Origin of the sequence: Azospirillum sp. TSH64, assembly GCF_003116035.1 — a bacterium.
Lineage (GTDB): Bacteria > Pseudomonadota > Alphaproteobacteria > Azospirillales > Azospirillaceae > Azospirillum.
Map to the genome: position 1 here is coordinate 2,669,651 of NZ_LGQW01000015.1, position 50,687 is coordinate 2,720,337.

51 protein-coding genes and 1 tRNA gene (1 of these 52 cut by a window edge) are annotated in these 50,687 nt (G+C 68.5%); 24 read left to right on the top strand and 28 right to left on the bottom strand.

What is annotated here, in order from left to right; translation table 11 throughout:
- Both TSH64_RS13570 and TSH64_RS13575 read left to right on the top strand, forming a co-directional pair.
- Positions 1-330: the final stretch of a gamma-glutamyltransferase gene (locus TSH64_RS13570; protein WP_247872923.1), read on the top strand. It extends 990 nt beyond the left edge of the window; the window shows 330 of its 1,320 coding nt (coding positions 991-1,320); the start codon falls outside the window, past its left edge; its stop codon occupies positions 328-330.
- Between the two features lie 55 nt (positions 331-385).
- Positions 386-1,549 carry an aminotransferase class I/II-fold pyridoxal phosphate-dependent enzyme gene (locus TSH64_RS13575; protein WP_109445601.1) on the top strand — a complete coding sequence of 388 codons (1,164 nt, stop codon included), beginning with the start codon at positions 386-388 and terminating at the stop codon, positions 1,547-1,549.
- 51 nt (positions 1,550-1,600) lie between these two features.
- On the opposite strand, the gene TSH64_RS13580 is transcribed toward TSH64_RS13575, so the two are convergent.
- Positions 1,601-2,338 carry an SDR family oxidoreductase gene (locus tag TSH64_RS13580; RefSeq protein WP_109445603.1) on the bottom strand — a complete coding sequence of 246 codons (738 nt, stop codon included), beginning with the start codon at positions 2,336-2,338 and terminating at the stop codon, positions 1,601-1,603.
- 371 nt (positions 2,339-2,709) lie between these two features.
- Here TSH64_RS13580 and TSH64_RS13585 point away from each other — a divergent pair, with 371 nt between their 5' ends.
- Positions 2,710-3,888 carry a ChaN family lipoprotein gene (locus TSH64_RS13585; protein ID WP_109452629.1) on the top strand — a complete coding sequence of 393 codons (1,179 nt, stop codon included), beginning with the start codon at positions 2,710-2,712 and terminating at the stop codon, positions 3,886-3,888.
- An 8-nt stretch (positions 3,889-3,896) separates the two neighbouring features.
- Here the strand turns inward: TSH64_RS13585 and TSH64_RS13590 are convergent, their stop codons facing one another.
- Positions 3,897-4,505 (bottom strand): NUDIX hydrolase, encoded by a 609-nt coding sequence (locus TSH64_RS13590; protein ID WP_109445605.1) that lies wholly within the window; start codon positions 4,503-4,505, stop codon positions 3,897-3,899.
- A 147-nt stretch (positions 4,506-4,652) separates the two neighbouring features.
- Between TSH64_RS13590 and rmuC the strand changes: the two genes are divergently transcribed.
- From rmuC to TSH64_RS13610, 4 genes are all read left to right on the top strand, one after another.
- Positions 4,653-6,113: a DNA recombination protein RmuC gene (rmuC, locus tag TSH64_RS13595; protein ID WP_247872924.1), complete on the top strand. Its 1,461-nt coding sequence runs from the start codon at positions 4,653-4,655 to the stop codon at positions 6,111-6,113.
- Between the two features lie 82 nt (positions 6,114-6,195).
- On the top strand, positions 6,196-6,399 hold the full coding sequence (locus TSH64_RS13600) for a hypothetical protein (protein WP_109445607.1): 204 nt from the start codon (positions 6,196-6,198) through the stop codon (positions 6,397-6,399).
- 176 nt (positions 6,400-6,575) lie between these two features.
- Complete coding sequence (locus TSH64_RS13605; RefSeq protein ID WP_109445609.1) at positions 6,576-8,600, top strand: methyl-accepting chemotaxis protein; 2,025 nt, start codon at positions 6,576-6,578, stop codon at positions 8,598-8,600.
- Between the two features lie 100 nt (positions 8,601-8,700).
- Positions 8,701-8,949, top strand: coding sequence for a hypothetical protein (locus TSH64_RS13610; protein ID WP_109445611.1), 249 nt, complete (start codon positions 8,701-8,703; stop codon positions 8,947-8,949).
- Positions 8,950-8,968: 19 nt separating this feature from the next.
- Here the strand turns inward: TSH64_RS13610 and TSH64_RS13615 are convergent, their stop codons facing one another.
- The 4 genes from TSH64_RS13615 to TSH64_RS13630 all read right to left on the bottom strand — a co-directional run bounded on the left by TSH64_RS13615 (position 8,969) and on the right by TSH64_RS13630 (position 12,292).
- Positions 8,969-10,045, bottom strand: coding sequence for a hypothetical protein (locus tag TSH64_RS13615; RefSeq protein ID WP_109445613.1), 1,077 nt, complete (start codon positions 10,043-10,045; stop codon positions 8,969-8,971).
- 171 nt (positions 10,046-10,216) lie between these two features.
- Positions 10,217-10,438, bottom strand: a complete 222-nt coding sequence (locus TSH64_RS13620) for a DUF1150 family protein (RefSeq protein WP_109445615.1) — start codon at positions 10,436-10,438, stop codon at positions 10,217-10,219.
- A gap of 91 nt (positions 10,439-10,529) precedes the next feature.
- Positions 10,530-11,006, bottom strand: coding sequence for an Hsp20 family protein (locus tag TSH64_RS13625; protein ID WP_098739184.1), 477 nt, complete (start codon positions 11,004-11,006; stop codon positions 10,530-10,532).
- A gap of 125 nt (positions 11,007-11,131) precedes the next feature.
- Positions 11,132-12,292, bottom strand: a complete 1,161-nt coding sequence (locus TSH64_RS13630) for an NAD(P)/FAD-dependent oxidoreductase (protein ID WP_109445617.1) — start codon at positions 12,290-12,292, stop codon at positions 11,132-11,134.
- A gap of 255 nt (positions 12,293-12,547) precedes the next feature.
- Between TSH64_RS13630 and rpsD the strand changes: the two genes are divergently transcribed.
- On the top strand, positions 12,548-13,162 hold the full coding sequence (gene rpsD, locus TSH64_RS13635; protein WP_109445619.1) for a 30S ribosomal protein S4: 615 nt from the start codon (positions 12,548-12,550) through the stop codon (positions 13,160-13,162).
- Between the two features lie 101 nt (positions 13,163-13,263).
- On the opposite strand, the gene TSH64_RS13640 is transcribed toward rpsD, so the two are convergent.
- The 15 genes from TSH64_RS13640 to TSH64_RS13710 form a co-directional block, all read right to left on the bottom strand.
- On the bottom strand, positions 13,264-14,481 hold the full coding sequence (locus TSH64_RS13640; protein WP_109445621.1) for a fused response regulator/phosphatase: 1,218 nt from the start codon (positions 14,479-14,481) through the stop codon (positions 13,264-13,266).
- On the bottom strand, positions 14,478-15,671 hold the full coding sequence (locus tag TSH64_RS36630; RefSeq protein ID WP_282188105.1) for a response regulator: 1,194 nt from the start codon (positions 15,669-15,671) through the stop codon (positions 14,478-14,480). Before TSH64_RS36630 ends, TSH64_RS13640 begins: the two co-directional genes overlap by 4 nt.
- 65 nt (positions 15,672-15,736) lie before the next feature.
- Positions 15,737-16,531 carry an ATP-binding protein gene (locus tag TSH64_RS13650; RefSeq protein ID WP_247872925.1) on the bottom strand — a complete coding sequence of 265 codons (795 nt, stop codon included), beginning with the start codon at positions 16,529-16,531 and terminating at the stop codon, positions 15,737-15,739.
- 5 nt (positions 16,532-16,536) lie between these two features.
- Positions 16,537-16,842 carry an STAS domain-containing protein gene (locus TSH64_RS13655; RefSeq protein WP_109048956.1) on the bottom strand — a complete coding sequence of 102 codons (306 nt, stop codon included), beginning with the start codon at positions 16,840-16,842 and terminating at the stop codon, positions 16,537-16,539.
- A gap of 51 nt (positions 16,843-16,893) precedes the next feature.
- Positions 16,894-18,042 (bottom strand): methyl-accepting chemotaxis protein, encoded by a 1,149-nt coding sequence (locus TSH64_RS36635; protein WP_109445623.1) that lies wholly within the window; start codon positions 18,040-18,042, stop codon positions 16,894-16,896.
- A 36-nt stretch (positions 18,043-18,078) separates the two neighbouring features.
- Entirely contained in the window at positions 18,079-19,146 is a 1,068-nt protein-coding gene (locus tag TSH64_RS13665; protein WP_109445625.1) for a chemotaxis response regulator protein-glutamate methylesterase, read from the bottom strand.
- A 3-nt stretch (positions 19,147-19,149) separates the two neighbouring features.
- On the bottom strand, positions 19,150-19,812 hold the full coding sequence (locus TSH64_RS13670) for a chemotaxis protein (RefSeq protein ID WP_109445627.1): 663 nt from the start codon (positions 19,810-19,812) through the stop codon (positions 19,150-19,152).
- Between the two features lie 3 nt (positions 19,813-19,815).
- Positions 19,816-20,736, bottom strand: coding sequence for a protein-glutamate O-methyltransferase (locus tag TSH64_RS13675; RefSeq protein WP_109445629.1), 921 nt, complete (start codon positions 20,734-20,736; stop codon positions 19,816-19,818).
- A 34-nt stretch (positions 20,737-20,770) separates the two neighbouring features.
- Positions 20,771-23,320 (bottom strand): methyl-accepting chemotaxis protein, encoded by a 2,550-nt coding sequence (locus TSH64_RS36640; protein WP_109445631.1) that lies wholly within the window; start codon positions 23,318-23,320, stop codon positions 20,771-20,773.
- A 67-nt stretch (positions 23,321-23,387) separates the two neighbouring features.
- Positions 23,388-23,927, bottom strand: a complete 540-nt coding sequence (locus tag TSH64_RS13685) for a chemotaxis protein CheW (protein ID WP_109445634.1) — start codon at positions 23,925-23,927, stop codon at positions 23,388-23,390.
- Positions 23,928-23,936: 9 nt separating this feature from the next.
- Positions 23,937-26,234, bottom strand: coding sequence for a chemotaxis protein CheA (locus TSH64_RS13690; protein WP_109445636.1), 2,298 nt, complete (start codon positions 26,232-26,234; stop codon positions 23,937-23,939).
- Positions 26,235-26,268: 34 nt separating this feature from the next.
- Positions 26,269-26,646: a response regulator gene (locus tag TSH64_RS13695; RefSeq protein ID WP_109048963.1), complete on the bottom strand. Its 378-nt coding sequence runs from the start codon at positions 26,644-26,646 to the stop codon at positions 26,269-26,271.
- Positions 26,631-26,945 carry an STAS domain-containing protein gene (locus tag TSH64_RS13700; RefSeq protein ID WP_109445638.1) on the bottom strand — a complete coding sequence of 105 codons (315 nt, stop codon included), beginning with the start codon at positions 26,943-26,945 and terminating at the stop codon, positions 26,631-26,633. Before TSH64_RS13700 ends, TSH64_RS13695 begins: the two co-directional genes overlap by 16 nt.
- 184 nt (positions 26,946-27,129) lie before the next feature.
- Positions 27,130-27,651, bottom strand: coding sequence for an RNA pyrophosphohydrolase (locus TSH64_RS13705; protein ID WP_109445640.1), 522 nt, complete (start codon positions 27,649-27,651; stop codon positions 27,130-27,132).
- Positions 27,652-27,671: 20 nt separating this feature from the next.
- Entirely contained in the window at positions 27,672-28,415 is a 744-nt protein-coding gene (locus TSH64_RS13710; protein WP_109445642.1) for a sulfite exporter TauE/SafE family protein, read from the bottom strand.
- A gap of 165 nt (positions 28,416-28,580) precedes the next feature.
- On the opposite strand from TSH64_RS13710, the gene TSH64_RS13715 reads away from it, so the two are divergent.
- The 8 genes from TSH64_RS13715 to TSH64_RS13750 all read left to right on the top strand — a co-directional run bounded on the left by TSH64_RS13715 (position 28,581) and on the right by TSH64_RS13750 (position 37,439).
- Positions 28,581-29,855 (top strand): glutamate-5-semialdehyde dehydrogenase, encoded by a 1,275-nt coding sequence (locus TSH64_RS13715; protein ID WP_109445644.1) that lies wholly within the window; start codon positions 28,581-28,583, stop codon positions 29,853-29,855.
- On the top strand, positions 29,836-30,627 hold the full coding sequence (locus TSH64_RS13720; RefSeq protein ID WP_348770323.1) for a nicotinate-nucleotide adenylyltransferase: 792 nt from the start codon (positions 29,836-29,838) through the stop codon (positions 30,625-30,627). Before TSH64_RS13715 ends, TSH64_RS13720 begins: the two co-directional genes overlap by 20 nt.
- Entirely contained in the window at positions 30,624-31,070 is a 447-nt protein-coding gene (gene rsfS / locus TSH64_RS13725) for a ribosome silencing factor (RefSeq protein ID WP_109445646.1), read from the top strand. The genes TSH64_RS13720 and rsfS overlap by 4 nt, the downstream gene beginning before the upstream one ends.
- Before the next feature lie 37 nt (positions 31,071-31,107).
- On the top strand, positions 31,108-31,566 hold the full coding sequence (gene rlmH / locus TSH64_RS13730) for a 23S rRNA (pseudouridine(1915)-N(3))-methyltransferase RlmH (RefSeq protein WP_014248610.1): 459 nt from the start codon (positions 31,108-31,110) through the stop codon (positions 31,564-31,566).
- Between the two features lie 89 nt (positions 31,567-31,655).
- The gene (gene gpmI, locus TSH64_RS13735) at positions 31,656-33,218 is read left to right on the top strand and encodes a 2,3-bisphosphoglycerate-independent phosphoglycerate mutase (RefSeq protein WP_109445648.1); all 1,563 of its coding nucleotides are present in this window, start codon (positions 31,656-31,658) and stop codon (positions 33,216-33,218) included.
- A gap of 210 nt (positions 33,219-33,428) precedes the next feature.
- Positions 33,429-34,796: a peptidoglycan DD-metalloendopeptidase family protein gene (locus tag TSH64_RS13740; RefSeq protein ID WP_109445650.1), complete on the top strand. Its 1,368-nt coding sequence runs from the start codon at positions 33,429-33,431 to the stop codon at positions 34,794-34,796.
- Positions 34,797-36,248: a S41 family peptidase gene (locus tag TSH64_RS13745; protein WP_109445652.1), complete on the top strand. Its 1,452-nt coding sequence runs from the start codon at positions 34,797-34,799 to the stop codon at positions 36,246-36,248.
- Between the two features lie 15 nt (positions 36,249-36,263).
- Complete coding sequence (locus TSH64_RS13750; protein WP_109445654.1) at positions 36,264-37,439, top strand: divergent polysaccharide deacetylase family protein; 1,176 nt, start codon at positions 36,264-36,266, stop codon at positions 37,437-37,439.
- 39 nt (positions 37,440-37,478) lie between these two features.
- Here TSH64_RS13750 and TSH64_RS13755 read toward each other — a convergent pair whose 3' ends face one another.
- The 5 genes from TSH64_RS13755 to rplU all read right to left on the bottom strand — a co-directional run bounded on the left by TSH64_RS13755 (position 37,479) and on the right by rplU (position 41,386).
- On the bottom strand, positions 37,479-38,123 hold the full coding sequence (locus TSH64_RS13755; RefSeq protein WP_109452639.1) for an HAD family phosphatase: 645 nt from the start codon (positions 38,121-38,123) through the stop codon (positions 37,479-37,481).
- A 5-nt stretch (positions 38,124-38,128) separates the two neighbouring features.
- Positions 38,129-39,268 carry a glutamate 5-kinase gene (gene proB, locus TSH64_RS13760; RefSeq protein WP_109445656.1) on the bottom strand — a complete coding sequence of 380 codons (1,140 nt, stop codon included), beginning with the start codon at positions 39,266-39,268 and terminating at the stop codon, positions 38,129-38,131.
- Positions 39,258-40,562 (bottom strand): GTPase ObgE, encoded by a 1,305-nt coding sequence (obgE, locus tag TSH64_RS13765; protein WP_109445658.1) that lies wholly within the window; start codon positions 40,560-40,562, stop codon positions 39,258-39,260. The genes proB and obgE overlap by 11 nt, the downstream gene beginning before the upstream one ends.
- Before the next feature lie 162 nt (positions 40,563-40,724).
- Positions 40,725-41,012: a 50S ribosomal protein L27 gene (gene rpmA / locus TSH64_RS13770; protein ID WP_109048977.1), complete on the bottom strand. Its 288-nt coding sequence runs from the start codon at positions 41,010-41,012 to the stop codon at positions 40,725-40,727.
- Positions 41,013-41,068: 56 nt separating this feature from the next.
- A complete protein-coding gene (rplU, locus tag TSH64_RS13775) occupies positions 41,069-41,386 on the bottom strand; it encodes a 50S ribosomal protein L21 (protein WP_012974890.1) in 318 nt (105 codons plus the stop codon).
- 208 nt (positions 41,387-41,594) lie between these two features.
- Here rplU and TSH64_RS13780 point away from each other — a divergent pair.
- The 3 genes from TSH64_RS13780 (at position 41,595) to TSH64_RS13790 (ending at position 43,331) form a co-directional block, all read left to right on the top strand.
- Positions 41,595-41,684, top strand: a tRNA-Ser gene (locus TSH64_RS13780).
- A gap of 253 nt (positions 41,685-41,937) precedes the next feature.
- A complete protein-coding gene (locus TSH64_RS13785; protein ID WP_109445660.1) occupies positions 41,938-42,600 on the top strand; it encodes a hypothetical protein in 663 nt (220 codons plus the stop codon).
- A 131-nt stretch (positions 42,601-42,731) separates the two neighbouring features.
- On the top strand, positions 42,732-43,331 hold the full coding sequence (locus TSH64_RS13790) for a PDC sensor domain-containing protein (RefSeq protein WP_109445662.1): 600 nt from the start codon (positions 42,732-42,734) through the stop codon (positions 43,329-43,331).
- Between the two features lie 102 nt (positions 43,332-43,433).
- On the opposite strand, the gene TSH64_RS13795 is transcribed toward TSH64_RS13790, so the two are convergent.
- Complete coding sequence (locus TSH64_RS13795) at positions 43,434-43,922, bottom strand: Hsp20 family protein (protein WP_109445664.1); 489 nt, start codon at positions 43,920-43,922, stop codon at positions 43,434-43,436.
- A 264-nt stretch (positions 43,923-44,186) separates the two neighbouring features.
- On the opposite strand from TSH64_RS13795, the gene TSH64_RS13800 reads away from it, so the two are divergent.
- Positions 44,187-44,612 (top strand): DUF1465 family protein, encoded by a 426-nt coding sequence (locus tag TSH64_RS13800; RefSeq protein ID WP_109445666.1) that lies wholly within the window; start codon positions 44,187-44,189, stop codon positions 44,610-44,612.
- A 120-nt stretch (positions 44,613-44,732) separates the two neighbouring features.
- Here TSH64_RS13800 and rpmE read toward each other — a convergent pair whose 3' ends face one another.
- Entirely contained in the window at positions 44,733-44,957 is a 225-nt protein-coding gene (gene rpmE / locus TSH64_RS13805) for a 50S ribosomal protein L31 (protein ID WP_012974887.1), read from the bottom strand.
- Positions 44,958-45,190: 233 nt separating this feature from the next.
- Here rpmE and TSH64_RS13810 point away from each other — a divergent pair, with 233 nt between their 5' ends.
- The 4 genes from TSH64_RS13810 (at position 45,191) to TSH64_RS13825 (ending at position 50,489) form a co-directional block, all read left to right on the top strand.
- Complete coding sequence (locus TSH64_RS13810; protein ID WP_199237784.1) at positions 45,191-46,984, top strand: ABC transporter transmembrane domain-containing protein; 1,794 nt, start codon at positions 45,191-45,193, stop codon at positions 46,982-46,984.
- 79 nt (positions 46,985-47,063) lie between these two features.
- Positions 47,064-48,197, top strand: coding sequence for an ABC transporter permease (locus TSH64_RS13815; RefSeq protein WP_109445670.1), 1,134 nt, complete (start codon positions 47,064-47,066; stop codon positions 48,195-48,197).
- Between the two features lie 157 nt (positions 48,198-48,354).
- Complete coding sequence (mepA, locus tag TSH64_RS13820) at positions 48,355-49,335, top strand: penicillin-insensitive murein endopeptidase (RefSeq protein WP_247872926.1); 981 nt, start codon at positions 48,355-48,357, stop codon at positions 49,333-49,335.
- A gap of 212 nt (positions 49,336-49,547) precedes the next feature.
- Entirely contained in the window at positions 49,548-50,489 is a 942-nt protein-coding gene (locus tag TSH64_RS13825; protein ID WP_247872927.1) for a methyltransferase domain-containing protein, read from the top strand.
- Positions 50,490-50,687 lie beyond the last annotated feature (198 nt).

Below are 50,687 nucleotides of genomic sequence, written 5' to 3' on the forward strand. Positions count from 1 at the left end.
GTGGACCGCGGCGGCTTCGGCGCGCCGGCCCTGATCGCCAACTCCATCATTGGCCGCACCCTGTTCGCCGGGGTCGGCACCGCCAACGGCGACGACGGCCCGGCGGCTGGTCCGGCGGCTCTGCTGTCGGTTGCCCTTCCCGCCGGCCTGGAGGACAAGTCCACCGCCGCCCAGATCCAGGCGGCCCGTCCGCAATCCATCCCCGGACGCGCCAGCTTCGTCGGCTGCCGGGTTTCGGTGGAGGATGGGATCCGCTATTGCCAGGCGGCGAACGATCCGCGTGCCGGCAGCCTCGCGTTGACGGTGGAAAGCGAGCGCAAGCGGGACTGAGTCCCGGACAATAATGGCCCGGCCCAAGGCCGGCGACAGGTAGAGACGGACGATCATGAGCAAGCAGCCCAAGGTTTCCAAGCGGGGCGCCATTCCGCCCTTTTTCGTGATGGAAGTGATGCGCGCCGCGGCCGAGCGCGAGGCCGCCGGCCTGGAGGTCCTGCACATGGAGGTGGGGCAGCCGTCCAGCGGCGCGCCGAAGGGCGTGGTGCAGGCGGCGGCCAGCGCGGTGGTCGGCAGCGATCCGCTGGGCTACACCGGGGCGCTCGGTATCCCGCCGCTGCGCGCCGCCATCGCCAAATGGCACAGGGACCGCTACGGCGTCGAGGTGCCTGAAGGCCGGGTGGTCGTCACCACCGGGTCATCGGGTGCGTTCCAGCTGGGCTTTCTCGCCGCCTTCGATCCGGGCGACCGGGTGGCGATGGCATCGCCCAGCTATCCGGCCTACCGCCACACCCTGACCGCGGCCGGCGTGATTCCTGTCGAGCTGCCGACCGGGCCGGAACATCGCTTCCAGCCGACCATCGAATTGCTTGAGGCGCTCGACGAGCCGGTGCAGGGGCTGATCGTCGCCAGCCCGGCCAACCCGACCGGCACGATGCTGAGCCGGGAGGAACTGACCGCCCTGTCCGACTGGTGCCGCGCCAACGGCGTGCGCATGGTGTCGGACGAGATCTACCACGGCCTGACCTATGGCACCGACGCGGTCACCGCGGCCGAGGTCAACGATCAGGCTCTGGTGGTCAACAGCTTCTCCAAGTATTTCTCGATGACCGGCTGGCGTCTGGGCTGGATGATCGTTCCCGACGACCTGCTGCGCTCCGTCGAATGTCTGGCGCAGAACCTGTTCATCTCGGCGCCGACGTTGAGCCAGGTCTCGGCGGTCGCCGCCTTCGACTGCACGGAAGAGCTGGACGGCCACGTCGCCCGCTATGCCCGCAACCGCGCGCTGCTGCTGGAGGAACTGCCGAAGGCGGGCTTCACCAAGATGGCCCCGGCCGACGGCGCCTTCTACATCTATGCCGACGTGTCGGACATGACCGACGACAGCGAGGCGCTGGCGAAGCAGATCCTGGAAGAGACGGGCATCGCCTGCACCCCCGGCATCGATTTCGACACCGCCCGTGGCCGCCGTTTCCTGCGCTTCAGCTTCGCCGGCTCGGAAGCAACCATCGCCGAGGCGGCGCGGCGGCTGATCGCCTGGCGGGGCGGGAAGTAGGACGTTTTCCGGTGGGGGCCTTCGCTGCGGCGGCCCCCGCCTTTCCCTCGTTCAGAACAGATGCTGGCCGCCGGTGATGAAGGTCTCCGTCCCCGTCACATAGGCCGAGTCCGAGCCGCACAAGTAGAAGATCACCGCGGCGACATCCTCCGGCGTGCCCATGCGCTTCAGCGGGATGCGCGGGATCAGCACATCATATTCCGGGCCGGTCATCGCCGTTTCGATCTCGCCAGGAGCCACCGCGTTGACGCGGACGCCGATCTCCGCGAACTCCACCGCCATTTCGCGGGTCAGGCCGGACAGCGCCGCCTTCGAGGTCGAATAGGCCGAGCCGGCGAAGGGATGCACCGAATGGCCGGCGATGGAGGTGACGTTGACGATCGCCCCTTTCCCCCGCGACAGCGGAGCGGCGAAGCCGCGGGCCAGAACCAGGGCGGCGAAGAAGTTCAGCTCGAACACCCGGTGCCAGCCCTCGATCGAGCCGTTCAGGCAGCCGAGCCGCTCCTTGATCGGCGTCTTGGGCGAGATGCCGGCGTTGTTGATCAGGGCGTGCAGCGGTGCGCCGTCCAGCGCCTTGTTCGCCTCCTCGACGAAGGCGGCGCGGCTGGCAGGGTCCGACAGGTCGGCCGGGATGTGGTGGGTCCAGTTGGGATCGCGGCGGCAATGGGCCGGCACATCCTCGCGCGAGCACGAGATCACGCGCCAGCCTTCGTTGCTGAACCGGGTGACGGTGGCGTGTCCGATACCCCGGCTGGCGCCGGTGAGAATGACGACTTTGCGGTGCGGCATGGGGGGCTGCGCTTCACGAATGATTGCGGTCGGCGGGGAAAGCGGACGCCCTGGGAACGGCCTCGGGAGTTCCGGATGGGAGGATCGAAGGCCCCTCATCCGCCGGTGGTCCACCGCCTGCGGCGATCCTACCCGCCGCCGCATCGCCTGTCATCCGCCAGTATGCCAGCTTCTCCCGACTCCCCGGTCGGCTCCGGGGGCGGCATATGGCGCGGCGGAAGGCGCGGCAGAACGACGCAATCCGCGGCCTTGTCCATTGACGTTGCGTCCGGCAGCGCCAACCTTGGCGAATCCCCGCAAGACGGAGCCAGCCCTTGCCGCGCCAGCCCTTCCGTCCCCTTGCGTCCCTATTGCGCCGTCGCCTTGCCCTGATGACCGTCACAGCGCTGTCCATGACGGCGGCGGCCGGCTGGGCTGCGGAGCCGGTGCGGGTCGCCTGCGTGCCGCCCGGCGTCTGGGCCGACAGTGCCGGTGCTGCGGTGGAGCCGGTGCCGCTGCTGCGCCGCCTTGCCGAGGCGCCTGTGGTCCTGCTGGGGGAGCAGCATGACAAGGCTGACCACCATCGCTGGCAACTGCACACCCTTGCCGGCCTTCATGCGCTGAACCCCGACCTTGCCGTGGGCATGGAGATGCTGCCGCGCCGGCTGCAACCGGTGCTCGACCGCTGGGCAGTGGGCGAGATGACGGAGGGCGAGTTCCTGAAGACGACGGACTGGCGCACGGTCTGGGGCTTCGACCCGCAATTCTACCTGCCGATCCTGCAATTCGCCCGCCTGCATCGGCTGCCGGTGGTGGCGCTGAATGTGGAACGGTCGCTGATCGGCCGCACCGCACGCAACGGCTGGGCCACCGTCCCGGAGGCGGAGCGCGAGGGCGTCGGCAATCCGGCCGCCCCGACGGAGGCCTACCGCAACCGCCTGACCGAGACGCTGGCGGCGCACGATCGCTCCGAAGCCCGTTCCGCCGCACCTGCCGACGCGCCCGACAGCGCGGTCAAGCGCTTCATCGAGGCGCAAGGCGTCTGGGACCGTGCGATGGCGGAAAAGATCGCCGAGACCCGCCGCAACACCGGCCGTCTCGTGGTTGGCATCCTGGGGGAGGGGCACATCGCCCGCCGTGACGGCGTTCCGCACCAGCTGGCCGATCTCGGCATCGCCGATGCGGCCGTGCTGCTGCCTTGGGACGCCGACCGCGACTGCGGCGAGCTGGATGGCCGCATCGCCGATGCGGTGTTCGGCCTGGGGCCGGAACGGGAGGATGCGGAGCCGCAGCGCCCCAAGCTGGGCGTGCAACTCGACCCCGGTCCGGAGGGCATCATGGTGGGGGCGGTGAGCAGCGGCAGCGTGGCCGCGGCGGCGGGCCTGCGCACCGGCGACCGCATCCTGATCGCCGCCGGCATGCCGGTGCGCGCGCCAGCCGATCTGGTCGCGGTGATCCGCCGGCAGGCGCCAGGCACCTGGCTGCCGCTGACCATCCGGCGCGACGGGGCGGAGCAGGAATTGGTGGCGAAGTTCCCGGTGGACGGGGCAGCGCACCCGCCCCAACCCTGACCTGGCCCTTACAGCATCTTCTCCCACCGGGCGAGCGCGTCCGGCGTGGGGTTGACCGCAGGTGCGCAGTCGGAGCGGCCGAGCCGCTCATGATGTTCGCGCAGTGCCCAGACGACGGTGGGGAAGGCAAGCTCGTCCCAGGGGATGTCCTTCCACTCGAACAGGCCGACCTCCAGGCTTTCCGGGCCGGGCTCCACATCGGGCGAGAGCAGGCGGGCGCGGAAGATCATCTGGACCTGGCTGATGCGCGGGATGTCGTAGATCGCCAGCAGATGGTCGATGTCGATGCGCGCCCGCGCCTCTTCCCAGGCCTCGCGGGCAGCGCCGTCGCGGGTGCTCTCGCGCTCTTCCATATAGCCGGCCGGCAGGGTCCAGTAGCCCTTGCGCGGCTCGATGGAACGGCGGCAGAGCAGGATGCGGCCATCCTCCCAGGTCGCCACGGCACCCACCACGATCAGCGGGTTCTGATAGGCGATGTAGCCGCAGTCCGGGCACATCAGCCGCTCCCGATCCTCGCCGGGCGGGATGGCGCGGACACGCGGGCCACCGCAGTCCGGGCTGCAATCGTACTTGCCGTTATCGGGGGATTTGTCGTCGGGGAGAGTATCGTCGGGCATGGCTTCCGATATGGCGCGGCCTCCTTGGTTGGGCAAGCGGAGAAAGCGAAAGCCGGGCCGGCGCGGTCCTTGGTACGTTCGCGCCCTGTTCCAATTCGCGATTCGTTCCGATAGGCTGCTCCCATTCCAGAGCTGAGGGGATTTGGGGTGACGCAGTTCCTGGTCAACGGGATGGTGGTGGACGGTCTGTCGCTGGGCATCGGGCTGGCGGCCGGTCTGCTGCTGGGCGCCGCCGTCGCCTGGGCGGTGCTGCGCGCCGCTGCCGGCCGGGCCGAGGCGGCCGCTGCCGTCCTGCATGCCGAGTTCGCCACCCGCCTCGACCTCGCCGAGCGGACCGAGGGCGACCTGCGCGAGGAGATCGAGGCGCGCGACCACCAGATCGCCCGCCTGCATGGCGAGGTCGCCGGCGCCCGCGAACGCCATGCCCAGCTGTCCACCCGGCTGGAGGCCGAACGGACCGCGGCGGCGGAGAAGATGGCGCTGTTGGAGCGCGCGCAAGCGGCGCTGGCCGACAGCTTCAAGGCGCTGTCGGCGGAGGCGCTGCACCAGAACAACCGCAGCTTCCTCGATCTGGCGCGGGAGACGCTGGCCGGCTTCCAGGAGCAGGCGAAGGGCGACCTCGACAAGCGGCAAACGGCCATCGCCGCCATCGTCGATCCGGTGCGCCAGAGTCTGGAGGCGATGGACCGGCAGATCCGCGACCTGGAAAGCACGCGGGCGGGAGCCTATGAGGGGTTGAAGCAACAGGTGCTGTCGCTGGTGGAGACGCAGAGCGCGCTCAGGGCGGAAACCGGCAACCTGGTCCGGGCTCTCCGCACGCCGGCGGCGCGCGGGCGCTGGGGTGAAATCCAACTGCGCCGGGTCTGCGAGATGGCGGGGATGCTCGACCACTGCGATTTCGTCGAGCAGGTATCGGTCGACAGCGGCCGGCTGCGCCCCGACCTGATCGTTACGCTGCCCGGCGGCAAGACCCTTGTGGTCGATGCCAAGACCCCGCTGGAAGGCTATCTGGACAGCATCCAGGCGGTCGACGACACGGTCAGGCGCGATGGCATGGTCCGCCATGCCCGCCATGTGCGCGACCACATGAAGCAGCTCGGCACCAAGGGCTATTGGGACCAGTTCGACGACAGCCCGGAATTCGTCGTGCTGTTTCTGCCCGGCGAGAACTTCTTCTCGGCGGCGCTGGAGCAGGACCCGGCGCTGATCGAGGCCGGCATCGACCATCGCGTGATTCTGGCAACGCCCACCACCCTGATCGCCTTGCTGCGCGCCGTGGCCTATGGCTGGCGGCAGGAGCGGCTGGCCGACAACGCCCGCGAAATCAGCGCGCTCGGCGCCGAGCTGTACAAGCGGCTGTCCGACCTGGGTGGCCATATGGACCGGTTGGGCGGGCAGTTGGACAAGGCCGTCGGCTCCTACAACAGCGCGGTCGGCACGCTGGAATCGCGGGTGCTGGTCAGCGCGCGCCGGTTCCGCGACCTGCATGCCGCGCCGGACGGGACGGCGGAGATGCCCCTGCTCGAGCCGCTGGACCACAGCCCGCGCCGCCTGCAGGCGACGGAACTGCGCGCGGTGCCACCGGTCGAGACCACCGCGGCCGATTGAGGCATTCCGACCGATGGATGCAGAACCGTCGGCGTGCTATCCCTGCGGCCTGACAGGTTTATAGATGCGATGGAATCCGCCGATGACTGACCATGCAGCAACCGGCCAAACGGCAACCGAACAGACCGTCCGCTGCGACCGCTGTGCCCACCGCTATTCCGCCGCCGAGGAAGGGTGCCCGCGCTGCCGGTCGATTCGCCGCACCAACGCCGTCATCGTGGCGCTGCTGGTGATGCTGGTGATCCTGGCCCTGGTTGGCTGGGTCGGCACTTTGGTCTTGACCTGAGATCTACGCCGGCACTTTGGATGGTCTTTGCGCAGACGTTGCACAATCTGCAGGCAACGCGCACAACGAAACATCATTGCTGTTTTCCCCGATAATCGAGCAAGTTTTTTGCTTGTCATATTAGGGTTATTTTGAGAAGCAACCCCATGCCGTCGTTTCTGCGCAGGGGTTGCATAATGCTGAGAAACCTCCGGATTGCCGCGCTTACCAACCTGTTCGGGGTGGTGGTCACGCTGGGTTTCCTGGCGGTGGTCGTCACCGGTGCGCTGGCGATCCGCGAGTTGAAGGTGGGCGGGCCGATCTACCAGCGCATCGTGCTGGGCAAGGATCTCATCGCCGACATCCTTCCGCCTCCGGAATATGTGATCGAAGCCTATCTGGAGGCGACGCTGGCGATGAACGAACCGGCGTCGGTCGAGCAGCGCCGGGCGCGGCTGGTGCAACTGCGCAAGGATTATGACGAGCGGCATGAGTACTGGCTCAAGGAGAGCTTCGAGCCGTCGCTGCTCACCCAACTGACCCGGACCTCCCACACGCCGGTGATGCGATTCTGGACCGAGGTCGAGACTAGGTTCCTGCCGGCGCTGGCCCGCAAGGACGAGGCGGCGACGCGTGCCTCCTACGCGGTGATCGCCGAGGCCTATGCCGCCCACCGCGCCGTCGTCGACCGCATCGTCGAGGACACCAACCGCTACAACAGCGAGACGGAGGTCTATGCCACCGGACGCGAGGACCTGTTCATGACCGCGGTGTGGGGCGTCTCGGCCCTGGTGCTGGCGGTCGTGATGCTCGGCGTGTTCGGCATCCGGCGCCGGGTGGTGCGGCCGGTGGGCGAGCTGACCGCGGCGATGCGGGCCTTGGCGCAGGGCGACCTGACCGTCGCCATTCCCGGGGCCGACCGCGGTGACGAGGTCGGGGCGATGGCCCAGGCCCTGCGCGTCTTCAAGGAGAATGCGGAGGAGGCCCGGCGCCTGCACCGCCTGCGCGATGAGGAGCGCGAGCGGTCGGAGCGCGAAAAGCAGGCAGCCCTGCTGCGCATGGCCGAAACGGTCGAGATCGAGGCATCGAACGCCGTTGACGTGGTGGCCAGCCAGACCAGCCAGATGGCCGGCAATGCCACCCGCATGGCCGAATCGGCCCGCGCGGTCAGCGACAACAGCCAGACCGTCGCCGCGGCCGCGACCCAGGCGCTGTCGAACGCCCAGACCGTCGCCGCCGCATCGGAACAGTTGAGCGCCTCCATCCGCGAGATCGCGACGCAGATCAGCACCGCGACCACGATGACCGGCGACGCCGTCGGCGCCTCGATCCGGGCCGAGGAGACCATCCAGCGTCTGGCCGAGGCGGTGACCCGTATCGGCGAGGTGACGGACCTGATCAACGATGTCGCCGGCCAGACCAACCTGCTGGCGCTGAACGCCACCATCGAGGCGGCGCGGGCAGGGGAGGCGGGCAAGGGCTTCGCCGTCGTCGCCAGCGAGGTGAAGCAGCTGGCCGGCCAGACCGCGCGGGCGACGGACGAGATCGAAAGCCAGATCGCCGCCATCCAGGCGACAACGGCCGAGGCGGTGCGCGCCGTGCGCGCCATCGCCGAGCGGGTGCGCGGCGTCGAAACCGTGTCGGCCACCGTTGCCGCCGCCATCGAGGAGCAGGAAGCGGCGACCGGCGAGATCGCCCGCAATGTCGTCCAGACCTCCAACGCCGCGCAGGAGGTGGCGACCCGCATTGCCGCCGTCTCGCAGGAGGCGACTGCGACCGGCGAGCGTGCCAACGAGGTCAACAGCCTGTCCGTGAATGTCGCCGCCAGCATCGACCAGCTCCGCCGCGTGCTGATCGAAGCGATCCGCACGGCGACGCCGGAGGTGAACCGCCGGTCCGCCCCGCGCTATCCGCTGAACCGTCCCGGCAGGCTGTCGGTGGGCGGGCGCGAACTGCCGGTGACGGTGGACAACGCGTCGGAGGGTGGCGCCCAGCTGAGCGGGCTGCCGCAGGAGGCATGGTCCGGTCTGGCGGAGGGGAGCGCGCTGCGCATTGCCTTGCCGGGGCTGGAGCCGGTGGCTGCCGTTGTCCGGGGGCTGGATCGCGGCGGCGCCGGCCGGCTGCATGTCACCTTCACCCTGTCCGGCGCCGAGCGCGACCGCTTTGCCGCGCAGTTCGGCCGCAGCGTCGCCGGGCTGGCTGCGCTCGACCGTGCCGCCTGAACGGTTGCGGCTGCCGGCTAGCGGCTGCCCTGCGGCGGTCAGGGAATAACCTTAATTATGACAGTGATTTCATGACGGTTCGGCGGTTGCCGGGTTCAGAATGGCGGCGGTTCCTGGGCTGCCCGCCCGTTCTGAAAGCCTCTGCGCCATGGTCGAAACCACCGCCTGTCCCTATTGCGGGTCCGATTACGGGCATGGTCCCAACGACTGCCCGCTCTGCCGGTCCGCCCGGCGCAAGGATCTGGTGGTGCGCTGCGTCATCGGGCTGATGTTCCTGGTCCCGATCCTGACGCTGTTCGCCACCATCCTGCTGGACAACGGCATGGGCAAGATGCTGTCGATGGACTGATGTCGGGGCTTGACGGGGCCTACATGTGCCCGGTGCGTGCGGACTGTTCCAGCGCCTTGATGTGGGACAGGCCGGGCAGGATCTCCGATTTCACGAATTCCATGCGGCGGTTGGGACCGCCGCCGCCGCGGGCGAAGCGGTGCTTCCACAGGTTCATCTTCACCGCCAGACCGCAGAGCACACCGCCAATGGTGACGTGGTGCGAGGCAATCAGCTCGCGGATCGATCGGAAGGTGTCGGCGTTGATGTCGCTCCAGAAATCCTTGGAGCGGTTGTCGAAGCTTTCGAACCGGCCGGTGATGGAGGTCGCGATGTCGGTCAGGTCGCGGGCGATCTCGTCGAGCATGCGCATCTGGCGGGAGTCGCGCTTGACCTCGGCGGAGCTGCGGATCTCCTCCATCCAGCTGACGAAGCGCTGAACCTCCGGCACGATCTCGTCCAGGCATTTGCGGAAATAGGCGAGGGACAGGAAGATGTCGCCATATTCCTCGAGGAATTTCGGGATGTCGTTCAGCCCGATGTCCAGCCGGTCGGCCATCATGCGCAGGTTGCGCAGGGCCTCGTCCCGGTTGGGGTTGGCGAACAGCTGGATGATGTCGGTCACGTCGGCGACCTGAAGCTCCTCCGTGCCATAGACATATTCCATCAGCGGGCGGGTGAAGACCCGCATGTAGCTGGTCAGTTCGGCCTTCTTGCGTTCGGACAGGGTCAGCGATTCGACGTTGTTGACGTCGATGTTCAACCGCCGCAGCTCGATCCGCGAGGAATAGACGTCGAAGCTGGAGGCGGCGCCGATCTTCTCCAGCTTCACCAGGTCGCGTTCGATCTCGTCCTTGTAGGATTCGAAATAGGAGGGGATGTGGCGGGGAGACACCTGGCCGCTGCCGGCCTGGGCGTCGCGGAACATCTCCACCACGGTCTGAAGCCGGACATTCTTGATCAGGCGCGCGTGCTGAAGACCAGGCGTTTCCAGCGGGATCGCCGACAAAGGCAGGATGTGAAGGGAGTCGCGGGCCTCGTCGTCCCAGGTCTTGCGCTGTTCCGTATCGGGCGTGGACTTCGCGTCCGCCGCCGTATCGCTTGCCCCACCGTCCAACCGACCGTCTCCCACTGCCGTCTCGCGTCCCGTGCCGGCGATTATCGCAGAGCGCACCTTACAACAGGAGTCAGGGCTGACAAGGATCGAGATGTGGCGGATTGCCGCACAACAGGCCGCGGCAGGCCGAGAGGCGCGGGTGTCCTCCTGCCGGCGCGCCGCGGCGGGCGGTCAGTGGACGCTGACCGGCTCCATGTCGTTCTGGACGATGGCGGCGAAGGCCAGCTCGCGGTCGGCGACGACGCTCAGCGGCGTGCCGTCGGCGGCGTGGATGGCGAAGGCGGCGGCGCCGTCCACCTCCACCGGGCGGACATAGGCGACGTCGCCCAGGCCGAAGCTGGCGAAATCCTGGGTCGACAGCTGGCGCAGCTGGCTGTGGGTATCGTTCATCATGGTCTTGGTCTCCCGCGGCTCCCCGTCATGGGCGGCCGCGCGTGCAGAGTATCGGGGGCGAGGGTATCAGGGAAGACAGCGGGAAGGGGGATCAGTCGTCCCGGCCGTCGGCGGACACGTCGATGGTGCGGGGCATCGCACCGGCGGCGGTCTTCTTCGGCTGTTCGATCTTGATCGTGCGGACCTTCGGCTCCGGCATCGGGCGGGTCAGGTCGATGTTGAGCAGCCCGTTGTCGAGCGAGCAGCCCACCACCTCGATCCCTTCGGCCAGCACGAAGCTGCGCTGGAACTGCCGCGCGGCGATGCCGCGGTGCAGATAGACGCGCGACTTGTCGTCGGTCTGGCGGCCGCGGATGACGAGCTGGTTGTCTTCGATCTGGACCGACAGGTCATCGGAGGTGAAACCGGCCACGGCAAGCGTGATGCGGAGGCCGTCGTCGCCGATCTGCTCGATGTTGTATGGGGGATAGCCTTCGGCCGAATTCTTGGCGATCCGGTCGAGCGTCCGCTCGAACTGGTCGAAGCCGAGCAGAAGCGGGCTGTTGAAGAGCGAAAGGCGAGTGGTCACGACGCATCCTCCTCACGACGGGAGCGAGTTGCGGAAGGTGGGCCCGTTTCCGGCGCCCGGCGGGTCGGCGGCCCAGCATCTACCGGCGCCGCCATGCCTATAGATTGGGAGAGCCGCGGCTGCGGTCAAGAACCCTGTGCGCCTCTGGAATGGTTAAGAATCTCAGGCGCCTCGCCAAGCTCCATGGCCACCGCGTCGGCGATGGCAAGGCAGGAGGTCAGGCCCGGCGATTCGATGCCGAACAGGTTGACCAGCCCGGCCATCCCATGGGCGCCCGGTCCCTGGATCAGGAAGTCCGCCTGCGGCTGTCCCGGGCCGCTCAGCTTCGGCCGCACGCCGGAATAGGCCGGCACCAGCGCATTGTCCGGCAACCCCGGCCAATAGGCGCGGACCGCGTCGTAGAAGGAGTCGGCCCTGGCGGGGTCGACGGCATAATCGATGCCGCCATTGACGTCGCCCAGCCATTCCACGTCGGGACCGAAGCGGGCCTGTCCGCCAAGGTCCAGCGTCAGGTGGACCCCCAGCCCGCCCTCCACCGGCACCGGATAGACCAGCCGCGAGAAGGGGGAACGGCCGGCGGCCAGCGCATAGTAATTGCCCTTGGCCAGCACCCTCGGCGGCACGTGGGCGACGTCCAGCCCCTCCAGGCCGCGGGCGACGGCCCAGGCACCCAGCCCGGCGGCATTGACCAGGGTGGAGCAGGCGATGCGCATCGGCTCCGCCCCGCCGACCTCCAGCTCGAATCCGGCCGCGGTGCGGTGGGAGCGCTCCAACGGGCTCAGCAGCGCCAGCATCGCCCCTAGGTCCTCCGCGTCGCCCAGCAAAGCCAGCATCAGCCCATGGCTGTCGATGATGCCGGTGGAGGGCGACAGCAGGGCGCCGACGGTGCGCAGGTTCGGCTCCCATCGCATCGCGGTGGTGGCGTCGATCTCCGTCAGGTCGGTGACGCCGTTGGCCGCCGCCTGGGCGCGGATCGCCGCCAGCTTCGGAAGCTGCTCCTCCTCCGTCGCGACGATCAGCTTACCGATGCGGCGATGCTCCACCCCGTGGCCGGTGCAGTAGTCGTAGAGCGCGTCGCGGCCGGGCACGCACAGCCGTGCGCGCAGGCTGCCGGTCGGATAATAGATGCCGGCATGGATGACTTCGGAGTTGCGCGAGCTGGTGCCGGTGCCGATGGCCTCTTCCGCCTCCAGCACGATCACCTCGCGCCCGGCCCGCGCCAGCCGCCGCGCCACCGCCAGACCGACCACGCCCGCCCCGACGACCACGCACTCCACCTGCTCCATCGTCTCAGTCCCGCCTGCCGCTTGCGCCGCCGGGAAGGGGAGCGGAAAAGGACGGGGCTTGCAAGAGGTTCCGGATATGCCGTTGGGCCCGCATATGCGTCAGGCTTGACTCGGCCGCGCCAATGGGTATTGTGCGCGCCTTCACCTCCTGGGAAAGCGGGCGCGCGCAATTTTTGACGCCCCGTCCGCCGCCTGAACAGGGCGGCCGGAACTACCGGGACAACATCAACTCGTGTCCAACGAGGCCTGAGAGCTATGAGCAAGCGTCAAGAGTCCAAATACAAGATCGACCGCCGCCTTGGCGTCAACCTGTGGGGCCGCGCCAAGAGCCCGCTGAACAAGCGCGAGTATGGCCCCGGCCAGCACGGCCAGCGCCGCAAGAAGCCGTCGGACTACGGTCTGCAGCTGATGGCCAAGCAGAAGCTGAAGGGCTACTACGGCAACATCGGCGAGAAGCAGTTCCGCCGCATCTATGCCGAGGCCGTCCGCCGCAAGGGCGACACCGGCGAGAACCTGATCGGCCTGCTGGAGCGCCGTCTGGACGCCGTGGTCTACCGCATGAAGTTCGCGCCGACCCCGTTCGCCGCCCGTCAGCTGGTCAACCATGGCCACATCCTGGTCAACGGCCGCCGCCTGAACGTCTCTTCGGCCCGCATCAAGGACAACGACACCGTCGAGGTGCGCGCCAAGTCCAAGCAGATGGCGCTGATCCTGGAAGCCTCGGCCTCCGGCGAGCGTGACATCCCCGACTATCTGGAAGTCGACGGCAGCGCCCTGAAGGGCCGCTTCGTCCGCGCCCCGCTGCTGGCCGACGTTCCGTACCCGGTCCAGATGGAACCGAACCTGGTCATCGAGTTCTACTCGCGCTGATCGGTCGGCTCCTGCCGAACGCGAAAGGCCGCTCCCTCGGGGGCGGCCTTTTTGCTTTTGGGGCCGCAGCGTTCCGGTGTGGTCGGCCGGCAGCCCGGCAGTCAGCGCCGGCGCGTCAGCAGCACTGCCGTCAGGTCGTCGTCGATGGGCCCGGTCGCCGTCAGGTCGTTGAGCAGGCCGGACAGCAGGGCGGCGTCGTCGGGCTCATGCAGGCGCAGGGCAAGCAGGGTGGCGAGGCCGTACTCGTCAAGAACCCCGTGGCTCTCAACGCCCTCGATCGGGATTTCGATGGCCGCATCGGAATAGAGCAGCAGGCGGGCACCGGGCGGCATCGGCAGCCGGCGGGCGTCGTAGGTGACTGTCGACAGCAGGCCGAGCGGCAGCCCGCTGCCGTCGCCCAACCGCGGCGCCTCGTCGCCGGGATGCCAGACCATCGGTGCCGTCGATCCGGCGGATGCATAGTGGAACTCCCCGGCCACCGGATCGATCAGCCCGGTCAGCATGGTGGCGAACTGGCCGCTGGGCAGCAGCCCGCACAGCCGGCGGTTCACCGTCTCCAGGAACGCCGCCGGGGTCAGGTCGGTGCTGCCGATCTGGCGGCAGATGGCGTCCAGCCGGAATGTGTTCAACGCGGCGCCGACCCCATGGCCGGAGAAATCGACCAGATAGACAGCGACCCGGCCGTCGGGCCGCCGCTCGATTCCCCAGAAATCGCCCCCCAGTTCGGAGGAGGGTGCGAAATGCGCCTGGACGGCGATGCCGGTCGCCTCCTCCAGCTCGGCCAGCCGGTCTGGACCGGGCAGCATCCGGGCCTGCATGGCGCGGGCCAGTTCCAGTTCGTTTTCCGTGCGGCTGTGATACTGCTCCAGATCGCGCAGCATGGCCCGCTTGCGCAGCTGGATGCGCACGCGGGCCATCAGCTCTACCGCATTGATCGGCTTGGTGACATAGTCGGTTGCGCCGGCGGCGAAGGCACGGGCTCGGTCCTCCGCCCGGCTCAGGCTGGACTGCACCAGAACCGGCAACGACTTCCAGCGCGGGTCGGCACGCAGGCGCCGGCACATCTCGAACCCGTCCATCTGCGGCATCATCAGGTCGAGCAGCACGAGATCCGGCTTGAAGCGCTCCATCAGGACCAGCGCGTCCTGCCCATCCTCCGCCTGCTCGATCAGGGTGATGCCGCCGCGCTCCAGCAGGGCCAGCAGAAGGTGACGGTTGATCCGGTTGTCGTCGACGATCAGCACGCGGGCGCCGGCCAGCCCGTCGACGACATCGCCCGCCTCGGCCGGAAGCAGGTCGGATGGCGGAGAATCGCTCATGCCGCCGCCTCCCGTTCGATCCACAGCAGCGTGTGGTCGTCGCCGCTGACCCGGCCCAGGGCGGAGCCCAGCGAGCGGACCACGGCGTCGAAGCCTTCACCCTCCGCCACGGCACGGCCGATCATCCAGCCGAGTCCGATCCCGGTCCCGCCGGCGTCCAACGCCTCCAGAACCGCGACGGAGTAGAGCGCCAGCACGCTACCCCGCGGCAACTCCATCACGTCGCTGCGGTAGCGGGTGCCGGGCGCGATGCCGATCGGCAGGCCGGCGGCCGCACCGAACGACGGTCCGCCGTCGCCGCTCAGGATCATCGGCGGCGCCCCGTCCGCCGAGGCGTGGATGAAGCGCCCGGCCTCGCCGTCCACCACGCCATAGGTCATGGTGGCCTTCTCGCCCGGCGCCAGAAGCCCGGCGGCGCGGTCGTTCAGCGCGGTCATCAGGACGGCGGCGTCCTCGCCATGGGCGGGACCCAGCTCCTGGAGAAGGGCATGCAGCCGGAAGGCGTTCAGCGCCGCCGAGACTCCGCGGCCGGCGACGTTCAGCAGATAGGCGCCGAAGCGCCGCCCGCCCAGCGGCAGCAACCCCCAGAGATCGCCACCGAGATGGGGCGAGATCACGCTGTGCGCGCGCAGGCGGCAGCCCGCGGCGGCGGCCACGGCGGCGCTCTGCGCCGGGGTCGGCAGCAGATGCTCCTGCATCGACCGGGCGATGGACAGCTCGGCCTCCACCCGCGCCCGATAGGTCTGAAGGCGGCGGATCAGCACCCGGTCTTCCAGATGGATGCGCACGCGGGCCAGCAGCTCCGTGCGCTCCAGCGGCTTCGACACCAGATCGGTGGTGCCGGCGGCGAAGGCGCGGTTGCGGTCCTCACCCGACGACAGTGCGGTCTGCACCAGGATCGGCAGGTCGGCCGTCTCCGGCATGGCGCGCAGGCGGCGGCAGACCTCGAACCCATCCATTCCCGGCATCATGATGTCCAGGATTAGCAGGTCGGGGATGGCGGCCTCGATCATCGCCAGCGCCTCGAACCCGCTGGCGGCGAAGGAAACCTGCCGGAAGCCCGCCTCGGCCAGGAAAGCGCCGATCAGCGTGCGGTTGAAGGCGGTGTCGTCCACCACCAGGATCGGGCAGTCCAGGACGGTGCAGTCGGGGATCCGGCATTCGCAGAGCCGGTCGCCGGAACCCTGCACATCGGAGCGTCCGGCATCCGATTGCGGGATCGCTCCACAGCCGGGATTATGCCAGCCATCCGCGGTCACAGCCGGAACCTCATGCGGATGCGGCGGCCGCCATCCTCGATCGTCAGCCCGTCGGCGATGGTGCCGATCAGGTCGAGGCCGCGGCCGGACGCTCCCGAGTTGGCGCGCGGGCCCGGGGTGAAGCCGGCGCCCTCATCGGCGATCTCCACCGTCGCCACCCGCCGGCCATCCTCCGCCGGGTCGATCCGGAGCGTGACGACGATGCGGCGGCCCGCCAGCACCGGATCGGCCAGACGGTCGCCCAGGTCGCGGGAAAAACGTTCCAGCTCCTGGGCGCTCAGCTCCTTCATGCCGGCGACACCCAGGTTGCCGTGGACCAGCGCGTTGCTGACCGCCTCGTGCAACGCAAGCTCGACGTCGTCGCGGCGGTCCCCCTCCAGCGGATGGCGGGCGCTCAGCGCGGCCAGCAGCCTGCCGCCAAGCTGGAGGTCGTGCGCGGTGGCCGTGGTCAGGTTCAGGTAGAGATCGCTTGTCGCCGCCTCCGCCAGGAATGGCGCCAATCGGTCGGCGGTATCGGAAGCCCCGGTATCGGTTGGCGGCTCGATCCAGGCGGCGACCGGCGGGAGCCAGAGCGCGTCGGACTCAGGTACGGCGCTCCCGTCTCCGGCCAGCAGGACCGCCAGCGGCGCCGGTCCGGCGGGCGCCTGCACCGGGGACAGCCGCAGCGCCAGCGCCAGCCGGGTCAGCCGGTCGGCCGCCAACCCCGGCGCCAGAAGACCGGCGAAGCGGGTGCGGCAGCCGGCGGTCTGGTCCGCCTCCTGTGTCGTGCCCTGGGTTGTCCCGTCGATCACCGGGATCAGTCCTCGATCGGAACGATCTTGGCGATCTGCGCCACGGTCAGCACCCGTTTGACCTGACCGGCGGCGCCGCGCAGGATGAACTGCTTGGCGGCGCGGTCCATCTCCTCCCGCGCGATCAGCAGCATGCCGATGCCGGCGGAATCGACGAATTCGAGCGACGACAGGTCGAGCACCTGGCGCTTGAGCTTGTTCTGTCCCATTTCACCGATCAGTGCCCGCAACTTCGCGTGGTCGTTGAAGGTCAGGCGACCGCGCAGGCGGATGACCGCCTCCTGATCGCGCACTTCGATGCCGTAGTCCATAGGCCCGTCTTTCCGCAAATATGGTTCAGTGTACAGGCGGGGGGCACCGCACTAGAAGAGTTCAATATCACCGCCGGCGCTGCTTCCCCCTGCGGCATCGAGGTCAAGCACGCCGTTTTCGTCGAGGGCCGTGCCTTCCAGCAGCAGCCTGCGCACGAAGCGCTCGCGCATCTCGCTCAGCGTGAAGCGGCCCATCAGCTGGTTCAGCCATTCCTGCGGTTCGCGCGCGCCGATGGCGGGCGGCACCTGGGCGCGGATCCGGGTTTCCAGCTCTCCCAGCCCGGCGCTCATGATGGCGAGGCTGTCGTTGATCGCCTCGATGCGCTGCTTGGTCAGGTCCTGGAACTGCATGCCGGTGATGACGTGCGCGATGGTGGACGACATATCGGACGACACCGACGCCGCCGTTTCCAGCACCGACTGGAAATGGTTGGTCTGCGCCACCAGGCTGTCCATCGTCTTGTCGACGCGTTCCTTGGCCAGCATCTGCGGCGACATGTCGGTGTTGGCGATCTGGCGCAGGATGTCGTGGCCGTTGCGCACGCCCTTCACCACGGCGGTGACGGTGCCGCGCATGCGGTCGGCCAGTTCGCCGGTGGAGCGGGAGAGGTGCCGCACCTCCTGCGCCACCACGGCGAAGGTCCGCCCGGCCTCGCCGGCGCGGCTGGCCTCGATGGTCGCGTTCAGCGCCAGGAAGTTGGTCTGGCGGTTGATGCCATCGATGTCGCCGATCGACTTCTCCAGCTCGGCCACGTCCTTCTGCACGTCGTCCAGCAGATAGACCATGCTCATGGCATGGCGCGACAGGGTGACGATGTTGGTCACCATGTCTGTGATCACGTCCTGCATGCCGACGACCAGCCTGTCGAGCGGCACCCGCTCGCCGTCGATGTCGACCGACCCTGCCGTGTCGACGATCTGGGCCACCCGTTCCGACTGCTCCAGCGCCTTCCGGGCCAGTTCGCGGAAGCGCTCCGACAGGTCGAGGGTGGAGGTCTCCACATGGTCCGAGGTGCGCGTCAGCTCGCCCTGCACGATGTCGAGCGTGCGGCGCTGCACATCGGCGAAGCCGAGCCAGGTGGACAGAAGCTCCGCGGTGACCGCGACCTTGGCGTCGCCGTCCGGCGTCGCGGAGACGTCCCGGGGCGCGGCATTCCGGGAGCCGGTCTGGACGGCGTCGTGGGCAGCGGACTTGAACATACTGGTGCTCCTTGGAAACTCTACCCGGATTCCCGATCAGGTCGGGGCGGTGCGGGGGCGTTCGCCGACGGCGTCGAAGGCGCGCAGCATTTCGGCGGGGATTTGGGTGAGCGGCAGTTCGACCGTGACCGCGCCGGCCTCCTTGGCGGCGCGTGGCATTCCATAGACGACGCAGCTCGATTCCTGCTCGCCGATGGTGAAGGCGCCGGCCTCATGCATCGCCTTCATGCCGATGGCGCCGTCGCGGCCCATGCCGGACAGGATGACGCCGACGGCGTTGTTGCCGGCCGCCTTGGCGACGGAGGCGAACAGCACGTCGACCGACGGGCGGTGGCCGCTGACCGCGGGGGTGTCCTGGATGTGGCAGACGAAGCCGGCGGTGTCGCGGACGATGGCGAGATGGCGGTCGCCGGGGGCGATCAGCACCAGCCCCTGGGCCGGCCGGTCGCCATGGACGGCGACCCGCACGGTGGGGGCGGACAGCCGGTCGAGCCGTGCCGCGAAGCTGGGCACATAGCTGGGGCCCATATGCTGGGTGATGACGATGGGCGGGCAGTCGGCCGGCATGGCGGCGAGCACGTCGCGGATGCGCTCCACCCCGCCGGTCGAGGCGCCGACCGCGATCAGCCGCTTGCCCGAGCCAGCGCGCCGCGGCGTCGGCAGGACGCCATGGGTGGCAGCCGGGCGGCGCATGGTCAGGCGCGCGGTGGCGGCGACGCGGATCTTGGAGACCAGCTCCATCGCCGTCGCCTCGAAGCCTTGCCCGTCGGAGCTGCCGGGCTTGGCGACGCAGTCCACCGCCCCCAGTTCGAGTGCGCGGATGGCGGCGTCCGACCCCTCGCGGGTCAGGGAGGAGACCATGATGACCGGCGTCGGCCGCAGGGTCATGATCTTCTCCAGGAAGGACAGCCCGTCCATCTTCGGCATCTCGACGTCCAGCGTGATGACGTCGGGGTTGGTGGCCTTGATGACCTCGCGCGCTTCGAAGGGGTCGCGGGCGACGCCGGCCACCTCCATTCCCGCCTCCCGGGTCAGGATGTCCTTCAGCATCTCGCGCATCAGGGCGCTGTCGTCGACGATGACGACGCGGATCGGTCTGGGCATGGGTCAGCTCCCTTCCGGATCGGCGGGGGTGAACAGTTCGACGTCGCCCTCCTCGGGGGTCTGGCTCAGGTGCGTGATGAAACGCCGTTCGCGGGTGACGGTGTCGGCCGCCGCCTCCGGCCGCAGCAGGCGGCGCAGCGCACGTCCGCTGTGCGGGAAGTAATGCACCCGCCGGGCGGAGCCTCCGCCCAGATCGTGGCCCGCCAGCGTCAGCCCCTCCGTCTGCACATAATCCAGCGCGAAGCGGCTGTTCAGCCCGCCGATGTCGTAGCTCGATTCGATGACGCGGCCGCCGCCGAACAGCTTGACCTGCAGGCGCTGGCGTTCGGCACCGGCGGCCAGTAGCGCGTTGATCAGCCGCTCCATGGCGACCGATCCATAGCGCGCGGCCATGCCGGCCCCGTCAAGCTCGCTCGCCGGCAGGTCGGGCAGCATGAAGTGGTTCATGCCGCCGATGCCGCGCACCGGGTCATGGATGCAGGCCGCCACGCAGGAACCCAGCGTCGTCGCGATCATCAGGTCGGGACGGTCGCTGACCGCCTGCTGGCCCAGCCCGATCTTGACGGTGTCGGCGTTGAATTCCCGGTTGAAGTAGCGCCCGCTGCCCATGCGGTTGCGGAGCGTCGGGCTGGCTGGCTCCTGCCGGGGGAGGGGTTCGGCGTTCATCGCTCACTCCCTCCGGTAAATGGTCGGACCGGCCTGCCGGAACAGGTTCGACACGCCATACAGGCTCTCCGAGTGGCCGAGGAACAGATACCCGCCGGGGCGGAGCATCCGGGCGAAGTTTTCTATCACCTGCATCCGGCCACGGCGGTCGAAATAAATCAGGACATTGCGGCAAAAGATCGCGTCGAACGGGCCGGACATCGGCCAATGTTCCAGCAGGTTCAGCGGCTTGACGGTCACGAGGCGCTTCAGCTCCTCGCCCATCGCCACAGCAGGCTCGCCGTCCAGCCGGGTGTCGGTGGTGAAGCGCTGGCGGATCCCCGGCGGAATGCCGGTGGCGCCCGACAGCGGGTAGATGCCGCGCCGGGCGGTCTCCACCATGTGGGTGTCGATGTCGGTGGCGAGGATGCGGGCATCCCAGCGGCGCAGATCCGCCCCCATGGCGGAAACCAGCACCATCGCCATGGTGTAGGGCTCCGGCCCGGAGGAGCAGCCGGCCGACCACAGCCTCAACCGCGGCTTCGGCTTGTGGGCGTTCAACTCCCGCAGTTCCGGCAGGACGGTGGAGGCGAGAAAGTCGAAATGATGCGATTCGCGGTAGAAGCTGGTCAGGTTGGTGGTCAGCGCATTGACCAGGAAGCCGATCTCGTCGGCCACGCCGTCGCTTTGCAGCAGGGCGCAATAGGCGTCGAAATCGGGCAGCCGCAGCTCGCGCAGGCGGCGCGCCAGCCGGGCATAGACCATCTCCGCCTTGTGCGGCGCCAGCGCGATGCCGGCCAGCTGATAGAGCAGGCCGGCGATCAGGTCGAAATGGTGCCGCTCGAAATGGAATTCGCGCGCGCCACCGAAAACCGCCGCCGGGGCGGCCGGGGGGCGCCGCAGCGTTTCGGGTTCGGTCAGTGAGGCGGGCGAGCGGTCGGTCATCGCGGCACCGGGGGCATCATCGAGAGATCTCGGCTCAGGCTGATTTGCGAGCGAGGGTGAAGAAGGTCATCTGCTGGCGCAGCTGGTCGGCCTGATCCTCCAGGGAACGGGCGGCGGCGGTGCTTTCCTCCACCAGGGCGGCATTCTTCTGGGTCATCTCGTCCATCTGGGCGATGGCGATGTTGACCTCGTCGAGGCCCGATGCCTGCTCGGCGGTCGCCCGCGCGATCTCCGACACCAGATCGGCGACGCGGCCGATGCCCGACACGATCTCGGTCAGGGAGCTGCCGGCCGACCGCACGAGGTCGACGCCCTCGCGCACCTGCCCGCCGCTGTCCATGATCAGCGCCTTGATCTCCTTCGAGGCCTGGGCGGAGCGCTGGGCGAGTTGCCGCACCTCCTGCGCCACCACGGCGAAGCCGCGCCCGGCGTCACCGGCCCGCGCCGCCTCCACCGCCGCGTTCAGCGCCAGCAGGTTGGTCTGGAAGGCGATCTCGTCGATCACGCCGATGATGTCGGAGATCTTCTGCGACGACTGTTCGATCCGGCGCATCGCCTCCACCGCACTGGTCGCCACCTGCCCGCCGCGCGAGGCCGCTGTGCGCGCCTCGGTGGCGAAGCCGTTGACCTGCTGGGCGTTGTCGGCGTTGGAGCGCACGGTGGCGGCGAGCTGTTCCATGCTGGCCGCGGTCTCCTCCAGCGAGGAGGCCTGCTGCTCGGTCCGCTCCGACAGGTCCATGCTGCCCTCCGCCACCTCGCGGCTGGCGATGGCGATGGAGCCGGCGGCATGGTCGATGCGCTGCACGATCTCGGACAGGCGGCCGACCGTGCCGTTGAAATCGTCCTTCAGCCGCTGGAACACGCCCTCATACTGCTTGTCGATGCGGCTGGTCAGGTCGCCGCGCGACAGCGATTCCAGCACCGTGGCGAGATCCTCGGTGACGGCGGCGATGTTCCCGGACAGGCGGTTGATGCCTTCGCTGACCAGCCGGAAGAAGCCGCTCTTGCCGTCCAGCGGGATGCGGTGGGTGAAGTCGCCGCGCACGGCATTCTCCACCATGGCGCCGATCTCCGCCTCGATCGCCAGTTCCTCGGTCAGGTCGCGCCATTCGACGACGGTGCCGAGCCGCTCGCCCTGGCGGCTGACCACCGGGTTGGCGATGACCTGGAAGGTGCGGCCGCCGGTCTTTGCCAAGCCGCGGTGGGTATGGGTCAGATCGGCCAGCAGCCGGCGCTGGTGGGTCGGGTCACGGTGGAAGACGTCGAAATTCTGTCCGACCAGCCTGCCCGGGTCGAAGCCGGGCAGCGCGGTGCGCAGGTCCGCCTCGGCGTGGCGGAACATGCCCATGATCGAGTCGTTGGCGTAAAGGATGCGGCCGTCGGCATCGGCCATCATGATGTTGGCCGACACCCGTTCCAGCGCGATGCGGGAGCGCAGGGCCTCCACCGCCTCGTCCTTGAAGGCGTCGACGGCGCGGGCCATGTCGCCCAGCTCGTCCTGCTGGCCGGTGTGGGGGACGCTGACCGACAGCTTGCCTTCTGTCAGTTCGGTCATCACCCGGCGGATGCCGGTGACCGGTCCGACGATGGAGGCGGCGATGCGGTTGGCTGCGACGATGCCGATCACCAGCGACAGCAGGCCCAGCCCGACCGTCAGGCGGATGGTGAAGGCGGCCTCGCTGCCGGCCTCCTGCTCGATGGCCCTGGAGCCGGCGGCGATGGAGGCGACGATGGCGTCGATGGCACGGTTGACCGCGGATGCGGCAGCGACGAGATCGTCGGTGCGGCGCTTGGCCTCGTCATTGGCGGCGACGATCTCGCGGAAGGCGCTGCGGTATTCGGCGCCGCGGGTCTCGACATCGCGCAGGGCCACGGACAGGGCGGCGTTGTTTTGCAGCAGGGCGGACAGACGGGCGATCCCGTCGCCCATCGCCTTGCCTTCCGCCTCCAGCTGGGCGGCGGCGGCCGGATCGCGCAGGCCGATGGCGCGGTTGGCGTAGAAGCGGGTCAGCAGCCAGCGCTTCTCCACCTCCTGCATGCCGAAAGCGACGTCCTTGTCGCCGGAGGCATCGGCCGCAGCCACCGCCTCTTCCAGCCGTTTGGTCACCTGGGTGCCCAGCGGGTCCATGCGCTCGCGCAGCGTCCGGTCGGCGCGCTCGCGCACGGTCCGCACCGCATCGAATTTCTCGTGGTAGGCGCCGTGCAGGCTGTTGAGGTCGGCGAAAGCGGCGGCCTGGGGGGAGGCCTTCATCATGGCCTGCCGGTCCGCCATCGCCGATTCGAACTCCCCGCGCAGGACGCGCAGCCGGTCCAGCGCCTCGGTGGTGCCGATATTGATGTATTCCCGGGTTTGCAGCCGTTGTGCACCCAGGCGGCTTTCCAGATCCTTGGCGAAGACGGCGAGGTCGCCCGACGCGATGACGCTGTCGATGCGCCGGTTCAATCCATCCAACCCATAGATGCCGGTGCCGGACTGCGCGGCGATCAGAACCAGCAGCAGGCCGAAGACCAGCCACAGCCGCTTGGCGATGCGCATGTTGCTGAGGAAGGTGCCGGATTTGGCAGTCGTGCCGTCGGTGGCCATCGCTGACGTTCCCTCTTTTTATGGCTTCTCGTTGCGGCCTGCGCAGCCGGGGGATCGCCAACCGGTATCAGGTCGGCTCCAGCGCTGCGCGGGTGGCGTCCTGGTCGACATGCTCGCCGGCGAACAGCTTCCCCACATTGAGCAGGGTCACCATCCGGTTCTCGGCGGTGTAGAGGCCGCTGAGATACTCGGCGTCGATAAGACCGCTGTCGACATCGGGCGGCGGCTTGATGGCGTCATGGCCGATGGCGAGGATGTCGGAAATGGCGTCGACCAGGATGCCGCGCGTTCGCTCCCCCACCTGCATCACCACCACGACATGGCGCTTCGTCACCTGGGTCAGGCCGCCGCCGAAGCGGGCCCGCAGGTCGAAGATCGGGATGATGATGCCGCGCAGGTTGATCACGCCGCGGACATAGTCGGGGAGATTGGGCAGTCTGCTTTCCGGCGTCCAGCCGCGGATTTCCCTAACTGCCAGGATGTTGACGCCGTACTCCTCGTTGCCGACGGTGAAGGTGACGTATTGCTCCTCGCTGCCGTTCGCGGCGCCGGACGGCTGGAGATCGGTGCGGGAGCTGATGGGGGCGATTGCGGTGGAACTGCTCATCGCTGAACCTCAAACCGTTTGGCGTTGACGCTGGTCGGACTTGTCCGCCGGGGCGGGCAGGGACGGGGAAGGCGGGGTGCTGTCGGCGGGGGCGTTTCCATTGCCTGCACCATGCCGGCTCATTTCGCGCAAGCCCGCCACGTCCAGGATCAGGGCGACCCGGCCGTCGCCCAGGATGGTGGCGGCGGCGACGCCGTCCAGCCGGCGGAAATTGGCTTCCAGGCTCTTGATGACGACCTGCTGCTGGCCCAGCACCTCGTCCACCACAAGGCCGAGGCGGGAGCCGTCCTCCGTCTCCACCAGAACGACCAGCCCCTTGGTGGCGTCGTCGATGGCCTTGGGGATGCCGAACAGCCGGTGCAGATGGACGAGCCGGACATATTCGCCGCGCGCCATCATGACATCGCATTTGTTGACCAGCCCATGGAGGTCGGCGGGCTTGGGTCGCAGGCTTTCGACGATGTTGGTCAGCGGCAGGACGAAGCGCTCCTCGCCGACCGAGATCACCATGCCGTCCAGCACCGCCAGCGTCAGCGGCAGCGACAGGACGAAGCGCGACCCTTCGCCCGGCGTCGAATAGACGCCGATCCGCCCGCCCAGGCTGGAGATGTTCCGCCGCACCACGTCCATGCCGACGCCGCGGCCGGACAGGTTCGACACCTGATCGGCGGTGGAGAAGCCGGGCAGGAAGATCAGGTGGTCGATCTCCTCGTCCGACAGGCTCGCACCCGGCTGGACCAGGCCCTTTTCGATGGCCTTTGACAGCACCTTGGCGCGGTTGATGCCGCGGCCGTCGTCGGTCACCTCGATCACGATGCGGCCCGACCGGTGGGCGGCCGACAGATGCACGGTGCCGGCGCGCGGCTTGCCGACGCGCTCCCGCTCATCCGGGCCTTCCAGACCATGGTCGATGGAGTTGCGGATCATGTGGGTCAGCGGGTCGACGAGGTTCTCCACCACCGTCTTGTCGACCTCGGTCGTCTCGCCGGTGGTGACCAGCATCACCTCCTTGCCGGTCACGGCGGCGCATTCGCGCACCAGCCGCGGCATGCGGGAGAAGACGCTGGAAACCGGCTGGGCGCGGATCGACATCACGCTTTCCCGGAGTTCGCGCGTGTGCTGGGCAAGGCCCTCCAGCCCCTCCAGCAGTTCCTGGAACTGGCCCGGCGGCAGGTCGCGCAGATGCTCCGCGATCATCGCCTGGGTGATGACCATTTCGCCGACCATGTTGACCAGCCGGTCGATCTTGTCGAGGTCGACGCGGATGGTGTGGGTGGTCGGCCCGGCATGGTCGCTGCCCCCGGTACCGCCGTTCGTCCGCTTGGCGCCGTCGCCGGGCTTCGCCGCACCCGCCGCGCCGGATGTGGTGGCGGCGGGGGTGGCCGGCTGCGGCAGATTGGCGGCAGGGGCGGGCGCGGCGGCCGGGACAGGCTCCGCCGGCGCAATGAGCGCGGGGGGGATGATCGCAGGCGGGGGGGCTTCGGCGCTGATGCGGATGTCGCAGTCGTCGGCGACGAACTCGAACACATCGTCGATCTGGGCGCGGTCCACCTGCGGGTCGGCCAGCAGCGTCACCGTCCAGGACAGGTGCAGCAGTTCGGCGTCGAGGTCGCGCAGGGAGGGCAGCCTGTCCAGATGGCAGACCACCTCCGCCTCGCCCAGGCGGCGCAGGGCGCGCAGCATGTAGGTCGGCTCGTTACCCGACAGCAGCAGTTCGGCCTTCGGGCGGAAGACGATGGTCCAGCGGACCTTGCCTTCGGGAACGGGGCCGGCGGCGGGCGCCGGCTGGTCGTCGCGCGCGGCCTGGATGGCGGCCAGCGCGTCGCCGAAGATGCCGGCCTCGTCATCCTCGTCGTCGGGATGGAAGCCTGCGGCGGCCTGGATGGCGGCAGGCTGCGCGGCCTCGTTCGCCTGCTCCCCGGTCTTGTCCAGGAAACGGCGGAGGGCGGCGACGGTGTCGTCTGTGGTGCCGGCCGGCGCCTCGGTTTCGTCGGCGGCGTGGGCGAGCAGGCGGGCCAGCACGTCGTTGGCGCGGATCAGCGTGTCGACCAGTTCGGTGCTGACCGGGATTTCGGCGTTGCGCACGCCGTCCATCACCGTTTCGAATTCATGGGCGAAGGCGACGAGGTCGTTGAAGCCGAAGGCGCCGCCGCCGCCCTTGATCGAATGGACGGCGCGGAAGATCGCGTTCACCTCGTCCATGTCGATTTCGCCGGGGGCAAGGCGCAGCAGCCCGGCCTCGGCGACCGCCAGGAGTTCGGCGCTCTCGTCGAAGTAGGTCTGTTTGAAGCGGCTGAGATCGTCCACGGCTGCACCCCTTCCTGAATCCGGCGGCTTGCGGTCAGCCGCAGACCTTCTGCACCACCGACACCAGCTTGTCGGGGTTGAAGGGCTTCACGATCCAGCCGGTGGCGCCGGCGGCGCGGCCTTCCGCCTTCTTGCTCTCGTCCGCCTCGGTGGTCAGCATCAGGATCGGCAGGGTGCGGTGGGCCGGGATGGCGCGCAGCCTGCGGATCAGGGTCAGCCCGTCCATGACCGGCATGTTCAGGTCGGTGATGACCAGATCCACCTTGTTGGTGGCGATTGCGCTCATCGCCTGCTGGCCGTCGGCGGCTTCCACCACGTCATAGCCGGCGCCCCGCAGGGTGAAGGACACCATGTCGCGCATGGTGCGCGAATCGTCCACCGTCATCACTTTCTTCTTCACGCTCGGCTCCATTGCTTCAGCCAGGCGGCGAGTCCCAGATCCTCGCACGCTTCGGACAGCACCTCGGACGGGGCGGCGAGGACGAAGGCGGTCCCGCGCTCGGCCGCATCGCGGGCAGCGACGACCAGCGCCTGGATGCAGGCGGCGCTGATGCGCTCCACGGCGTCGGCCTGGACGGTGACGTCGGCCGACGCCTTGAAGGCGGCGCGCAAACTGTCCAGCAGAGGTTGCGCCATGGGCAAATCGAGGTCGCTCGGCAGGCCCAGGCGGAGCCGGCCGTCATCCTCCTCCGTCCACTTGATCAGCGACACGCCACCCCTCCGTCTACGGCAGGCACATTCTTGCGCATTCCGGTTGCAGCAGCGACGTTGCCAGACTGCGTCTCAAGGATTCGTTAAGCGCAAGCTTCGGACGGAGGAGGCGGCGGCGGGAAGTTGGGGATAACCGCAATCAAAAATGGGACATGGCGGAGGGGCTGGCGCCCGGCAGGATGCGTCACCCTCTTGCCGGCACGATCAGCGGACGGAATTCGGCGAGGACGGACTCATAGACCGGGCGCTTGAAGGCGACGATCAGGCCCGGCAGCTTTTCGGCGTCGATCCATTTCCAGTCGTCGAATTCCGGGTGGTCGGTGTCGAGCCGGATGTCGGCCTCGTCGCCGGTGAAGCGGGCCAGCATCCACATCTGCTCCTGCCCGCGCCAGCGGCCCTTCCACACCTTGCCCAGCAGATCGTCGGGCAGGTCGTAGCGGTGGGGGGCGGCGGTCATGGCGATGAACTCCGCCTTCGCCGTGCCGATTTCCTCATCCAGTTCGCGGAAGGCGGCGCTGCGGGCATCCTCGCCATCGTCGATGCCGCCCTGGGGCATCTGCCAGTCGGCTTCCGACCCGCATCGCCTGGCGACGAACACCTCGCCGCGGTCGTTCAGCAGCATGATGCCGACGCAGGGACGGTAGGGCAGGGACTCGCGATCAACAGAGGGGCGATCAACAGGGGGGCGGCCGATGGGGGCGGTCATGCCGGCGGGCTCCGTTCGGGTCAGGTTTTCGTGAGGAAGAAATAGACGGTCATCGCCGCCCCAACCAGGATCACCAGTTTGCGCAGGACCGGCGGCGGGATGTGGCGGGCTACCGAAGCGCCGGCATAGCCGCCGGCCATGGCGGCGACCAGCATGATCAGCGCCTCCGTCCAATAGACCGCCCCGCCGGCGACGAAGGCCGCCACCGCCACCGCGTTCAGGCAGCCGGAGACCAGCGACTTCAGCCCGTTCATCGCATGCAGGTCGGTCAGGCCGAAGACGCCGAGCGTCGCCAGGATCAGGATGCCGATGCCGCCGCCGAAATAGCCGCCATAGACCGCGATCAGGAACTGCACCGCCAGCACCGTGCCGTGGCCGATGGTGAAATTGCGGCGGACCCAGGCCGAGGCGGTCGGGCCGATGGCGAACAGCAGCGTCGCGAACAGCAGCAGCCACGGCACGATAACCTCGAAGGTCCGTTGCGGCGTCCACAACAGCAGAAGCGCGCCCAGCAGTCCGCCGACGAGGCTGATGCCGAGGAAGGAGGGCAGGTGGACCTCGCGGATGCGGCCGAGCTCCCGCCGGTAGCCGAAGGCGCTGGCCAGCGCGCCGGGCGACACCGCGACGGTGCTGGTGGCGTTGGCGTTCAGCGGCGGCACGCCGGCCAGGATCAGCGCCGGGAAGGTCAGGAAGCTGCCGCCCCCGGCCACGGCGTTCAGCACGCCCGCGAAGAAGGCGGAGACGATCAGCAGCAGCGTCAGCATGTCACCTTACCCGAAAACCGTGCCCGGCGCGGGGCTGCGCGTTGCGTTTTGCACACGCCCGCCCATACCGCAACGCCGAAGTCCCACAACCGCGCGGCTTTCGCAACCCCGAACAATTCGTTAAGGTCGTCGTCCCTTCAACGGATAGAGTGTCCGGAGACCTCCATGTCCGCCCTGCTCGACACCACCGACGCCCTGCACGACCAGATGATCGCCCTCGGCCGCGCCGCACGCGCCGCTGCGGCCGCGCTGGCGACCGTGCCAGGACCGTCGAAGGACCGGGCGCTGAGGGCGGCGGCGGCGGCCATCCGCGCCCGCGCCGCCGAGATCAAGGCAGCGAATGCCGAGGACATGGCGAGTGCCCGCGACCTTTCCGGCCCCATGCGCGAACGGCTGATGCTGGACGACACGCGCATCGAGGGCATGGCCAAGGGGCTCGAGGACATCGCCGACTTCCCCGATCCCATCGGCGGCGTGCTGGCGGAATGGACGCGGCCCAACGGCCTGCGCATCCAGCGCGTCCGCGTGCCGCTGGGCGTCGTCGGCATCATCTATGAAAGCCGGCCCAACGTGACGGCGGATGCCGGCGGTATCTGCCTGAAGTCGGGCAACGCCGCCATCCTGCGCGGCGGGTCGGAGAGCATCCGGTCCTCCCGCGCCATCGCCTCCTGTCTGGCCCAGGGGCTGCGCGAGGCCGGGCTGCCGGAGGCGGCGATCCAGCTGGTGCCGACCACCGACCGCGCCGCCGTCGGCCACATGCTGACCATGCGCGATTACATCGACGTCATCATTCCGCGCGGCGGCAAGTCGCTGATCCAGCGCATCGCCGACGAGAGCCGGGTGCCGGTCATCAAGCATCTGGACGGCAACTGCCACGTCTTTGTCGATGCCGCCGCCGACCTGGAGAAGGCGCGCAAGGTGGTGCTGAATGCCAAGATGCGCCGGACCTCCATCTGCGGCGCAGCCGAGACGCTGCTGGTCGACCGCGCCATCGCCGGCACGGCCCTGCCGGTTCTGGTGAAGGATCTGCTGGATGCCGGCTGCGCGGTGCGCGGCGATGCGGCGGCCCAGGCTGTCGATCCGCGGGTGACGGCGGTGGCGCCGGAGGATTGGGACACCGAGTATCTTGACTCCATCATCGCCTGCGGCGTGGTGGATGGGGTGGATGGGGCCATCGACCACATCAACACCCACAGCTCCCACCACACCGAATCGATCCTGACCGAGGATCCGGCGGTGGCGGAGCGGTTCCTGTCCCGCGTCGACAGCGGCATCGTGCTGTGGAACGCCTCCACCCAGTTCGCCGACGGCGGCGAGTTCGGCATGGGTGCCGAGATCGGCATCTCCACCGACAAGTTCCACGCCCGCGGCCCGGTGGGCGCGGAGCAGCTGACCAGCTACAAGTATGTCGTGCGCGGCGATGGCCAGACGCGGCCTTAAGGATCAGGCCCTCTCCCGCCCCGGGAGAGGGAGGGGACCCGCCGGAGGCGGGGAGGGTGAGGGGCGATCCGGACATGGATCCCCCGATCCTTGCATCACCCCTAACCCTTCCCATGCTTCTCATGGGCCCATTCCCTCTCCCGGGGCGGAAGAGGGACACCACGCCCCCCAGCTCTACTCCGGCCCGCTCTATGCGGGGCTGACCGTCGGCATTCTCGGTGGGTCGTTCAACCCGGCCCACGCCGGGCACCGGCACATCAGCCTGTTCGCGCTGAAAGCGCTGGGGCTCGACCGCGTCTGGTGGATGGTCAGTCCGCAGAACCCGCTGAAGTCCACGTCCGGCATGGGCTCGCTGCCCGAGCGGTTGGCGGAGGCGCGGGCCGTCGCCGCTCATCCGCGGATCGAAGTGACGGCCATCGAGACCGCGCTCGGCACCCGCTACACCGCCGATACGCTGGCCAAGCTTCAGCGCCGCTTCCCCAAAACCCGCTTCGTTTGGTTGATGGGGGCGGACAATTTGCGGCAAATTCCACGCTGGAAGCACTGGAATCGAATCTTCGACTCGGTGGCCGTTGCGGTTTTCGCCCGTCCAACCTATTCTCTTGGTGCGTTGAGCGGCAAGGCCGCCCAGCGCTACACCCGTCGGCGGGTGTCGGTGTCTGGGGTAAAAGGGCTGGCGCGCCGCAGGCGGCCGGCCTGGGCGTTCTTACGCAACCCCTTGCACCCGGCCTCGGCGACGGCGATCCGGCAGGCACGGGCCGCCGGGTCGTGAAACCGTTGCAAGAGGTTGGAGCCATCACCACGCACACCGAAACGGCCGCGACCGCTCCGCGGCCAGCCGCCGTTCCCCAGATCCTGGAACCGCAGGATCTGAAGGCGCTCATCCAGGCGTCGCTCGACGCCGACCAGGCAGATGACGTGACCGTCATCGATCTTGCCGGGAAAACCACCTTCGCCGATTACATGGTCGTGGCGTCGGGCCGCAACACGCGGCACATCGGCGCCATGGCGATGAAGCTGGCCGAGAAGCTGAAGCAGGCCGGCGTCCGCGGCGTCGAGATGGAAGGCATGGCCCAGTGCGACTGGGTGCTGGTCGATGCCGGCGACGTGATCGTCCACCTGTTCAAGCCGGAAGTCCGGACCTTCTACAACATCGAAAAGATGTGGGGCCTGGAACTGCCGACGCCGTCGGGCACGGCGCGGCTGAGCGCCTGACGGGCAGAGGACGGAAACGACGGCGGAGGGCCGCATCATGCGTCTGTGGCTCGCCGCCGTCGGGCGGTCGCGGGGTGGACCGACCCGCGACCTGTTCGACGAGTATGTCGGACGGCTCGGCTGGCCCTTCACCCTGAAGGAGGTCGAGGTGAAGAAGCGCCTCTCCTCCGACGAATTGAAACGGCAGGAGGCCGAGCTGCTGCTCGCCGCCGTGCCGGCCGGCGCCATCGTCGTGGCGCTGGACGAACGCGGCAAGGCGCTGCCAAGCGAGAGTTTCGCCGCGAAGATCGGCGACTGGCGCGACCGCGGCGCCGGTGACCTCGCCTTCCTGATCGGCGGTGCCGACGGCCATGGCGACGCGGTGCGCGCGCGGGCCGACTTCCTGCTCGCCTTCGGGCCGATGACCTGGCCCCACATGCTGGTGCGCGGCATGCTTGCGGAGCAACTCTATCGCGCTCAACAAATTCTTGCCGGTCACCCCTATCACAGGTCCTGATTCCGAGCGTCGCATCCGGCGCGCGGAAAAGCGCCGGAGCTGAAAACACGAAACTCCGAGACCACAACCTTTCGAGAAAGGTAAGCGCGATGACCGAGACCAACCGACCCCGCCCCGTCGTCCTCTGCATCCTGGACGGCTGGGGCTATCGCGAGGAGCGGTCCGACAACGCGATTGCGCTGGGCGAGACCCCGAACTGGGATCGCCTGTGGTCGGCCGAACCGACGGCCTTCCTCGACGCCAGCGAGGAGGAGGTCGGCCTGCCCAAGGGCCAGATGGGCAACTCCGAGGTCGGGCACATGAATCTCGGCGCCGGCCGGGTGGTCATGCAGGATCTCGTGATGATCGACCATGCCATCGTCGAGGGCGAGCTTGAGCGCAACGCCGCGCTGAACGATCTGGTCAAGGAGATGCACAAGACCGGTGGGCGCGTCCACCTGATGGGCCTGCTGTCGCCGGGCGGCGTCCACTCGCACCAGGACCACATCGCGGCACTGGCCGGCGTGCTGTCGCGCGAGGGCGTGCCGGTGGCGGTCCATGCCTTCACCGATGGCCGCGACGTTCCGCCGCAGAGCGCCAAGGACCAGGTCGCCGAGTTCATGGCCGACGTCTTCGAGCTGCCGGGTGTCGAGGTGGCGACCGTCATCGGCCGTTATTACGCGATGGACCGCGACAAGCGCTGGGACCGCGTTGCCAAGGCCTATGCCGCGATGACCAGGGCGGAAGGCGAGCGCGCCGCCGACCCGATCCAGGCCATCGAACAGAGCTATGCCGCCGAGAAGCATGACGAGTTCATCCTGCCGACGGTGATCGGCGATTACGCAGGCATGAAGGACGGCGACGCCATCCTGATGGCGAACTTCCGCGCCGACCGCGCCCGCGAGATCCTGGCCGCCTATGTCGAGAAGGATTTCGACGGCTTCCCCGTCGATGGGGCACCGAAGCTGGCCGCCGTTGTCGGCATGGTCGAATATTCGTCGGCGCTGGCCAAGCTGATGACCACCATCTTTCCGCCCAAAACCCTGACCAAGGTGCTGGGCGAGGTGGTTTCCGAGGCCGGATTGAAGCAGCTGCGCATCGCCGAGACGGAGAAGTATCCGCACGTCACCTTCTTCTTCAACGGTGGCGAAGAGCGGGTCTATGAGGGCGAGGACCGCATCCTGGTCCCGTCGCCGAAGGTCGCCACCTACGATCTCCAACCGGAGATGTCGGCCTCGGAAGTGACCGCCAAGCTGGTCGGCGCCATCGACTCGGGCAAGTACGACCTGATCGTCGTCAACTTTGCCAACCCCGACATGGTCGGCCACAGCGGCATGCTGGACGCCGCCATCAAGGCGGTGCAGGCGGTCGACAGCAGCGTCGGTCAGGTGGAGGCTGCGGTGCGCCGTGCCGGCGGCACCATGCTGATCACCGCCGACCACGGCAACTGCGAGCTGATGAAGGATCCGGAGACCGGCGGGCCGCACACCGCCCACACGCTGGACAAGGTTCCGCTGGTGCTGGTCAACGGCCCGGCCGGCGCCCGGATCGACAGCGGCCGTCTGGCCGACATCGCCCCGACGCTGCTGGACCTGCTGGGCCTGCCGAAGCCGGCCGAGATGACCGGCCGCAACCTGCTGGTCCGCACCGCCGCCCGCGCGGCGGCGGAATAACGGATGGCGCCCGTCCCTTTCACCTCTTTGTCCCCCTCTCCCCCCCGGGGAGAGGGTCGGGGTGAGGGGGGCGCGTGGCGCGGAGTCGCGGGAAGTCCGGTGCTTGGTCCTGCATCGCGATTTGCATCCCGCATCGCCTCCCCCTCACCCAGCCCTCTCCCCAGGGGGGAGAGGGTATCCGGTGTAGGAGAGGGTCTGTTCGCCGGCTTCGTGGTCATCGCCGGCCTGATTCTCGCTCAGCCGGCGAATGCTCAATCCGAAGCCCCCAAGGACACCCTCAAGCGGGTCGAACAGCAGCTCCAGACCGGCAAGCAGCGCCAGCAGCAGCTGGAACGCCAGTCCCAGGCGCTCCAGAGCGAACTCGATGCCCTGCGCGGCCGGCTGATCGCGCTGGCCGACCAGGCGCGCGGGCAGGAACAGACGCTCGACCAGCTGGAAGAGTCGCTGTCCGCCCTGGAGGGGGAGGAACGCGAGCGCTCCGCCGGTCTCGACGCCGAACGGCAGCAGATCGCCACCCTGCTGGCCGCCCTCCAGCGGCTGGCGCGCATCCCGCCGGAGGCAGCACTGGCCCGGCCGGAAAGCCCCGTCGATACCCTGCGCTCCGCCCTGCTGCTGCGCGACGCCGTGCCGGCGTTGAAGGCGCGGGCCGATGCGCTGTCCCAGGCGTTGACCGCGCTGGCCGACACCCGCGGCAAGCTGGTCGACCAGCGGGCGAAGGCATTGGCGGCGCGGGTGGCGCTGACCGAAAAGCAGGATGAGATGAACCGCCTGATCGCCCGGCGCGAGGAGCTGTCGCGCCAGACGGAGGAGGAGCGCGTCCAGGTCGGCCAGCGCATGGCGGATCTGTCGGGGCAGGCCACCGATCTCCGCCAGCTGATGGAGCGCATCGAGGCCGAACGCCGCGCCGCCATCGAGGCGGCTGCACGCCGCGAAGCCGAGCGGCGCGAGGCGGAGCGCAAGGAAGCCGCCAAGCGCGAAGCGGAGAAGCGCGAGGCCGAACGCCGGCTCGCCGCCCAGAAGGAGGCGGAGCGCAAGGAGGCCGAACGCAAGCTGGCCGAACTGCGCGCCGCCGAACAGAAAATCGCCGAACAGAAGGCTGCTGAGGAAAAGCGCGCGAAGGACGAGGCCGCCAGGGAGGCGGCACGCGAACGCGAGCTGGCCGCGAAGTCTCCGGACGGACCTCCGGCCGTCTCCGGTATGGTTCTGCCGGCGGCCGGCAAGCTGACGACCCGCTTCGGCGAGGCCGACCGCTATGGCGCGACCAGCCGCGGCGTGACGGTCCAGACCCGCGCCGGGGCCGCCGTGGTGGCGCCGCGCGGCGGCACGATCGTGTTCGCCGGCCCGTTCAAGGGCTATGGCCTCATCTTGATCGTGGAACACGGCAACGGATATCATAGTTTGATTGCGGGTTTGGGCCGGATCGAAACGGCCGTCGGGCGTAAGGTGGCCAGCGGGGAACCGCTGGCGGTCATGCCGCCGGACGGCAATCCGGATCTCTATTTCGAGCTGCGACGAAACGGCCAGCCGATCAATCCGCAACGCGGGTTCGGCGCCCCGGAGGGGAAAGGACAAGGGTAGATGAGGATGTTCAAGCGCGCCGCAACGGCGGCAGCTCTGGTGTTTCTGGGCGCCGGCGTCGCCACCGTCACTGCTCAGTCCAGCAATTCGTCGGACACTTACCGGCAGCTGAACCTGTTCGGCGACGTCTTCGAGCGCGTCCGCGCCGAGTATGTCGAGCCGGTGACCGACGAACAGCTGATCGAATCGGCGATCAACGGGATGCTGACCTCGCTCGACCCGCATTCCAGCTATCTGAACAAGAAAAGCTTCCAGGACATGCAGGTCCAGACCCGCGGCGAGTTCGGCGGGCTGGGCATCGAGGTGACGATGGAGAACGGCCTGGTGAAGGTCGTCTCCCCCATCGACGACACCCCGGCCTTCCGCGCCGGCCTGCAGCCGGGCGACCTGATCGTCCAGCTGAACGGCGAGGCGGTCATGGGCCTCAGCCTGAACGAGGCGGTGGAGAAGATGCGCGGTCCGGTGGGCAGCGAGCTGAAGGTCACCGTCCGCCGCGGCGAGGCGGGAGAGCCCTTCACCGTGTCGCTGACCCGCGCCGTCATCAAGGTGCAGTCGGTCCGCTTCCGCACCGAAGGCGACATCGGCTACATCCGCGTCACCAGCTTCAACGAGCAGACGCAGAGCGGGCTGGAGAAGGCGATCTCCTCCATCCAGCAGCAGCTGGGCGACAAGCTGAAGGGCTTCGTACTCGATCTGCGCAACAACCCGGGCGGCCTGCTCGACCAGGCGGTTTCGGTCTCCGACACCTTCCTGGAGAAGGGCGAGATCGTGTCGACCCGCGGCCGGCGCGCCGAGGAAGGCACCCGCTTCAACGCCAAGCCGGGCGACCTGATCAAGGGCATGCCGCTGGTGGTGCTGATCAACGGCGGCTCGGCCTCGGCCTCGGAAATCGTCGCCGGCGCGCTGCAGGACCACAAGCGCGCGATCATCATGGGCACCCAGAGCTTCGGCAAGGGATCGGTCCAGACCATCATCCCGCTGCCCGGCCATGGCGCCATGCGTCTGACCACGGCGCGCTACTACACGCCGTCGGGACGCTCGATCCAGCAGCTCGGCATCACCCCGGACATCGAGGTGCATGTCGCCAAGGTGGAGGACCTGGACAAGAACGTCATCCGCCGCCGCGAGGCCGACCTGAAGGGCGCGCTGGTCAACCCCGACGCCGCCAGCAAGGCGCCGCGTCCGGCAACCACCAACCCGGCCGCTCCCGGCACGCCGGCGGCCCCGAACCCGGCCGCGCCGGCTCCGGGACCGGGGGCGGGTGCCGCCCCAGTGGCTCCCGGTGCTCCCGGTGCGACCCCCGGTGCTGCCCCTGCTCCGGGTGCCGCTCCCGCCCCGGCCGAGGGTGCGGCGGCGGAGGGGGCGGAGCCGCCCTTCGACTTCCAGCTCGCCCGCGCGCTGGATCTGCTGCGTGGCGTCGCCCTGTTCCAGCAGCGCTCCGCGGCGCGCTGACCGGAGCGAACGACGGTGAAGGCTCCCGCCCTGTTCGGTCGTCTGCGGTTCGATGTCCGGGGCCTGCGCCCCGGGCTCGGCTGGCTGCGCCGTTTCCGTCGCAATGGAAACGACTCGGCGGGAGAACCACGCAAGCCGCTTTCCAAAGCCCTGTTGGGTGCCGTCGCCGTGGTGGCGGTCGCCTATGCCGGCTTGGCCGGTTGGCTGGCTCTGAACGGCGGGGCGACGCGGGAGGCCTGGCAGGCGTCGATTCCGTCGACGACGGTCGCGGTCGCCCCGCTGCCGCCACCGCCACCGCCGGAGCCCAAGGTTGCCGCCCCGGCGGTTCCGCCGCCGCTGCCGACCGATGGCGCCCCGCTGCCGCTGCCGGGTGTTCCGGCGGCGGCGGTGACTCTGGTCCCGGCTCCGGTGCCGGGATTGGTGGAGGACAGCCGCAACGGCCCGCTGCCGCGCATCGCCCAGGACGGGCGCAAGCCCTGGCAGGTCTATGCCCGGCCCTTCCCGGCGACCGACAAGCGGCCGCGCATCGCCATCGTGATGTCGGACCTGGGGCTCAGCGGCGTCACCACCGGCAACGCGCTGGCGAAGCTGCCGCCCGGCATCACGCTGGCCTTCCTGCCTTATGCCGAGCGGCTGGACGATTGGGTCGAGCGGGCCCGCACCAAGGGGCACGAGGTGATGCTGTCGGTGCCGATGGAGCCGCTGAACTACCCGCGCGACGATCCCGGCCCCAATGCGCTGCTGACCATGCTCGGCCCCGACCGCAATGTGGAGCGGCTGGAATGGTCGCTGGGCAAGGCGGTGGGCTATGTCGGCATCACCAGCACCACCGGCAGCAAGTTCACCGCCAACCCGGCGGCGATGCAGCCGGTGGTGGACGCGCTGAAGGCCCGCGGCCTGCTGCTGGTCGATGCCCGCGCCAACCCCAAGAGCGTCGCCGGGCCGCTCGCCAATCTGGCCGGCGTGCCGCGGGCGCTGGGCGACCGGGTCATCGACCGCGACCTGTCGCGCGGCGCCATCGACGACCAGCTGCGCGAGTTGGAGGAGCTTGCCAAGGCCAACGGTGCCGCCGTCGGCTTCGCTTCCCCCTATCCGACGACGATCGAGCGTCTGAATCTTTGGATGACCGCTCTCGCTGATCGTGGCATCGCGCTGGCCCCGGTGTCGGCTGTGGTCAATATCCAGAAATGACGGAGTCGGGGAGGGTCGGTCGCCGACCCCCCGTCTTCCTCACCCGCAAAGCGCATCCCAATCCAGCGACCCCGGATCCTCCACCAGATGGTCCACCGTGTCGAACACCACGGCGGGGTGCTGGGGCCAGGCGATGGTCAGCATTCCGGCGGCCTTGGCGCTGCGGGCGCCGGTGGGGCTGTCCTCGATCACCGCGCAGGCTTCCGGCGGCAATCCCAGCATCTTCGCCGCCAACAGGTAGGGCTCCGGATGGGGCTTGCCGTTGGCAACGTCCTCGCGCGCGATGCTGAAGCGGAAATGCGGGATCGCCATCGCCCGCATGTTGGCGTCGACGATCATGCGCCCGCCGTTCGACACGCAGGCCTGGGCCAGCCCGCGGGCGGCGAAGGCTTCCACCAGGGCGAAGGCACCCTCGCGCGGGCGGACGCGATCGACGTTGGCGACATACTGCGCGTTGATCTCGTCGGCCCAGACTTTCAGGTCGATGGGGAAGGGGCGGCGGGCATGCAGGGCGGCGTAAATCTCGCGGAACGCCACGCCGTGCATCGACCGGCAGTCCTCCTCGCTCAGCTCATGGCCATAGCCGCGGCAGACGTCGACGGTGATCTGCTGGTGCCAGGGCTCGCTGTCCATCAGCGTGCCGTCGATGTCCCACAGGATGGCGCGGATCGGGCTGCGCGACATCGCGGTCACCGCACCACCAGATCGTCACGGTGGATCATCTCGTCACGTCCCTGATAGCCCAGGATCTCCGGGATCTCGGTGCTCTTGTGGCGCAGGATCTTGCGGGCGTCGTCGGCGCTGTAGGCGACGAGGCCGCGGGCGACCTCGCGCCCCTCCTGCGTGCGGACGATCACCACGTCGCCGCGGTCGAAGTCTCCCTGCACGGCGGTGACACCGGCGGGCAGCAGGCTGGCGCCATGGGACAGGGCGCGCGTGGCGCCGTCATCGACCACCAGCACGCCGGTGGCGTTGACATGCCCGGCGATCCAGGCCTTGCGGGCGCTGGTCGGCTCGGCCGACGGCAGGAACCAGGTGCAGAGCGCGCCGCCATCCTCCGGCCGCTGCTCCAGCGCCGCCAGCGGGTTCATGCGCTTGCCCTTGGCGATGACCATCCGGCAACCGGCCGACAGGGCGACGCGCGCTGCGGCGATCTTGGTCACCATGCCGCCGCTGCTGTAGCCGGGGGGCGGCTCGCCGGCCATGCCCTCGATCTCCGGCGTCAGTTCGCGCACGGTTGGGATGTGGCGGGCGTCCGGGTCCTTGCGCGGGTCGGCGGTGTAGAGGCCGTCAATGTCCGACAGCAGCACCAGCGTGTCGGCGCTGACCATCTGCGCGACACGGGCGGCCAGCCGGTCGTTGTCGCCGAATCGGATTTCGGCGGTGGCGACGGTGTCGTTCTCGTTGATGACGGGAACTGCACCCAGCTTCAGCAGCGTGTCGATGGTGTTGCGGGCGTTCAGGTGGCGCCGCCGCTCTTCCGTGTCCTCCAGCGTCACCAGCACTTGGGCGACGGTGACGTCATGGCGGGCCAGCGTTTCCTGGTAGGCGTGGGCAAGGCGGATCTGGCCGGTGGCGGCGGCGGCCTGCTTCTCTTCCAGCTTCAGCGCCCGGCCGACGAGGCCAAGATGCTCCCGCCCGCAGGCGACGGCGCCGGAGGTGACGATAACCACCTCCTGTCCGCGCTTGCGGCAGGCGGCGACGTCGTCGGCCAGCGCGTCGAGCCAATCCCGGCGGATTTGCCGGGTCTCCCCGTCGACCAGAAGGGCCGAGCCGATTTTTACGACCAGCCGGCGGGATTCGAGAAGGGTAGGGGCGTCAAGCGCCATGGCGGGAGGTTCCGTCCGTATCGTCGTCCGAACCGTCCTCTTCGCCCTCCGGCTCCTCTCCGTCAAGAGCTTCGTCCGAGTCGCCTTCCTGCTCCTCGCCGTCCAGCTCCTCGCCCTCTTCGAGATCGCCTTCTTCCAGGTCCTCTTCGAAGTCCTCGTCCTCGAGATTGTCTTCCTCGCCGCCGACCCACTCGCCGGTTTCATCGTCCCACTGCATCTCGCCGTCGTCGGGCAGCTTCTGGCCGACCGGCGGGCGCGGGATGGACCGGGTCGCGGGGGCGTGGATGACCTCCGGCTCTTCTTCCTTCGATTCCTTGATGACCGTCAGCAGGCGGTACAGCACCTGCTTCACGCCCTGGCCGGTGGCACCGGACAGCACCATGACCTCGGCGCCCGATGCCTCCTCCAAGGCCGCCTTCTTCTCCTCGATCTCTTCGTCGAGCAGGGCGTCGGCCTTGTTCAGCCCGATCACCTCCAGCTTGTCGGCGAGGTTGCCGCCATAAGCTTCCAGCTCGTTGCGGATCGTGCGGTAGGAGGCGACGACGTCATCCGCCGTGCCGTCGATCAAATGCAGCAGGATGCGCGAGCGTTCGACGTGACCGAGGAAGCGGTCGCCCAGCCCATGGCCCTCGTGCGCGCCCTCGATCAGGCCGGGAATGTCGGCGATGACGAACTCTTCGTCACCGGCGCGGACGACGCCCAGGTTGGGAGCCAGCGTGGTGAAGGGGTAGTCGGCGATCTTCGGCTTGGCCGCCGTGGTGGCGGCCAGGAAGGTCGACTTGCCGGCATTGGGCAGCCCAAGCAGGCCGGCATCGGCGATCAGCTTCAGCCGCAGCCACACCCACTGCTCCTGCCCCGGCCAGCCGGGGTGGAACTTGCGCGGCGCCCGGTTGGTCGGCGTCTTGAAGTGCGCGTTGCCGTGCCCGCCGTCGCCGCCGCGCAGGAAGACGCGGCGCTGTCCGGCCTCGGTCAGGTCGCACAGCACGGTTTCCTGGGTCTCGTCCAGGATCTGGGTCCCGACCGGCACCTTCAGGACGACATCCTCGCCACGCGCGCCGTTGCGGTTGCTGCCCATGCCGTGATGGCCGCGCTGCGCCTTGAAGTGCTGCTTGTAGCGGTAGTCGATCAGCGTGTTCAGGCCGTCCGCCGCCTCGATGATCACGTCGCCGCCACGACCGCCGTCGCCGCCGTCCGGGCCGCCGAACTCGATGAACTTCTCGCGCCGGAACGCCACGGCACCGGGGCCGCCGTCACCGCTCTTCAAGAACACCTTGGCCTGATCGAGAAACTTCATCGGGGGACCTTGCCCGTAAACGGAAGGGAAACCGGCGGCGGGACGGCACCGGACTGAAAACGAAAATCGGGGAGCCGGTCGCCCGGTCCCCCGATTTTATCCCACAAGCGTGCAGGCCTGCGACACAGGCCGCGCAACGACCTTACTGGTTGTTCGGCCCGATCACTCGGCGGCGACGGCCGGAACTTCCTGGTCGTTGGCCGGAACGACGTTCACGAAGGTGCGGCCGTTCGAGCTGTGCTTGAAGTAGACCTGACCGTCGGCCATCGCGAAGATGGTGTGGTCGCGGCCGAGGCCGACATTCTCGCCCGGGTGGAACTTCGTGCCACGCTGACGGACGATGATGTTGCCGGAGACGACGTTCTCGCCGCCGAAACGCTTCACGCCGAGACGGCGACCGGCGGAGTCACGGCCGTTGCGGGACGAGCCGCCTGCCTTTTTGTGTGCCATGGGGTGTTGCTCCTAATACTGAAGATGCGCCTGGAAGCTTGACCGGAAGACCCGGATCAGGCCGCGCCGTTGATGCCGGTGATGCGCAGGACGGTCAGGTCCTGGCGGTGGCCGTTCTTACGGCGGTAGTTCTGGCGGCGCTTCTTCTTGAAGACGATGATCTTCGGGCCGCGATCCTGGGCGACGACCTCGGCGACAACCGAGGCGCCGGCCACGGTCGGGGTGCCAATGGTGGTGTTGCCTGCGTCGCCGACCATCAGCACGTCATCGAGCGTGATGGAGGCGCCAGCATCGGCCTCGAGCTTCTCAACACGGATCACGTCGCCATTGGCGACCTTGTACTGCTTGCCGCCGGTGCGGATCACTGCAAACATTGTCGTCACTGCCTATGTCAAAACAAACGGCGGGCTTCTCGCCCACCGTTCGATGCGCAAGCCCGTTCATGGGAGCGACGATCTATACTCAAGGTGGCCTGAGAGTCAACAGGGATACGGCCGAAAAGCTTCGCATTTTTCTGCAAAAAAGGCTTGCGCGGCCGGAGGCGTTTATATAGGTTCCGCCCACCCCGCCAAACGGGGCAGCGGATGGGTGGCAGAGCGGTTGAATGCACCGCACTCGAAATGCGGCATACCCTCACGGGTATCGGGAGTTCGAATCTCCCCCCATCCGCCATTCTCTCTCACGGGAGAGTAAATTGCAAAGCGCCAGCCGGACCGGCTAGGCGCTTTTTTCTTGTCCGGCTTCCGGCCGGCTTTGCCTAGGCTGCCTTTCTCCCGGCCGCCCCGGTCTTTTCCGGTTGGGCATCTCCTTTTTCTCCGGACCGTCGCGATGGCCGTTCCCCCGGCTGGTTTGTTGGTCATCTCAACGCCAACGCCCAGATCCCTTCGGTGCGATCCGCCAGGGATGCGACCGGAGGGGTGCCGCCATGAACACGCTCGGCCGTCACGATGGGTGCCTGCGCTTCTCCTATGTCGTCGACGGTGGCCTGCGCGTCGAAGGCACCCACGATCCGGCGGAGCAGGTGCTGGTCCTGAAGGTGACGGCACCGCAGGGGCGGGTGATCCATATGGATGCGATTCCCTGCGACGACCCCCGTGTCATCCTGGCGGCGTTGCGCGAATGGGGCGAGCCGCCGGAGGAGGTGCGCGACGCCCTGCCGGCGCTGGGCGGCAACGCGATCCTGCTGGAGACGCGGCTCGGCGACTCGGTGCGCGCCTCCGTCCGCCGCCATGGCATGAAGGTGGAGGTGATCTTCATCGACGGCGACGGCCGGCGGCTGGCAGAGTTGCGCGCCGGCAGCCTGGAGGCGCTCGACGCCAAGGCCGGCGGGCTGCTGCGCCTGTCGCAACGGACCCGTGCGGTGCTCAACGCATGGCTGTCGGCCGAACCGCTGTGGCTGGCGGCATTCCTGTTGGGCGGGCCTTTCCTCGGCGCGTTGCTGATCGTCTTCGGGGCGCAGGTCTCGCCGGAGCAGGTGCTGGTCACCGCCTATGCCGGGGCCGCCGGGCTGGTCGCCGCCTTTGAGCTGCTGCGCGCCGGTTACGCCGAGTGGGTGCTGGCGCCGCCGGAGAGCTTTCCGCGCCAGTGATCTCCTGCATTTGATCCGTATCACGGATCTTCCGTTTGACGGAAAAACAAGGCCCGACGCTGTGGCGCCGGCATCGGGAGTCCGACCATCGCCCCGCCCATGACTGGGCCAAACGACTGGGAGGACATCACATGACGCAGGCTCGATACTGGATCGCCGGCTGCGCGGTTTCCCTTCTGTGCGCAGGCACGCTCTCGATGGCGTCCGCCGCGGATCCCGCCCTGGAGGGCGCGGTGCGCAAGGCGGTCAGCCAGCAGGCCCAGCCCTGGCTGGCCGATCCGGCGGTGGTCGGGGCGGTGAAATCGCAGAACAGCAAGAATGCCGGCATCGCCCAGGCCAAGATCGACGAGATGGACAACACATGGAAGGCGGCGGCCAAGGCGGGAGGCGCCAATCCGGCCTTCGATGAGGTCTCGTCGAACGCGCTGTCCAAGCAGCTGAAGCAGGTCGTCGCCGGCAGCAACGGCCGGATCGTCGAAATCCTTCTGATGGACGATCATGGGCTGAATGTCGGCCAGACCGCCGGGACCTCCGATTTCTGGCAGGGCGACGAGCCGAAATGGCAGAAGATCTTCACCGGCAATGCCGATTTCTACATGACCGACCCGGAGACGGACGACAAGACCGGCGCCATGCTGACCGAGGCCAGCGTTCCGGTGATGGACCCGGCCGGCAAGCAGAAGATCGGCGTTGCGATGATCGTTCTGGACACCGCGAAGCTGGGCCAATAGGCGCCACCCACAGCGGCGGTTCGACCAAGCAAACGGCGCCCCGGATGGTCCGGGGCGCCGTTCTCATGTCCGCTTCAACAGCGGACGGACCGTGTCAGGGCGTCAGGCCGCCTGCTGGGTCAGGGCGGGAGCCGGAGCGGGCGTCTCGACCTCCACCGCCTGGTTGCCGGCGGCGGTGACGATCGGAATGCTCCGCGGCTTCATCGCTTCGGGTACCTCGCGCGCCAGCTCGATGTGCAGAAGGCCATTCTGAAGAGACGCGCTGGTCACCTTGATGAAATCTGCCAGCTGAAAGCGGCGCTCGAACGCGCGCCCGGCGATACCCCGGTAGAGGAATTGGCCGGTCGGCTCGTCCTTCTTAGCTTTACCAGTGACGGTCAACGAGTTCTGGTGAGCGACGATGTTGAGGTCGTCCAGACCAAAGCCGGCAACGGCCATGGTGATACGGTACGAATCCTCGCTCAGCTTTTCGATGTTGTAGGGCGGATAGGACGCCGCCTCGTCACCGGTGGTCGCGGTCTCCAGCAGACGCGACAGGCGGTCGAAACCGACGGTGGAACGGAACAGCGGCGAAAGGTCGTAGCTACGCATGACATATCCTCCGAAAGAGCGATACGGCCATCGAGGACCACGGTCTGGTCGGTCCTCGAAGGTGGGGTTGGAGGCGGACCCCGTATGGGCATCCGCCTGACGAGCGAGAGATAATCGACGCTTTTCCCTGTTCAAGAGGGCGGTCGCACAAACGCCGGCCAGACCCCGCCTGGGGTTGCCGGGTACCGCCCAGTCACCAATTGTTAATCAGTTGCGGCAAGGCTCACGCTAGGGCCGTAAGTCCGCGGGAGGGGGCCGACGACCATGACTTCGCACACCTTCTTCTTCAACGGTCCCTACGACGAGACCATGGCCCTCTTGATCGAGGCGCGGAATTACATCGCCTATCACGATGCGGCCGAGCACCGGAAGCTGCTGCCGCAGGTCCGCTTGCAGATCTCCTACGAATCCATGCGGGTGACCAGCCGCCTGACCCAGGTGATGGCGTGGCTGCTGGCGCAGAAGGCCGTTCACGCCGGCGAGATGTCGAAGGAGCAGGCGGCGAGCGAGGATTTCGCCCTGTCCGGCGGCGAGATCTGCTCCGATCCCAGCGGCCCCGACAACGAGGAACTGCCGTCCGGCCTGCGCAGCCTGCTGGAACGCAGCCACAGCCTCTACATGCGTGTCCACCGGCTCGACGCCATGGTCCGCGCCGACGTGGAGCGCGAGGCCGCCGCCGCTGTCGGATAAGCTTGCGGTGGGGGGAAGGCAGCGACCGCCCCATGCGCAAACGGAAAAGCACAAACGAAAAGGGCGTCCGAACCGGTCGGACGCCCTTTTCGCATCGGCAGGATAGAAGTGCGGTAACGCTTACTTCTTGAGGCCGAAGTTCGCGAAGCGCTTGTTGAACTTGGCGATCTGCCCGCCGGTGTCCAGCAGCTTCTGCACACCGGTCCAGGCCGGGTGAGACTTCGGGTCGATGTCGAGGCGCAGCGTGTCGCCCGGCTTGCCCATGGTGGAGCGGGTCGTGAACGAGCTGCCGTCGGTCATGACCACGGTGATCTCGTGATAGTCGGGATGGATGTCAGTCTTCATGGCCGGGGTTCCTGCAAAGCGAGCGGCGTCTATACCAAAACGCCTTCGCCGGTGCAACCCCGGAATCGAGCCTTGTTCGGGGAGTCTCGGGCGGGTTCCAAGGCCATTTCCGCGGCGGTTTCGCCCGTCCATCGCCTTGTTGGCGTCGCCGCACCGCGCTATATGCCACCGATCCGCATCAATAACCCCAACAGACAAGCGGGAACCGCGTGGCTCGCCAACCCTCCCCCGACATGATCGCCGCCTCCGCCCGTGGCGAGGCGGATGCCCGCCGCCGCGACCTCGGTCCCCTGCGCCGGCTGGTGCCGTTCCTGCTTCCCTACAAGTGGCGCATCCTGGGCGCCATGGTGGCGCTGACCGTGGCCGCTGGCACCGTGCTGGGGCTGGGGCAGGGGATGCGGGTGCTGATCGACCAGGGTTTCGCCGGCGGCGACACCTCGCTGCTCGACCGCTCGCTTCTGGTGCTGCTGGCGGTGATCGCACTGATGGCGGCCTCGACCTATGGCCGTTTCTATCTGGTCAGCTGGATCGGCGAGCGGGTGGTCGCCGACATCCGGCGCGCCGTCTACGACCATGTGCTGACGCTGTCGCCCGGCTTCTTCGAGACGACCAAGACCGGCGAGATCCTGTCGCGCCTGACCACCGACACCACGCTGTTGCAGGTGGTGGTCGGCTCGTCCGCCTCCATCGCGCTGCGCAACGCGCTGCTGTTCCTGGGCGGTACCGGCATGCTGCTGATCACCTCGCCCAAGCTGACCGGGCTGGTGGCGCTGGTGGTCCCGCTGGTGGTGGCGCCGATCATTTTCTTCGGCCGGCGGGTGCGCAAGCTGTCGCGCGACAGCCAGGACCGCATCGCCGACATCGGTTCCTTCGTCGAGGAGACGCTGGCCGCCATCCGCACGGTCCAGGCCTTCACCCATGAGGCCATCGACCGCACCCTGTTCGGCAAACGGGTGGAGGAGGCGTTCGACGTCGCCATCCGCCGCGTGCGGGTGCGGGCGGTGATGACGGTGATCGTCATCGTCCTGGTGTTCGGTGCGGTCGGCATCATCCTGTGGATCGGCGGCCATGACGTGGTGGCGGGACGCATCACGCCGGGCCAGTTGTCGGCCTTCGTCATCTATTCCGTGGTGGTCGCCGGATCGGTCGGCGCCATCAGCGAGGTGATCGGCGACCTCCAGCGCGCGGCCGGCGCCACCGAGCGTCTCTTCAGCCTGCTGTCCGTCGAGTCGGAAATCCGTGCACCGGCCATCCCGAAGCCGTTGCCCAGCCCGGCGGCAGGGGCGCTGTCCTTCGACGCTGTCCGCTTCCACTACCCGTCGCGCCCCGATTGGGCGGCGCTGGAAGGCTTCTCGCTAAATGTGAAACCGGGCGAGCGGGTGGCTCTGGTCGGCCCGTCGGGGGCGGGCAAGTCGACGGTGTTCCAGCTTCTGCTGCGCTATTACGATCCGCAGGCCGGTTCGGTGCGACTCGACGGCGTCGATGTGCGCGACGCCGATCCGGTGGATGTGCGCCGACGCCTCGGCCTCGTCGCCCAGGACCCGGTGGTGTTCTCTGCCGACGCCTGGGAGAACATCCGCTACGGCCGACCCGACGCGTCGGATGCCGAGGTGCGCGCCGCCGCCGAGGCCGCCCATGCGCTGGACTTCCTCGATGCGCTGCCGGAGGGGTTCGGCACCTTCCTGGGCGAGAAGGGCGTGCGGCTGTCGGGCGGCCAGCGCCAGCGTCTCGCCATCGCCCGCGCCATCCTGCGCGACCCGCCGGTTCTGCTGCTGGACGAGGCGACCAGCGCGCTGGATGCCGAAAGCGAGCGGATGGTGCAGGACGCGCTCGACCGGCTGATGCATGGGCGCACCACGCTGATCGTCGCCCACCGGCTGGCGACGGTGCTGAACGCCGACCGCATCGTGGTGATGGACAAGGGCCGCGTGGTTGAGACCGGCACCCATGGCGAGCTGGTGGCGCAGGGCGGCCTCTATGCAAGGCTGGCGGCATTGCAGTTCGACCGCGCGGACGGGGTGGCGTAGGGGGACGTAAGGGCGCATCGACGCCTCCGGCCGACCGCGCTACCCTTGCCGCCATCCCCAGCCCCCATGAGGCAGTGCGATGGCGCGGATATCGGCGGGCCGCCTGATGGCGGTGATGGTGAAGGAGTTCATCCAGATGCGGCGCGACCGGCTGACTTTCGCCATGATGGTGGGGGTGCCGATCCTGCAGCTGATCCTGTTCGGCTTCGCCATCAACTCCGACCCGAAGGCGCTGCCGACCGCGCTTCTGGTCGCCGACTCCAGCCCATTCGCCCGGACGCTGGTCGCGGCGATGGAGAATTCCCGCTACTTCGCCATCACCCGCAGCGCCGCGTCCGAGGTCGAGATCGACCGGCTGCTGGCGGAAGGGGAGGTGCAGTTCGCCGTCACCATCCCCCCCGGCTTCGCCCGCGACCTCCAGCGCGGCACCCGCCCGGTCCTGCTGGTGGAGGCCGACGCCACCGACCCGGCGGCGACCAGCAACGCCCTGTCGGCGCTGACCGCCATCGCCCGCCAGGCGCTGAACCCCGACCTGACCGGTCCGCTGGCGGGCATGCGAACCGGTCCCGACCCGGTCGAACTGCGCGTCCACCGCCGCTACAACCCGGAAGGCATCACCCAGTACAATGTGGTGCCCGGCCTGATGGGCGTGGTGCTGACCATGACCATGGTGATGATGACGGCGCTCGCCGTCACCCGCGAGCGGGAGCGCGGGACCATGGAGAACCTGCTGGCGATGCCGGTGCGCCCGTTCGAGGTGATGCTGGGCAAGATCGTGCCCTTCGTCGTCGTCGGTTATGTCCAGGTGCTGCTGATCGTCGTGGCGGCGCGGCTGCTGTTCGACGTGCCAATCGTCGGCAGCCTGGGCCTGCTGTCCGCCGTGCTGATCCTGTTCATCGCCGCCAACTTGGCCGTCGGCTTCACCTTTTCCACACTGGCGCGCAACCAGTTGCAGGCGATGCAGATGTCCTTCTTCTTCTTCCTGCCGTCGATGCTGCTCTCCGGCTTCATGTTCCCCTTCCGGGGCATGCCCGGCTGGGCGCAGGCGGTGGGGGAGATCCTGCCGCTGACCCATTTCCTGCGAATCGTCCGCGGCATCCTGCTGAAAGGGAACGGGCTGGCCGAGATCGCGGCGGAGGTGCTGGCGCTGGCGCTGTTCCTGACGGTGGTCACGGTGGTGGCGCTGAAACGCTATCGCCAGACGCTGGATTGAGCCGCAGGAACCGCCATGGGGCGCACCACCGATGGCCCGGCTTTGCGCCTGTCCGTTCGGTTGTGCCGCCCGGGTGCCTCCTCCATCATTCCTTAACCACGACTCCGCTATAGCCGTAACAGTGGCGGTGCTGGCGACGGCGATGCGGGGGGCAGAGATGGGTTTTCGCGCTTTTGGCGGACGTGCCTGCAAACTGGTCGCCCACGTCGGGCTGGCCGTCGGGCTGGCCGTTGCGCTGCTGGCGGCGGGCGAGGCCGACGCCAAGTCCCGGAAGAAAAAGCCGGCGCCGATCCCGGCCTATGCCACCAGCGTCGCCTGGGGGGCGGTGACCGGCCCCTCGCTGGGGGCCGCCAAATCCATCGGCGGTTATGCCGCCGGCTGCATCGCCGGAGCCCGTGCCCTGCCGCCGGAGGGTGTCGGTTATCAAGTGATCCGCCTGTCGCGCCAGCGCAACTACGGCCATCCGGTGCTGGTCGACATGCTGCGCGACTTCGGACAGCGGGTGGCGCTCGCCGGGCTGGGTACCGCGCTGATCGGCGACATGGGACAGGCGCGTGGCGGGCCGATGCCGTCGGGCCATGCCAGCCACCAGATCGGCCTGGATGCCGACGTCTGGCTGCGTCTGGATCTGCCGCCGATGGGCCGCTCCGGCCGCGAGCGGCTGGACGAGATCAAATATGTCGATTACGACCGCATGCGGGTTAGCGGCGACTGGTCGGACCGGCAGGCGAAGATGGTCCAGATCGCCGCCAGCGATGCCCGTGTCACCCGCATCTTCGTCAATCCGGCGATCAAGCTGGCGATGTGCCAGCGCAGCTGGGCCGACCGCAGCTTCCTGAACAAGCTGCGGCCCTGGCACGGCCATGACGGCCACATGCACATCCGGCTGGGCTGCCCCGCCGGCAGTCCGCAGTGCGAGCAGCAGGATGCCCAGCCCGAAGGCGACGGCTGCGGGGACGAGCTGATGTCCTGGCTGGACAGCGCCGCTCCCGCCATCGAGCATCCGCCGGGATACAAGCCCGAGCCTCGGGTGGTCCGCAAGATGCCGGCAGCCTGCGCTCCTGTGCTGAACGCGGCAGGCACCCGCATGGCGTCGCTGGCCGATACCGCCGCGGCGCCGGCCAAGGCCGCGCGCTGACGGGTTGGCGTGTTTCCGCGGAGAAATTTTTCCACTTGCATGCAATTAGCGTCCGTCTAACCTGAGACTGGCCAGATTCTTGCGGATGGTGTGTCCGGTCCATGCCGGACAACCGCAGGGATGCTGTGCCGGGTGCTGCCGGTCGGGGGTGATCGGCGGTACCGGGAGTCGTTCGGCGGATGGGGTGCCACGGCGATGACGGATATGCGGAAATGACGGACAAGGACGGAGCGTCCGGACACGGACCGAGCCTGAAGACGCGCCTGTACGCGTGGTGGGAAGGCTATGACCTGTCCGGCATGAAGGCGAAGAAAGGCGATGAGCCGGCGCCTGCACCGGAGCAACCGCAGCCCGCCGCTCCCGGTCCGGGCATGAATCGCTGGGGGAAGCCGCTGTGGACAGCCACCCGCATCGAGGTGGCCGAGAAGATGTGGGGCGAGGGCTTCAACACCCCCGGCGGCGCCGACCACATCCCTTATCTGGTCAAGCCGCTGGGCCTGAACCCGGCGATGAGCGTGCTGGATCTCGCCGCCGGGCTGGGTGGCACCAGCCGCACCATGGCCGGCAAATACGGCTGCTGGGTCACCGGGCTGGAGGCGTCGGAACTGCTGGCGAAGGAAGGCATGGTCCGCTCCTTCAAGCTGGGGCTGGAGAAGAAGGCGCCGGTCGAGACCTTCAATCCGGAGCATTTCGGCTATCCCAAGCGCGTCGACGCCATCGTCTACAAGGAAGGCCTGTTCTTCGTCCGCGACAAGGAGCAGATGTTCGACGGGATGGAACTGGCGCTGAAGCCGCGCGGCCATCTGCTGATCACCGATTACATCGCCGAAGCGGATGTAATGGGCGCCAAGGCGGTGCAGAGCTGGTGCGACAAGGAGCCTCTGACCCCGAACCTCTGGCCCAAGGACCGCATGGCCAATGCGTTCGCCCAGCGCAACCTCGACCTGCGCATCGCCGAGGACATCACCGACACCCACCGCGGCCTGATCCTGTCCGCCATCCAGGGGCTGGTCGAGCATCTGGAGAAATTCCAGCTCGACACCCCGACCAAGCTAGCGGTGATGGAGGAGGTCGAACTGTGGGCCCGCCGCGTCGCTGCCATCGAGGCCGGCGTGCGGGTCTACCGCTTCTATGCGATCAAGCCGGCGGAGTAGGGGGCGTCAGCTCCCGGCCGTGTCTCCCGAAAAACTTTTGCGCGATTGCATTTTTTTACTTGAGCGCGGCGGCTGCTCTGGGTACATAGAGCGCCCCGCGTGACCCCAAGAAACGCGGATGCGCTTGTGGCGGAATTGGTAGACGCGCTAGGTTCAGGTCCTAGTGGCTGAAAGGCCGTGGGGGTTCGAGTCCCTCCA

What these genes read in the sequence shown, in the direction of transcription:
- TSH64_RS13575 (WP_109445601.1), top strand. Translation starts at nt 386, where the DNA reads ATGAGCAAGCAGCCCAAGGTTTCCAAGCGGGGCGCCATTCCGCCCTTT.
- TSH64_RS13580 (WP_109445603.1), bottom strand. Translation starts at nt 2,338, where the DNA reads ATGCCGCACCGCAAAGTCGTCATTCTCACCGGCGCCAGCCGGGGTATC.
- TSH64_RS13585 (WP_109452629.1), top strand. Translation starts at nt 2,710, where the DNA reads ATGACCGTCACAGCGCTGTCCATGACGGCGGCGGCCGGCTGGGCTGCG.
- TSH64_RS13590 (WP_109445605.1), bottom strand. Translation starts at nt 4,505, where the DNA reads ATGCCCGACGATACTCTCCCCGACGACAAATCCCCCGATAACGGCAAG.
- TSH64_RS13600 (WP_109445607.1), top strand. Translation starts at nt 6,196, where the DNA reads ATGACTGACCATGCAGCAACCGGCCAAACGGCAACCGAACAGACCGTC.
- TSH64_RS13605 (WP_109445609.1), top strand. Translation starts at nt 6,576, where the DNA reads ATGCTGAGAAACCTCCGGATTGCCGCGCTTACCAACCTGTTCGGGGTG.
- TSH64_RS13610 (WP_109445611.1), top strand. Translation starts at nt 8,701, where the DNA reads ATGGCGGCGGTTCCTGGGCTGCCCGCCCGTTCTGAAAGCCTCTGCGCC.
- TSH64_RS13620 (WP_109445615.1), bottom strand. Translation starts at nt 10,438, where the DNA reads ATGATGAACGATACCCACAGCCAGCTGCGCCAGCTGTCGACCCAGGAT.
- TSH64_RS13630 (WP_109445617.1), bottom strand. Translation starts at nt 12,292, where the DNA reads ATGGAGCAGGTGGAGTGCGTGGTCGTCGGGGCGGGCGTGGTCGGTCTG.
- rpsD (WP_109445619.1), top strand. Translation starts at nt 12,548, where the DNA reads ATGAGCAAGCGTCAAGAGTCCAAATACAAGATCGACCGCCGCCTTGGC.
- TSH64_RS13640 (WP_109445621.1), bottom strand. Translation starts at nt 14,481, where the DNA reads ATGAGCGATTCTCCGCCATCCGACCTGCTTCCGGCCGAGGCGGGCGAT.
- TSH64_RS13655 (WP_109048956.1), bottom strand. Translation starts at nt 16,842, where the DNA reads ATGGACTACGGCATCGAAGTGCGCGATCAGGAGGCGGTCATCCGCCTG.
- TSH64_RS36635 (WP_109445623.1), bottom strand. Translation starts at nt 18,042, where the DNA reads ATGTTCAAGTCCGCTGCCCACGACGCCGTCCAGACCGGCTCCCGGAAT.
- TSH64_RS13665 (WP_109445625.1), bottom strand. Translation starts at nt 19,146, where the DNA reads ATGCCCAGACCGATCCGCGTCGTCATCGTCGACGACAGCGCCCTGATG.
- TSH64_RS13670 (WP_109445627.1), bottom strand. Translation starts at nt 19,812, where the DNA reads ATGAACGCCGAACCCCTCCCCCGGCAGGAGCCAGCCAGCCCGACGCTC.
- TSH64_RS13675 (WP_109445629.1), bottom strand. Translation starts at nt 20,736, where the DNA reads ATGACCGACCGCTCGCCCGCCTCACTGACCGAACCCGAAACGCTGCGG.
- TSH64_RS36640 (WP_109445631.1), bottom strand. Translation starts at nt 23,320, where the DNA reads ATGGCCACCGACGGCACGACTGCCAAATCCGGCACCTTCCTCAGCAAC.
- TSH64_RS13685 (WP_109445634.1), bottom strand. Translation starts at nt 23,927, where the DNA reads ATGAGCAGTTCCACCGCAATCGCCCCCATCAGCTCCCGCACCGATCTC.
- TSH64_RS13695 (WP_109048963.1), bottom strand. Translation starts at nt 26,646, where the DNA reads ATGGAGCCGAGCGTGAAGAAGAAAGTGATGACGGTGGACGATTCGCGC.
- TSH64_RS13705 (WP_109445640.1), bottom strand. Translation starts at nt 27,651, where the DNA reads ATGACCGCCCCCATCGGCCGCCCCCCTGTTGATCGCCCCTCTGTTGAT.
- TSH64_RS13710 (WP_109445642.1), bottom strand. Translation starts at nt 28,415, where the DNA reads ATGCTGACGCTGCTGCTGATCGTCTCCGCCTTCTTCGCGGGCGTGCTG.
- TSH64_RS13715 (WP_109445644.1), top strand. Translation starts at nt 28,581, where the DNA reads ATGTCCGCCCTGCTCGACACCACCGACGCCCTGCACGACCAGATGATC.
- TSH64_RS13720 (WP_348770323.1), top strand. Translation starts at nt 29,836, where the DNA reads ATGGCCAGACGCGGCCTTAAGGATCAGGCCCTCTCCCGCCCCGGGAGA.
- rlmH (WP_014248610.1), top strand. Translation starts at nt 31,108, where the DNA reads ATGCGTCTGTGGCTCGCCGCCGTCGGGCGGTCGCGGGGTGGACCGACC.
- gpmI (WP_109445648.1), top strand. Translation starts at nt 31,656, where the DNA reads ATGACCGAGACCAACCGACCCCGCCCCGTCGTCCTCTGCATCCTGGAC.
- TSH64_RS13745 (WP_109445652.1), top strand. Translation starts at nt 34,797, where the DNA reads ATGAGGATGTTCAAGCGCGCCGCAACGGCGGCAGCTCTGGTGTTTCTG.
- TSH64_RS13755 (WP_109452639.1), bottom strand. Translation starts at nt 38,123, where the DNA reads ATGTCGCGCAGCCCGATCCGCGCCATCCTGTGGGACATCGACGGCACG.
- proB (WP_109445656.1), bottom strand. Translation starts at nt 39,268, where the DNA reads ATGGCGCTTGACGCCCCTACCCTTCTCGAATCCCGCCGGCTGGTCGTA.
- obgE (WP_109445658.1), bottom strand. Translation starts at nt 40,562, where the DNA reads ATGAAGTTTCTCGATCAGGCCAAGGTGTTCTTGAAGAGCGGTGACGGC.
- rpmA (WP_109048977.1), bottom strand. Translation starts at nt 41,012, where the DNA reads ATGGCACACAAAAAGGCAGGCGGCTCGTCCCGCAACGGCCGTGACTCC.
- rplU (WP_012974890.1), bottom strand. Translation starts at nt 41,386, where the DNA reads ATGTTTGCAGTGATCCGCACCGGCGGCAAGCAGTACAAGGTCGCCAAT.
- TSH64_RS13785 (WP_109445660.1), top strand. Translation starts at nt 41,938, where the DNA reads ATGAACACGCTCGGCCGTCACGATGGGTGCCTGCGCTTCTCCTATGTC.
- TSH64_RS13790 (WP_109445662.1), top strand. Translation starts at nt 42,732, where the DNA reads ATGACGCAGGCTCGATACTGGATCGCCGGCTGCGCGGTTTCCCTTCTG.
- TSH64_RS13795 (WP_109445664.1), bottom strand. Translation starts at nt 43,922, where the DNA reads ATGCGTAGCTACGACCTTTCGCCGCTGTTCCGTTCCACCGTCGGTTTC.
- TSH64_RS13800 (WP_109445666.1), top strand. Translation starts at nt 44,187, where the DNA reads ATGACTTCGCACACCTTCTTCTTCAACGGTCCCTACGACGAGACCATG.
- rpmE (WP_012974887.1), bottom strand. Translation starts at nt 44,957, where the DNA reads ATGAAGACTGACATCCATCCCGACTATCACGAGATCACCGTGGTCATG.
- TSH64_RS13810 (WP_199237784.1), top strand. Translation starts at nt 45,191, where the DNA reads ATGATCGCCGCCTCCGCCCGTGGCGAGGCGGATGCCCGCCGCCGCGAC.
- TSH64_RS13815 (WP_109445670.1), top strand. Translation starts at nt 47,064, where the DNA reads ATGGCGCGGATATCGGCGGGCCGCCTGATGGCGGTGATGGTGAAGGAG.
- mepA (WP_247872926.1), top strand. Translation starts at nt 48,355, where the DNA reads ATGGGTTTTCGCGCTTTTGGCGGACGTGCCTGCAAACTGGTCGCCCAC.
- TSH64_RS13825 (WP_247872927.1), top strand. Translation starts at nt 49,548, where the DNA reads ATGACGGACAAGGACGGAGCGTCCGGACACGGACCGAGCCTGAAGACG.